Genomic DNA, 57,671 nt, shown 5'->3' with positions numbered 1-57,671 from the left:
AGTTTCTTTAAAACGGGCTTGTTGGTCTTAACCGAGACTGTGGGGAAATAGCTTCCCTTTACGTTAACTACACTCATTACTATTCTTTTAGGAGCAGTTATTTCTTGAATGGCATATTCTTTACCTCGCGGACATTTGTAGCCCTTTATCTCAAGAATTTTATCTCCCTCGGTCTTTACTTCTATCTCGCACCCGAGTGGGCAAACTATGCAGGTTATCTTATGGCGCTTTATCTCGCTCATGCTTGAACTACCTCCATGGTTATCTTATCTTTTGCCTTAGCTATGTCTTCCTTTCTTAGCTTCAGTCTCAGCATCTCAGCAGGTTTCACGAATGGAAGCTTTATCTCCTTTTCGATTTCGAGAAATCTTACCTTGACGTTCTCCTCGGGTTTTAAAACTCTCGCGTAGATCATGACATCTTCCTCTCCGCTCAGGTAGTGAGGAACCAATAGCCTTATGTTTCTTCCCTTTACCATTCTTTTCCATCTCTTTGTAGGAATACCCCCTCGTTCAACGAACTCCCGGGCTCCATCTGCTGATTTTTCTCCCTGTTCTACTACATAATCTACAAGATCGTTTATAACGAGGGCGTTTCCTGCAACGAAGGTCCCAGGGATACTGGTTTCAAGAAGCTCGTTTATTATAGGTCCCTTAGTTGCGGGATCTGTCAGCACGCCGATTTTCTCAAGGATCTTTATGTAGGGGACGAGTCCCGCTGCGACAACTACCGTATCACAAGATATTTCCTTTTCAGTCCCTTCCTTTATGCGAAGATTTTCGTCCACCTCGCAGACTATTATCTTCTCAACCCTTTTCGTTCCCTCAACCCTTGTGACTGCGTGGCTCAAGTAAAGCGGGATATCAAAGTCGTGAAGGCACTGAACTACATTTCTCGTTAATCCGCCAGGGAAAGGCATTATTTCTATGACCGCTTTGACATCTGCTCCCTCTAAGGCAAATCTTCTTGCCATTATAAGTCCGACATCTCCTGAGCCTACTATAACGATTTCCTTGCCCGGCATGATTCCGTATATATCCATCATCGTTTGTGCTTCTCCAGCGGTGAACACTCCCGGTGGTCTATTTCCCGTTATTCCGATTTCGAAAATATGTCTCTCTCTGGCGCCGGTTGTGTAGATCAGGCTTGTTGTCTGAAGGCTTAAAACTCCCCTTGGTGTGATAACTTTTAATCTTTTTTCTATATCGGATACAAGCTCTATTTCCACAAGATGAGCATTAGTATAGCTTTCTATCCCAAGTTTTTCAAACTTTTCTATAAATCGATAGATAAACTCCGTTCCCGTTAGGTCTTCCTTAAAATAGTGGAGTCCGAAGCCAGGATGAACGCATTGAAGAGGTATTCCGCCAAGAAGGTCTCTGTTTTCAAGGAGCAGAACGCTTAAGCCGTGTTCTTTTGCCTTTATAGCGGCGGAAAGACCTGCTGGTCCGCCTCCAATTACTACGGTGTCGTATCTATCACGCATTTTTCTCAACCCCTTTGCTATCTACGAAGAAGGTCTTTACATTTCCGAGTCCGTAGCTAACTTTTCGATCCTTTATTGCTATATCCCATAGGGGTATACCGAGTTTTTCTGACACTATTTTCGCTATTCGAATTCTGCAGAACGATCCCTGGCACCAGCCAAACATAGATGTAGTTCTGAACTTTATGCCATCTAAGGTTATGGTTTTTATACCAATCCTTTGCATTCTCTCTATAGCTTCTATTATCTCTGCTTCACTAACTTCCTTGCACATACAGACCACATTGCCATACTTTGGATTTTCCCTTATGAGCTTTTCCTTTTCTTCCTCGGAGGCTTCCTTAAAACGCCTTATTCCCTTTCTGTATGGGTTCCAGTTTTCCTTTTTCCTGAGGTTCAGCTTAAGCTTTTTCCTTAAGAGCTCTTCAACTACATATTCTGCTATAGCTGGGGCTGACGCAAGTGCAGGAGATCTCATTCCCGCTGCATTTACGAATCCCCATGGACGATCATATGCTTCTATTATCCAGTGTCCATCAGGGGGTTCTGGTCTCAAACCTGCGAATGTTTTCATAACTCTTCCCTTGGATGGTAGCTCTGCTACCAGCTTTTGTGCCCATTCCCAGACGAAGGACAACCCCTTTTTGCTTGTTGATGTGTCCTCTTTCGCTTCAACGGGCAAATCCTCTGCTGTGGGACCGATCATAAGATTGCCCTCCACTGTAGTGGCTAAATATACCCCTTTAGTTATTGGAGTAGGGGTTTGATGAACAATTCTATTTACCTTTGGGAAGGCATCTTCCTCAAAGAGGTAATACTCTCCTTTTCTTGGGTGGATCTCGAAATCTATGCCTGCGGATTTTGATATTTGATCAGCATAAAGACCTGCTGCGTTTATCACTATATCTGCTTCAATGAATCCATTGTTCGTCTCAACTCCCTTTACTTTTCCATTTTCTATTTTGATTCTCCTAACCTCAGTCTCAGTGTGAAGCTTTGCGCCGTTAGAGACGGCGTTTTCCGTTAAGGCTATAATAGCTTCCCATGGTGCTAATTGCCCTGCTGTTGGAGCCCAGAGGGCTCCAACAGCATTCGGGCTTACATTAGGTTCAAGCCCTCTTAGCTCTTCCCCATAGACAAGTCTTACGCCTGGAACACCATTTTTCTCTCCTAACTCGAGATAGTGCTCTGCGGTTTCAAGATCTTCTTTGGAAAAAGCGAGCATGAGCTCGCCTGGCCACTTCGCGGGGATATCGAGCTCTTTTACCCAGCTGTGCCAGATTCTGTTTCCTCTAACGCAGAGTTTGGCTCTTAGAGGGTGTTTATCCGGGTCCTCCTCATGTCCGGGATGTATTATAGCGGTGTTAGCCTTGCTTGCTCCCCATCCCACATCAGCGTTTTTCTCAAGTATATGCACTTCAAGATTTTCATATTGGCTTAATAGACGCGCTATCGCCGTTCCTACTATTCCCGCTCCTATTATTGCTACCTTTTTGGTTTCCCTCTTATCGGAATCCATCGTTTGAAGTTATTACGCCTCCAATCCAAGATCTTTAAGAACTTTTGCCCAGCTCAGGGATCTCTTGACGGCTTCCTTCCAGGCGGAGTGGAGTTTCTCTCTCATGCTTTCGTCCATTTGAGGATCGAACTCTCTCTCCACCTTCCACATCTTGGCTATCTCCTCTTGGTCGCTCCAGTAGCCAACGGCAAGCCCGGCGAGATAGGCCGCTCCAAGCGCGGTGGTTTCCTGAATTACGGGCCTTATGACCTTGGTTCCGAGAATATCAGCCTGGAACTGCATGAGGAAGTTATTGTTAGTAGCTCCTCCATCAACCCTTAACTCTGCGACCTTTATTCCACTGTCTTTCTCCATTTCTATCAGAACATCCTTGCTTAAGTAAGCCATGGCTTCAAGAACGGCTCTTGCTAAGTGAGCCCTTCTCGTCCCTCTCGTTATGCCGATAATGATTCCTCTTGCGTACTGATCCCAGTAGGGAGCTCCCAGTCCAACGAAGGCAGGTACGAAGTAAACTCCCTCGTTAGAGGCGAGCGAGGCTGCAAGGGGCTCGACTTCGGGCGAAACCTCTATTACCTTGAGTGAGTCTCTCAGCCACTGCACAGCTGCTCCTGTGATAAAGATGCTTCCCTCAAGTGCATACTCGACCTTGCCCTTAAGTCCCCATGCGATGGTTGTTAACAAATTCTTTGACTTGTAGGGTTTCTCACCGGTATTCATGAGAGCGAAGTTTCCAGTTCCATAGGTGTTTTTAACCATACCTGGTTTATAACATGCCTGTCCAAACAGCGCTGCTTGCTGATCTCCCGCATCTCCAGAAATCGGGACCTCAGCGCCAAAGATTTCCTTATCAGTGTATCCATAAATTTCGCTTGATGGTTTTGGCTCTGGCAATATAGCTTCTGGAATTCCCAGTATCTTTAGTATCTCCTTGTCCCACTCGAGCTTATGAATGTTGAAGATCATGGTTCTTGAGGCGTTTGAGTAATCTATTACGTGAACCTTCCCGCCGCTTAGCCGCCAGATCAGGAAGGTATCTATTGTCCCGAAGAGTATCTCTCCCTTTTCCGCCTTCTCTCTCAGCCCGGGAACGTTATCAAGAAGCCATTTGATCTTGGGTCCTGAGAAGTATGAGTCCGGTACCAATCCGGTATTTTCCTTGATGAGATCGTAGTGATTCTTTCTTAATTCATCGACTATGCTTGCGGTTCTCCTACACTGCCAGACCACCGCATTGTAGACCGGCTTTCCCGTATTTTTGTCCCATAGAACGGTGGTCTCCCTCTGATTGGTTATTCCGATCGCTGCTATATCTTTGGGTTCTGCCTTTGCCTTTTCAAGAGCGGTTTTAAATGCTCTAACTTGGGCGTCCCATATTTCGTCGGGATTATGCTCTACCCAACCGGGCTTGGGGTAATATTGGGGGAATTCATACTGTCCTACTCCCAGAATATTGCTTTCCTTATCAAAGACTATTGCCCTCGCACTGGTTGTTCCCTCATCAAGAGACAAAACATACTTACTCATTCTGGTGGCACCTCCTTGTAGTTTTTAAGGTTTTTGCGTAAAGCGCTTACCCACAAGGGTAAGCAACCTTTTTCCTTGATATCACCTCCCTTCGCATTGACATTTTCTCTTAAATCCCCAAAACGAAAAGCCACACCTCATGCGAGATGTGGCTTTCACCTACTCTCCGCCACTTAGGTCAATATATGTCTTTGTAATAAAGGATAGCAAAAATCTTTCGCAAAGTCAAGCTTCTAATGAAACGGTGCTTTTGTATCTCTTGACATCTAAATAGCACTAATGCTATATTAAGTACGGATTACACTCTCCAAATTTTCTCTCTTTTTTTCTTCCCCTTTGGCGGGAACGTTTGCTTTTTAAGGAACCACCCTCTTTTAGCGTCTTTTTGGAGGGGATTGCCATGAAGGTTGTTCTTCTCGCTGCGGGTCTCGCTACCCGAATGCGCGATCTTTCTGGAAGGATGCCCAAGGGGCTTATCAGAGTAGCGGGTAGAGAGCTCGTTTATAGGACGATGAGGTATCTTAAAGATCTTGGTTTTAATGATTTTGTAGTAATAACGGTTCCTGCTTTTAAGGAAGCTTATGAGAAGTTTATGAAAAGGAATGGTTTCAGTGGAAGGGTAGTTCTTAATGACTATCCCGAAAGGGGAAACGGTTATTCTCTTTATCTCGCTAAGGATTACGTTGATGGGAAGTTCATTCTAATAATGAGTGATCACGTTTATGAGAGAGATTTCATCGAAAGAGCAGTTTGTGGAGAGGGACTCATAGTTGATAGGATTGGCAGATTTGTGGATCATGCGGAGGCTACGAAGGTAAGGATAAAAGATGGTAGGGTGGTGGACATAGGGAAGAAACTTGAGGTTTACGATGCTCTTGATACGGGCTTTTTTGTTCTGAGCGATGATATTTTCAGGGTAGCGTCTGAGCTTGTTTCACGCCATGAAAGCGTGGAGCTAAGTGAGATCATGAAAGAAGCGCGTGTTAAAGTTTCAGAAGTTTCTGGTTTCTTCTGGATGGATGCTGATACACCGGAAGAGCTTTCAGTACTGCGTAAGGCTATAATAAAAAATTCAGTTAAGGGAGTGGGAGATGGAGTAATCTCAAGGCTGATAAATAGAAGGATATCGACGTGGGTTTCAGAAAAGGTTTGTGAGTTTATTACACCAGATGGTATGACTTGGATTTCATTCCTAATCGGCATGTTTTCGGCTCTGGTGGCATACTTTTCTCCTCTATGGGGAGGGGTAATATACCAGTTGAGCTCAATACTTGATGGAGTTGATGGAGAGATAGCGAGAGCTTCTCTAAGGGAGAGCAAATTTGGGGGCTGGCTCGATTCGCTCTTAGATAGGTTTGTTGATTTTTTCTTTCTTCTCGCTCTGGCTTATGGGCTTCCCAGCTCGTATCTTCACGTTATCGCTCTCGCGATATTTGGCTCAGTAATGGTGAGCTACTCCACGGAAAGATTCAAGGGGGCTTATGGGAAAGATGCTTACAAAGAGATAGAACCGCTGAGATATCTTTCTGGTAAGAGGGATGAGAGGATATTCTTGACGATGCTTTTCTGCGCCTTTGGGCTCCTTGAGGAGCTTTTCTGGGTTCTTGCGGTTCTCACGAATATAAGGGTTCTTTTAACCATCTGTTTTGTTTGGAGATGGAATAGAGAAAACTTCTCAAGGAGGTGATCTTTTCGTGAGGGTAGCTATTTTGGGGCAAGGTTTCGTTGGAAGCGTATTTGCGGTTGGGGTTGAAAGGATAAAGAGAGGTGAGCTCGGATATGCAGGGATTCCGCTTAGGGATGAGCTTCCCATCAGGGTGGAAGAGATAGAGATAGTGGGAAGCTATGACGTTGATGATTCCAAGGTGGGACTCACGCTTCAAGATGTGGTTAAAAAGTACTGGAATGGGAAGATATTTGAGACATTAGGAGGCGTTCGAATAAGGAGAGGGATACACTTAGGAAGCCTTAGGAATCTTCCGGTCGAAGCGCGTGGTAGGGAGGATGAGAAACCACTTAGGGAAGCGATTGAGGAGCTCGTCCATGAGTGGAAGGAACTCGGCGTAGATGCCTTGGTTAACGTCTGCACGACTGAGTCTTTTAAGATTTTTTCGAGCAGGGAGGAGTTTCTCGAAGCAATAGAGAAAAGCGATAAAGAGAGGTTAACCGCAACCCAAGCGTACTTCTATGCTGCTTGTCTTTATGCTAAGGAGCGTGGGGGATGTGCCTTCGTAAATACGATTCCCACTCTTCTCGCCAATGATCCTATTATGCTTAAACTTGCTGAGGAGCATAATCTCGTCGTTTTTGGAGATGATGGAGCTACTGGAGCAACTCCACTTACCGCTGATCTTCTTGCCCATCAGGCTCAAAGAAATAGGCTTGTTAGAGATGTTGCTCAGTTTAATATAGGTGGGAATATGGATTTTCTCGCGCTAACCGATAGGGATAGAAACAAGAGCAAGGAGGAGACCAAATCCAGCATAGTTAAGGATATTCTCGGCTACGATGCTCCTCACTATATAAAGCCTACTGGCTATATAGAATCTCTGGGAGATAAGAAGTTTGTTTCACTTCATATGGAATATGTTAGCTTTAACGGAGCGGTTGATGAGCTCATAGTCAATGCGAGAATAAATGACAGTCCTGCCCTTGCTGGCTTGATAGTTGATCTGGTCAGACTTGGTAAAATAGCCGTCGAAAGAGGCCTTTCCGGAACGGTATATGAGGTAAACGCCTTCTACATGAAGAATCCCGGTCCCAGCGATAAACCTAATATACCGAGAATAATAGCTTACGAAAAGGTAAGATCTTGGGCGGGTCTCAAGCCTCGCTGGCTTTAACTATCCAGATTAGGATAAAAATGTGATCTTCCAGGTTTTTAAGAAGAAGATCTGGCTTCGCTTGTTTAAGTTCTCTTTCCGTTGCGCTTCCTGTTGCTACAGCGATTGTCTTCGCACCGATTAACTTTCCGGCTTCTACATCCCTTGGGGTATCTCCTATTATGCAAATGAAAGAGGGCTCTTTGCCAAAGAGCCCTCTTATTTTTTTCATCGCTACTTTTCCCATCATCGATTTGTTTTCTGCTTCTCCACCAAAGATTCCAAATGAGAAGAATCCATCTATCTTTGCCCTCTTTAACTTTATCCATGCTATCTTTTCGAAGTTTCCTGTCATGACGCCGAGGGTAAATGAGCGAGCTTTAAGCTCCTCAAGCAGATTTCTAACGCCGGGAAGGAGTTCCAATTCTCCCTTTTCGATACTTTTAGCAAAGCTTTCAGCCATTGCGTTCGAGATCTCTTTCATTTTTCTCAAAATTTCCTCTCGTGATATTCCTCTTCTTTCACCTGCCACGATTGCTATTTCAAGATCCGTCATGCCCGGAGGGCCTGCATTTTCGAAATCTTCTTCTTTAAAATCGATTCCGAAAACATTGGATAAGCCTTCAATAAAAGCTCTTGTATGAGCTTTTGTGCTTTTAATCATCGTATTATCTACATCAAATAATACAACCTTCATGTTTGAAAACACTCCTTTCCTTTTTAACTATTACACCTATAAAGACTTGTGATAAAATATTGGTGAGGAAATCCTCCTATGGCATCGATTTGGACTCATCTTCATTTATTATTTTATCAATTCCATAAAAGAGGTGAGCGAAAATGTCCTGTGTCTGGAAGAAAGCGGTTAAGAGCATGGGGATAGTCGTAATCGTAATCCTGTTTGCGCTTCTTATCGTCGGGACATCTTTTGCTGATAGGCTTGCCTCGAACGATCCCTACGCTGGGAAATATAGCGTAGCGGAGGATAAGGAGATATTCATCGCCACTTTGGATCCTAAAAGCGGGTCAGTTACCTTGCATATACTAAATCCCCGCGATAAAAAGAGTTTTCCATATAAGGATAGCAGTTTTACCGTTAACACCATTTCTCTGCCGTGGAAAGCTACTAATTATAAGAAATATCCAGCGTCTATTTTCCTACAAGGATATTCCAGAAGCACCGTGTATGCCGATGACTCTCTATTCGTATTAGCGGGGATGGATGATTCGAATAGAACCGATGTTAGCATAGCTTATTTTAGCGAGGAAGGAGAAATTAAAGATAAATTTGATTTTCCCCATGGAGGTATTTCTTTGACCAGGCCCTCGATCGTTGCTTATGACTGGAATAGTGATGGCGAATATGATGCGCTCTTGATATTGGTAGAAGGCAATGGTACTGTAACCCTTTGTGATCTCTCATCGCTCAACTCCTTTGTACCGGATTATGATGTGCTTGGTATTGGAGAGGACTGGCACGGTTACGCTCCCTTAGCCACGCTTGCTGATGTGGATGGAGATAGCATGCCAGAAGTTGCGATTCTCATTCCTCAGGGAAATAATAAAAACTACAAAATTGTTGTGCTTAAGTGCGAAACTCAATTTGATACCGATACGCTTGACTTTGACAAAATATTGAGTGAGGAGACCCAGCTTCATCCGCTTGATAGGCCATTTTTCTATGGAATAACGGCGGGAGATTATGATAATGATGGGAAAGATGAAATAGCGATAGTTTCGCTTCAATGGGAAAATACTTACTTCAATCCCACGCATGTTGAAATCTATAAGGTAACGGATGATAATCATCTAAAGAAGATATTTGGAAAGAGGATAGATGAGTCCTGTGATGTTAATGAAGATGAATTTGTGGGTATGGCTGTTAAATCTGGCGATATAGACGGAGACGGTAATGAGGAGATTATAATCGTTAACTTTTATAAAGACGTGGTATCGGGTGATCTCTTTGTCGTTTCTCCCCAAGATTCTAAAGTTAGACATATCACGATGCGTCTTAGGGATTTCCAGATGTTTAACATGGAGGTGTGTGATTCTGCTTTCGGTAATATAACGGGTGAATATACGCCAACTAATCCTCCCTATCAAAAGAACGCTCTTTATGTTTTGCTTAAATTTCAATCATATGACGGCTCTGCTTCCAAGCTCGGTCTTCTTACCTGCTATTTCTATAACGATGCTTTACATTATGTGCTAACCGATGTGACACCGGACAATTTCAATCCCGACGCTCTTGCAACGATGACCATAGGTGATGTGGATGATGATAGTCTCCTTCTCGGTCCTCCGACGCACATAGTTATGGATAAGATGATCACGCCTCTTGTGGTGATGCAGGAGCCCCCCAAACACCTTGATTACACGCAGGATGATGATGGGAAGTATAAGGTCATAAACTGCACGAGAATGTCCTTCCTTTATACCGAGTTTGAGGATAAGGATACGCAAGAATCGGCTGTTACTACTAAGCAGAAAACCTATAGTAGCTTCGCGAGAAGCGAAAAGGTGGGCGAAAAGGGAGGAGTAAATCTTAAGGTCTTTAAATTCCAAGAGGGTGTTAAGGCGAAATTTACCCAATCCTGGTATAAAACGAACGAAACCTATCAGAAAGAACTCGATGAGACTGAAACTGGCGTAGAGGCTTCGACGAAGACTGATGATTATGTTGCTTTTAGGTGTCAGGAGGTGGATATATGGCGATATCCCATAATAGGTCGTCAGGATGATGATGGCCATCAAATATTCTATCAGGTTGTGGTTCCTGGTCCGGTTGAGACGGCTAACGTTCCTGGAAGGAATCTGGAATGGTATCAACCGGTTCACGTTAATGGAATATTAATGTCATACCCAATGGATACCTCTCAAATTGATGATTTTGACGAAAATAATCTCCTCACTCAGGAAACGAGCTTTACGCTTGGAGGGGATAAATTTACATGGGATGTTTCTTGGACGGATGAGGTCAAAAACGGAAATAAAAGTATCTTTAAGAAGAAGAATCAGAAGGATCTGGATATCTCGATCTCCCTCGGAGGGAAGATAAAGAAGATATTTGGCGTTAAGGTATCCGGTGAGCTTCGTTTCAAGTGGGATGATAGCTTTACGAATACGACCATAAATGAGACGGATATAACAAAAACATCCGGTTTTACCATCAAGGTTCCGGTTTTGAACTCGGAATACAGTTATGAGATACACCCGTTTGTTTACACAACCGATACCGGGTTGCTAAAGCTTTCTTACGTGGTTAAGATCTCCCAGGATACCCTGAATAACTGGTGGCTACCACGCTATGGTGTAGCTCCCGATCCTGCGCTTGCTCTTCCCAAGTTCTGGAAGTGGGTGAGGTTAAATAAGGAAACGGAGGAAGATGAGTGGGAAAGGAACGACGCACCTGATGCGACGCAGATAAGGGGAATGTTCTTCTGTGATGAGAACGGTTATCCCTTGGGTCAAGTTCTTTACAAGGACGAGACCAAGCAGGTTACGATAAAGTGTAGGGTATATAACTTTGCGATATATAACACATATGCAGATGTTACGGTTAAAGATCTTAAGGTAAAGTTTGAGTATGCTAAGTATGATCCAGTCCATCAAAAAGAGACTAACAGAACTACCATTGGGACCGTTACCGTTGATGAGATACCGGCTTTTGGTGACGGTAAGAACTGGAAATTTGCTGAGATAACATGGGATATTTCTAACGTTCCCGATGGGCTTTATAAAATTCATGTAACGCTTGATCCAGATGATGAGATAAAAGAAATACCTAAGCATGATAATGAAGATGAGTACAGCAATAATGAAGGATGGTTCTATGTGTATGTTTACACGAAGCCTCAGACAGTAGTAGGGATTTATTCGGGAGAGGATTTGCTTAAGGAGCTCGATGGTAAGCTGGAGTTCAGTTCGCCCAAGGTGATGATAGGAGAAAGGCTGGATGTCTTCGCGGATATACAGAACACATCAGATCAGAGCGTTGTTGATGCTTTTGTTAATTTCTACGACGAGAAGCCTGATGGAACCAAAGTTATATTCGATCAGGAGTATATACCGGGAATAGAGCCTCATAGCTATCATCCGATTAGAGTTTCGCTTATACCGGATGAACCTGGGGTTCATAAAATAGTGATGAAAATTCTTGGTTCCACAAATCAATACGCCGTTGTGGAGAAAGATCTTATAGTAATGCGGAAAAGCGGTGGAGGATGCTCTTTTGGATCCCTGGAGCTGAGATGGATAGGAAGCTTTTTCCTTACGCTTCCCGTTTTCTTGCTCATACTCCGTAGACACCTGCTTTAGGAAAATCCTATTCTTGCTTGACAAGTTCTTTCTCTGACCTTATAATAACATATGACTTTTGGGGCTGTGGCGCAGTGGGAGCGCGCTTCCTTGGCATGGAAGAGGTCGCGGGTTCAATTCCCGCCAGCTCCACCAGAAAGGGAAAATAGGGAGAACCTCCCGTTTTAGAGGTTCTCCCTTTATTTTTCGCACATATGCTATAATGAGTTTGTTATGGAAGACCTTATGATGTACAGGTTAAAGAAGCTAAGAGCTGATATAGAGGAGTTCGAAAAGCTCCCCATATGCTTATCCACCGTCAGGGAGGGATTGAGGTACATAAAACAAAAGCTTACACTGGGTGTAGATGAAAGAGCGATCGTGCTCTTAGAGCGTCTCTTTCGCTATCTCCTTCGAGGTTGTGGTACCGGTGTTCCATGGGCTCTTAAAGCTTATCTGGAGGAGGAATGTGGGGTTAAGCCAATAGTCTCAATCTATGATGGCATACGTCCTACCTTTTATCCCGTCGATGACTTCTTTCTGGTGTTGCTACCTGAGGGATTTCCGGAGGAACCATTGCTGTATCCTTACCTCTATTCTCTCTACCTGCGGTGGAGGGGAAAAGACATAGAATCCGCGGATATCGCTTCTCTCTCGAGATATGGCGACGCCTATAGGTTTGCTTTAAGAGAAACGCTTTTCCCCAACGGTGATAGCAGGATCTCTTTGATTCAACGTTTTGATGTTCCTACTTTTGAGCGAGTGGATATCGCTTCTCTTTTACTTCAGGATTCCATTCCTCCCATCGATTTCTCTCTTCCTGAAATATTTAATGCGGGCTGGAAAGCAATCTCAAGCGGAGCCGAGAGAAAGGAAATAAGCGAGCTTATTTTAACGACCTTGAAACTGAGGGCTTTTAGAAAGGAGTGGCGTAAATTCCAGGATGTCGGTAATTCCCTCTCAGGAGATAATTAAGGCTTTAGAAAGCGGCGATATAAAGGTAATACCCTTGCTTGACTCCTCTCTTCAGGTGGGAAAAGGAAGCCTCGATGTAAGGTTAGGGCTTGATTTCGTTCTCTTCAGAAAGAGAGTTATGGGGGCTTTTGACCCTCTTGGAGGAGATGCCCCCTTTTTGCCTATGCTTGGCGAGAGAGTTTTTCTTGAGCCGGGACAAGCTTTTGTTCTCCACCCTGGGGACTTTGCCCTCTCGAGTACCCTTGAGTATATAGCATTGAGCGATAGGTATATGGCTTACGTTGAGGGAAGGTCTTCATGGGGGAGATTGGGACTCGTTGTTGCCACCGCTACCGTCGTCTCACCAGGATACAGGGGAGTTATAACACTTGAGCTCGCTAACCTTGGAGTAGCGCCTCTTTATCTTTACCCTGGAACGAGGATAGCACAGCTCGTGTTTCATGAGGTTAAAGGCAGGGAAATCAGGGACTACGAGAAAGCGAGAAGCAAGTATATGGGTTCTCTTTTACCTGAGGTAGGATTTCTATGGAGGGATCCTGAATGGGAGATATTAAAGAGGATGAAAGGGGGGATGATGGAGCGGTGAGAGGCGCTTTCGGCTTGCTTATTGGAGTAATTATTGGATTTCTACTCGCTTTCTTTGGCTTTTCCGTTCACAGAGATTGGATAGATCTTCTAATATTGCTTTTGCTTGCCTTTCTCGTATGGAAGGTTTATTTATACGATGTTAAAAGGATAAGAAGAAGGGAGGAATTTGGACGCATAATAGCCGAATTTGCTTCAAAGCTTGGTAGCGCTTTGACGAAGCTTGCGGTTTTAAAGGAAGCCATTTTGTTTTTTAAGTGGCGCATGAAAGATAGCGATGTGAGAGTTTTCATTTATGATAAAGGAAGCTTTAAGGAGGTCAAGCTTGTTTCTGAAACGGTGGTTTTGGAAGATGTGGGTGAGGATATCGCTTATGCTTTAGAGGAGGTTTTTGAGAAAAGGGATGTCTTGAGGAAAGGTGAGTTTCTTTATACTCCTATTTCTTATGGCACTGAGAATCGGGGCGTGCTCCGGGTCAAAGTTCTTTATGGAAAGAGCGATCTGGAAGTGGAAACTAACTTCTGGAGGGTCATCGCCCTTAAGATGGCGGTATTCTTGAGTAAGGCGGAAATTATAACATCCCTTCAGAAGACAAACAGGAGATTCTTCATTCTCTATGATGTAGCTCGCAACCTCGGGAGAAGATACGGCAGTGAAAAGGAATTTATGGAAACCCTTGTTTCTCTAATAATGCATCATTTAAGAGCGGTTAATGTGGCTATCTTCTTAAAGGAGGGAGAGTCGCTCAAGCACATCTGCGGTGCGGGTAAGCTAAGTGGGAGGTGTGAGGGACTGGAGCTCAGGTTTGATGGAAATAGTATGGTAGAGAAAGCTTTTTTGACGGGGGAGCCCGTTGTGGTCAAGGATTTTACCTGCTCATCTCACAAAGCGGTTTGTCCGATGATGTGTAGCGGTATGGCGGTACCGCTTAAGCTTCGCGATAAAGTTGTGGGAGTGATAGTAATAGAAGGTGAGGAAGTAGAAAGGTTTGATGAGGAGGATCTAGAGATCATGAAGGCCATAGCTGGACTTATGGAGGTCTCTATGGAGAGAATCAGATATCTACAGTCGCTTAGGGCGACGCACTCACGTTTGCTTCTACTTTATGGGATTTCAAGGAGGTTCACCGCTCTCGTTGAGATGGAAGAAGCGGCTAATGAGCTCGTTAAAATGCTTTGTAAGGAGTTAAAATATCTATCAGTGATGCTTTTGCTTGAAAAGGATGGATATCTTCATCAGATTGCCTCGTGTGGTCTTCCTGAGGAATTCAAAGACAGGGAGATTGCTCTTAGCGAAAGTAACATAGTTTCTGAGGTCTTCCGCACCGAAAGACCCTATATAGCGCGAGATGTTGAAAAGGATCCTCTTTATCTTAAGTGGGATGATAGAGTAAAGGGACAGCTTTCTGTGCCGATAAAGAAAGACGGCAAAATATATGGCGTTCTTACGGTTACAACCACAGGGGAGAAGATACTGCCACAAGATATAGAGGCTCTCACTATACTTGCGAATCTATTTGCTCACGTTTTGGAAAGAGAGGAGCTTTATTTCTCTATAACGCTGGCGCTTGCGAAAACGATAGAAATGAAGGATCCTTATACTCATGGACACTGCGAGAGGGTTATGAAGTGGGCACTGCTTCTGGCAGATAAGGTTGGGCTAAGCCCTAAGGACAAGAAGAATCTGAGGTATGCTGCGGTGCTACATGATATAGGCAAGATAGGAGTTCCTGGAAGAATACTTAACAAGCCGGGGAAGCTCACGGATGAGGAGTATGATATGGTTAAAAAGCACCCCATTCTCGGAGAGGAGATATTAAGACCTATCTCTCTCTTTAAAGAGGTTGCGAAGTGGGTGAGGTGGCATCATGAGAGATGGGATGGTAAGGGGTATCCTGATGGCCTTAAGGGTGAGGAGATCCCCATAGGCGTTAGGATTTTATCACTCGCTGATTCCTTTGATGCCATGGTTTCAGATAGACCTTATAGAAGCGCTCTCTCGCTTGAGAAGGCAATGCGGGAGATAAGGGAAAATCGGGGAAAGCAGTTTGATCCGGTTCTTGCAGATATTTTCCTCGAGATCTTGAGGGAGAGGAATGGAAAGCTATAGAGAACCTCAGCTTCTTAGGATCCTCGTTAGGCTTTTAAAAGAGCGTGAGAATCCATCTGTTGCTTTTCTGTGCGGGGGATCGAGAAGGAGCGGTCTTGGTCATGTTTATAGATCTCTTTTTATTGCCTCAGATTTGAGAGAGAGAGGAATAAGGGTTTCCTTTGGATCTGGTAGGAGAGGGGCTGATATGGTCATTATTGATCTTCCCGATGAAGTTGATCCTGCAACTGAAATGTCATCTTTATCGTCTGATTCAATAAGGGTTCTTTTCGATAATCGCGGGGATTTCCGTGAAAAGGTTGATGTTCTAATTTATCCCGATTTTCTTCCCCTTGAGTCTGCAGGGGCAAAAGCGACTTATATTTTTAGCGGCTGGGATTACGTTTATCCTCCTAAGAATATAAGGCTTCTTAAAGGGGAGGCTGTAGAAGATATAGACATTCTCATAGCTTTCGGAGGATCAGATCCAAGGTCCTATACAAGGAGAGCGGTAGAGAGCCTAATTAAAAGGACGAGCTCCTTTGGACTTAACTTCCATGTCGTCTTCGGTCCTCTTAATCCGGACTATAACCTTTTTGAGAAAAGAGATCTCCCGAGTAATTTGCGTCTTTATCGATCTCTTCGAGATCTCTCCCCGCTTTATAGGATCTCCTCCGCGGTTGTCTCTTCTGGTGGTCTCACCTTTGCATATTCAGTTTTTCTCGAAAAAATTACCGTAGGAGTTCCCCAGAACGATAGGGAAATGGCGAGGATAAGATATTACTCCTCTAAGTATAGTTTCGTTGATTTCGCTTCTTCACCCGAGGAAGCGATTCAGAAAGTGGTAAAGGCCCTTGAAGGTAATAAACCTCGACGATGTTAAGGGAGAAATGATCCTGGCAAGAAGTATCTATACCCCGGATGGTAATCCTCTTTTAAGAAGAGGGGTAGTTCTTGGAGTTAAACAGGTCAAAAGCCTTAAGAGATTTTCAATTACGCACGTTATAGTCTTTGAAAGCGAGGAGGAGAAGGAGCTTTACGAAGCGACAAAGGAATCGATGGACAACCCCTTTCTCTATGATATAAGGAAGATCTATCTTGGTCTAAGAAGAACGCTTTATTCCTTAAGGAGCACCGTCGTTCAAGGGCTCGATTGGGAAAATGCCGATATGCTTTTAAAGAAGCTCGGTAGGCTTCCTCCGGATAGAAAATCGAGAATAGAGCTTTTTATAAATGTGGGGGGAAAGGTAGTTTCGGCGCTATTGCGTGAGATCTTCAAAGGGGACAGAAAGCTCCTGAGCTTAGGTAGCTTTACTTATGAAGAAGGTGGAATGCTCTGGGAGCACTGGCTTAATGCATGCGTTCTTTCAATGTTTACCGCTCTGGCTATGGGGTATAAAGTAAGGAGTATATGGGAGATAGGTGTGGGAGCCCTTTTTCACGATCTTGGAAAGCTGTTCCTCGATCCCGAATCCTTTTTCTTAAATCCCTTTTTAAGTACTGATGGGGTTGATTTTCTAACATCTATGCATACTTTAATAGGTTATGGAATATTAAGAAGCATAAGAACCTTGCCTCTCACGGTGGCTCACGTGGCTTATCAGCATCATGAGCGTTTTGGAGGTGGAGGATATCCAAGAAATCTTGAGAGGGGAAGGATAACTAACTATGCTCGAATAGTTTCCGTTTCCAACTTTTTCGATGCTCTTCTTTCAGGAAGGCTCGGTGTGATTCACACGATTGAGAGCGCTGCGCTCCAAGTTGAGTCCTTGTCGGGAAGCGTTTTCGATCCCAGAGTAGTTAACTACTTTCTGAATGGTGTTGTTAAGAAGAGGATGTTGTAGTATTATATCTTTGAGAAAGGAGGCGAGGAATCGTAAAGTTAATAGCGGATGTTTCTGAAATGCAGTCTTTAGCAAATCATTTTCGTGAAAATAGATATAGAGTTTGCTTGGTTCCCACAATGGGTTACTTCCATGAAGCGCATCTTTCCTTGATGCGTCTTGGAAGGAAGCTTTGCGATAAACTGGTGGTTAGCGTTTTCGTTAATCCAATTCAGTTTGGGCCTTCTGAAGATTTTGAGCGTTATCCTCGAGACCTTGAAAGGGATAGGAAGCTCGCTGAGAAAGTGGGAGTCGATGTCCTATTCGCGCCAAGCGTAGACGATATGTACCCGGAAGGTTTTCAGACTTATGTTGAGGTTAAGGAGCTATCTAAACCCATGTGTGGGGCTTCAAGACCTGGGCACTTTAGAGGGGTTACAACGGTTGTCTTAAAGCTTTTTAATATAGTGAAACCACACGTTGCTATCTTTGGATTGAAGGATTATCAGCAATACTTGATTGTAAAGAGGATGGTAAAAGATCTTAATCTTGGGATAGAGATCATAGGGCATCCTATAGTCAGAGAACCCGACGGCCTTGCCATGAGTTCAAGAAATGTGTATCTTTCACCTGAGGAAAGGAAGTCTGCTTTGTGTCTTTATAAATCTATACTTAAAGCGAAGGAGCTCGTTTCTCAGGGGATAAGGAGCGTCAGCGAGCTTAAGGAGGAAATTGTAAAATTGATATCTTCTCACCCCTATACCAAAATAGATTATGTTGAGTTCAGGGATCCTGAGACGCTAAAACCGGTTGAGGATGTTTCAGGACCTACTTTACTTGCGTTGGCAGTTTATGTTGGTTCAGCGAGGCTTATTGATAATGCAATCTTGGGTGGTGATGAGAATGCTTGAAAAATTTCTAAAATCTAAGATTCACAGAGCTCGTATCACAGGCAGAGATCTTGAATATGAAGGTAGCCTCACGCTTGATCCCGATCTCATGGAAGCTGCTGGATTGTCGCCCTTTGAGAGCGTCTGGGTTTACAATATATCGAATGGGGCTCGATTTGAGACCTACATAATACCTGGAGAACGGAGCAAAGGGGAAGTTGTCTTAAATGGGGCTGCAGCGCGCTTAGGAGAAGTAGGGGACAAAATTATAATAGCTGCATATGCTTGGTATTCTCCGGAGGAGATAAAGCGTGGCGTGATCGTAAAGCTCGTTTTCGTCGATGAGAATAATCGGATAAAAGATATCAGGGAAAGCTGTATAAGCCCAGTGTGAATCTTGGACTTTTCTTTTTCCAAGATATTTGCTATAATTAGATTTTGCCAAGGTTGGGGCGTGGTGTAAATGGCAGCACACAGGACTTTGGATCCTGCGGTCCAGGTTCGAATCCTGGCGCCCCAGCCAAAATTTTTTATATTTTTGGTGTGCTATAATTAAGAGCATGAAAAGGTCATTTTTAATTCTCGCTGCTGGTAAGGGGAAGAGAATGAAAACCTCTATACCGAAGGTGCTTCATGAGCTCTGCGGGAAGCCTATGCTTTCTTATTTGATTGAAACGCTCAAGGAACTTGAGGGAAATGTAGGTGTTGTTGTGGGATATAACGGTGAGATGATCGAGGATCTGCTCTTCGGTGAGGAAGTTAAAATTATCTGGCAGAGCGAGCAAAGGGGCACTGGAGATGCTGTGAGAGTGGCTTATGATTTCTGGAAAGATGATGATCTTCTCGTTGTGCTTCCGGGGGATGTTCCTCTCGTCTCCTCTGAGACACTGAAAGAATTGATCTCCTATCATGATAAGGAGGGGAATATCATAACCTTTTTAAGTGTGATTTTGGATGATCCAACGGACTACGGTAGGGTAATTAGAAAGGCGGGGGGAGAGGTCGTTAAAATAGTGGAAGAACCCGACGCAAGCTATGAGGAGAAGGAAGTGAAGGAGGTAAACGCGGGGATCTACGCTTTTGATGTCCCATTTCTTCGGGACTTTATAGTTAAGGTTGGAAGAGAGAACGCTCAAGGGGAGTATTACCTTACCGATTTAATAGAAATAGCGGTTGAAGGAGGATTCAGGGTCAATGCCATTCCCGTTTCAGATCCTCTTGAGGTCATGGGGGTTAATGATAGGAAGGCGTTGGCATTCCTGGAGAAAGAGCTAATTAAAAGAAAGCTCGATGAGCTTATGCTTGAAGAGGGAGTTACTATTAAGGATCCAAGTACTACCTACATACATCCCGAGGTTCAAGTGGGCAAGGATACGATAATCTATCCTATGACTTTCATAGAGGGAAGAACGAAGATAGGAAAGGGGTGTAAGATAGGCCCGAACGTTAGAATATTGGATAGTGAGATAGAAGATGAGGTTATTATAAGGGAAAATGTTGTTATAGAGGGGAGCAAGATATCACGGGGATGTGAGGTGGGACCGTTTGCCTACCTTAGGCCTGAGACCGTTATGGATGAGGGTGCTTACGTAGGTAAATTCGTCGAGGTGAAGAAAAGCTTTATAGGAAGGGATAGTAAGGTGCCTCATCTTTCCTATATAGGAGATGCTACTATAGGTCAGCGGGTCAACGTCGGTGCGGGGACTATAACCTGTAATTATGATGGTGTGAGGAAGAACCCAACCTATATAGAGGATGATGTCTTTATAGGGAGCGATACGATGCTGGTAGCACCAGTTAAGCTTGGAAGGGGAGCTATGACTGGGGCAGGTTCCGTGATAACTAAGAATGTTCCTCCGGATAGTCTCGCTATAGCGAGAAGCAAGCAAGTTAATATAGAGGGATGGGTAAAGAAGAAGCGGGGAGGTAAGGGAAAGGATGGTTGATCGCTTTTCCTCTGACAGCGGTTTGAAGATTTTTTCGGGGACTGCTAATCCCGAGTTCGCTGAGGCGGTAGCTTCTCACATGGGGACAAGACTTTCTAATGCCAAGATATCTCGGTTCAGTGATGGAGAAATATATATAAGGATTGAGGAAAACGTAAGAGGTGCGGATGTCTTCGTGATTCAGCCTACTTGCTATCCCGGGGATAAGAATCTTATGGAGCTTCTCATTATGCTCGATGCACTGAGAAGAGCATCTGCAGCGAGAATCACAGCGGTTATTCCATACTATGGATATGCGCGTCAGGATAGAAAAACACAAGGAAGAGAGCCCATAACTGCTAAGCTTGTCGCTAATCTTATAACAACTGCTGGTGCAGATAGGGTTCTAACGGCGGATCTTCATGCGGGTCAGATTCAGGGATTTTTCGATATTCCTCTTGATCATCTAACTGCTATTCCCATATTGGCGGATTATTTTGCTAAGAAGCTTGGAGAAAGGGATGATATAGTTGTTGTATCTCCCGACGTTGGAGGTGTGGTTAGGGCAAGGAAATTTGCAGAGCATTTGAAGGCTGCCATTGCTATCGTTGATAAGAGAAGACCCAGAGAGATTCCTAACGTTTCTGAGGTCATGGAGGTGGTTGGAGAGGTCAAAAACAGGATAGCCATAATAGTAGATGATATAATAGATACCGCTGGAACTATTGTTAACGCTTCTGAAGCTATATTGGAAAGGGGAGCAACCGAGGTTTACGCGTGTGCTACCCATGCGGTTCTATCGGGTAAAGCTATAGAAAGATTAAAAAACTCCAGGATAAAGGAGGTCTTATTGACCGATACCATTCCTCTATCTCCAGAAAAGAAAATAGATAAGATAGAGATAAGGTCGATGGCGCCTCTATTTGCGGAGGCGATAAGAAGGATACATTATAATCTGTCGGTAAGTATGCTGTTTAAGCGGGAGGGAGAAAAATGAAGGCATCTGAGCTTAGAGCTTACGTTAGAGAAAGGATAGGAAAAGGCGAATCTAAGAGGCTAAGGAGGAATGGTTTTATACCTGCCATTCTCTATGGTGGCAGTGCTGGAAGTATTCCGATTAAGTTTGAGAGGAAAGAAATTGTCAGAAAGGTATCATTCAAGGATCTTGAGCATACCGTTTATACCATTAAGCTCGATGATGGCAGGGGCTACGATGTTCTTCTTAAGGAAATTCAGGTTGATCCTTTGACAGACGAAATTGTGCATCTTGACTTTCTCGAGCTTGAGAAGGGCAAGATGGTTACGGTTGAGGTTCCCATCGTTCTTTTGGGAAAGGATGTTTGTAAGGGAGTCAAGATGGGAGGGATACTTGAGCAACAGCTTTGGAGTGTTGAGGTTGAGTGTCTACCGAGAAATATCCCTGAGAGGATAGAGGTAGACATAACCGAACTTGAAATGGGAGATGCGATTCACGTTGAGGATCTTAAGCTTCCCGAAGGAGTTAAGGTGCTTGAGGATCCTGAGACAACGGTGGTAGTTATATCTGAGCCCGTTGAGGAAGAAGTGGCCGAGGAAGCAGTGGAGGAAGAGGAGGCTGCGGAGCCTGAGGTTGCTCCTAAGGGCAAGGAAAAGGAGGAGGAGTAACGCGCTCGCTTGCGATTTATAGTAGGTTTGGGGAACCCAGGTTCTAAATATGAATTTACAAGGCATAATATAGGTTTTAGGGTAATAGATCTTCTTTCGGGGAGATGGGGGGTAAGAGTAGAGGTATATGAATGTAATGCTCTTATAGGCAGGAAGGGGAAAGAAATAGTACTGGTAAAACCGATGACTTATATGAATAGGAGTGGCGAGGCTCTTAGGGAGTTAAGTCTGAGGTATGGAGCCTCGCCTTCTGATTTCTTGATAATATATGATGATCTTCATCTTCCCTTTGGGAGTATAAGGATAAGAAAGTCAGGAAGCTCTGGTGGACACAGGGGTATGGAATCAATTATAACCGCGCTTGGAACGCGGGAGATCCCGCGTGTTCGTCTGGGTATAGGGCCTCCGCCTCCGCAGGGATATGAATATTTCGTCCTTAGTGAATTTAGTGATGAAGAGATGAGGATACTTCCTCTCTTTCTATCAAGGGCTGCAGATGCGATTGAATCCATCTTAAGCGATGGGATAGAGAAAGCCATGTCTATTTATAACTTTAATTTTAAAGGTAGTTCGGAAGATGAGCAGTAAATCCTTTATAGATAAGCTTAGAGATAAATTAATAACGGAAAGATGCGTTCGAGTAGGCAGGGTCAGAAAAGGCGGTATTTGGTATATAATTAGAAAGCTTTTTAACAGCCCCTGGGGAAACGTATGTCTTATCCTGCCAGAGGGGGCTATTCTTTCCGATGTTGAGGAGGGTCTTGCTTCTGCCTTTCCAGGAAGCGTTTTTCGAGTAAGGAGTGTCGAGGAATTTTTCTCACTAAGAGGAGACCTTATCATCATTATGCCACAATGGCTTGCGCTTTCGAGAGACTTTATACGTGGAGAGACCTTGACGGTGGTGAAAGGTGAGTACCTTGGGTATGGCAGGCTTCTTTCCTTCCTTAAAGAAGCTGGCTATAGGAGAAGCGAACCCCCTCTCGATAGAGGAGAATTTACGGTAAGGGGGGATGTCTTCGAGATAAGAACACCTGAGGGACTTATAACCGTTTCCCTTTATGGGGAGGAGGTGGACTATATAGGATTATCAGATCCTGATGATCCTTTGGCGAGGGCAAGGAGCCTTAAAAAGTATAGAATTCCTCCACCCAATATGGGAGAAGAAGGGCGTTTTTGGGAGTTTCTATCTCGGGATTCACTTGTTATATGGGCTTATCCGATAGAGAATATTTCGATTCCACGAAAAGCAGAACAGCCGTTTCTTCTCTTATACAGAGAGGATATAGAAGATGGCTTAAACATTCCTTGGAATCCTCATCTCCCCGGTGTTCTTGAAAGAGAGCTCTCCTTTAGCGAGGGAGACTATGTTGTTCATGAAGATTATGGAATAGCCATATTCAGGGGAATAAAACGGATAAAGGTCGATGGGGTTGAGGGTGATTATCTTCTTCTTGAGTATGCAAATGGCGAAAAGCTTTACGTTCCCTCGAGCAAGATCGATAAGGTTTCTCCATATCTCGGTGGGACTGAGTCTCCTCCCTTAGCCAGCCTTAAAAGAAGCGGATGGTCTGCTCTCAAGAAGAGGGTTAAAAAAAACGTAGAGAATATAGCTAAGGAACTCGTAAGAATATATGCTTTAAGGAGCGTTTCACCGGGATATGCTTTCTCGAAGGATACCGAATGGCAAAGAGAATTTGAGGCGAGATTTGAATATGATGAGACGCCAGATCAACTGAGAGCAATAGAGGATGTCAAAAGGGATATGGAGTCTACTCGTCCCATGGACAGATTGATCTGCGGGGATGTGGGATACGGTAAAACGGAGGTTGCCTTTAGAGCTGCTTTTAAAGCAGTTATGGATGGCAAGCAGGTTGCTTTCTTATGCCCTACCACGGTTCTCGCCTTTCAACACTATCTCAACATAAAGAGGAGGATGGAAGGCTTTCCCGTGAATGTGGCTATGCTAAGCAGGTTTCTCTCAAGGAGAGAGCAAAGTGAGGTTATGGAAGGAATAAGAAAGGGAAGCATCGATATAGTTGTAGGTACGCATATGCTTTTAAGCGATGCCATAACCTTCAAGGATCTTGGGCTGCTTATAATAGATGAGGAACAGAGATTTGGCGTTATGCAGAAGGAAAAGCTAAAAAAAATGAGAGTGGACGTAGATGTATTGACTCTAACAGCTACGCCTATACCAAGGACGCTTTACTTGAGCTTAAGTGGAATAAAAGATATAAGTGTAATAAACACTCCTCCCGCTGGGAGAAGAAATGTAGAAATATACGTTGGGAAATGGGATAATGAGCTCGTCAGGAAAGCGATAATCCGCGAGCTCGAGAGAGGCGGGCAAGTTTTTGTGGTTCATAACAGAGTGGAGGATCTGATCTCGTTTGCTAAGAGAATCTCTAAGCTCGTTCCTTTTGCAAGGATAGGCATTGCTCACGGAAAGATGGGAGAGGAGCGTCTTGAGAAGGTGATGCTTGATTTTATATCGGGTGAAATCAATGTTTTGATATGCACAACGATAATCGAAAATGGTCTTGATATTCCTTCCGCTAATACCTTGCTGGTTCGTGGAGCGGAAAGACTTGGCTTGGCTCAGCTCTATCAGCTTAGAGGAAGAGTGGGAAGGGCGGATAAGCAAGCATACGTTTACTTTCTATATGAGAATGAGGATTCGCTTACGGATTCAGCGATTAAGAGGCTCGAAGCCATCAAGGAGTTTGGAGAGCTTGGCTCGTCTCTGAGACTTGCTCTAAGAGACATGCAAATCCGAGGCGTGGGAAACATTCTTGGCCCGGAGCAACATGGATTTGTCAATGCAGTTGGTTTTCACCTCTATTCTAAGATGCTTGAAGAGGCAATTACCTCTCTTAAGGGTGAGCTTCCGCGAGTGATTTCTGCAAAAGTTGATCTTGGGCTTGATGCCTTTATACCGGAGGGCTATGTTAAAGAGGGAGAGGAGAGGCTTTACTACTACAGGAGGCTTATCGGAATAAATTCCATAGATGATCTTGAGGACTTGCGAGCTGAACTTAAGGAAAGATTTGGCGAGATTCCAATGCCAGTTGAAAATCTGTTTAAAACGATTCATTTTAAAGTTATGGCAGAAGAGGCTGGCGTTTCTGAAATTTCCTTCAGGAAGGGAGGGCTTCGGCTTTTGCTCCATCCTGCCATATGGGGTGGAAGATCGGATGTGAGGAGATACCTTCTCTCCGTTGGCTTTTGTGGGGATAACCTGCGATTTGAGAGAGATTCTCTCTCCTTAAATGGGGTTCAAAGGGTATTATCAAAAACGCTTACGGATCTTAAGGAGATGAGGGAAGCATGGCGGGAAAAGAATTTGAACGTCTCGTTGGCATAATGGAGAAGCTACGCGGTGAGAATGGTTGTCCTTGGGATAAGAAGCAGACCTTAGACAGTTTGCTTTCTTATCTTCTTGAGGAAGCTTATGAAGTTGTGGATGCGATAAAGAGCAGGGACTTTTCTTCTCTGGAAGAGGAACTTGGGGATCTTCTTCTTCAGATAATATTTCAAGCGCAGATAGCCAAGGAAGAAGGGTTGTTCGATATAAAGGATGTGATTAGAGGCATCAATGATAAGCTTATAAGGAGACATCCTCATGTTTTCGGTGATAAGAGGTTTAAGGATTCAGACGAAGTTTTGCTAAACTGGGAGGCAATGAAGAAAAAGGAGAAGAAAAAGAAATCGATTTTAGATGGTGTTCCACCGCATCTTCCTGCCTTGTTGCGAGCGTATGAGCTTCAGGAGAGGGCAAGGAGAGTCGGCTTTGACTGGAATAGGACTGAGGAGGTGATGAAAAAGGTAGAGGAGGAGTGGAAGGAATTTAGGGAAGCGTATTCTAAGGGGGATCGCGGTAAGATGGAGGAGGAGCTCGGTGATCTCCTCTTCGCGATAGTTAACTTAGCGAGGTTCATCGGCGTGAATCCGGAGATCGCGCTTCATTCAATTAATGAGAAGTTTAAAAGAAGATTTCTCTATATAGAGAATAAGGCTAAGGAAGAAAACAAACCGCTTTCATCATTTAGTTTAGAAGAGATGGAAAGATGGTGGGAGGAGGCAAAAAAGAAAGAGGTGCTATAATATGTCTAAAAGGAAAATAGGTATAACGGATTTAACGTTAAGAGATGGTCATCAATCTCTCATAGCCACGAGAATGAGAACCGATGAGATGCTTCCCATAGCGGAGGCAATGGATGAGGTAGGCTTTCACTCGGTAGAGGTCTGGGGAGGAGCCACTTTTGATTCCTGTATAAGGTTTCTCGATGAAGACCCATGGGAGAGGTTAAGAGAGCTTAAAAAGAGATTTAGAAAAACTCCCTTGCAGATGCTTCTGCGCGGACAGAATATCGTGGGATATAGAAATTATCCGGACGATGTCGTGAGGGAGTTTGTCAAGAGGGCGGTAGCAAACGGCATAAGTATATTCAGAATATTTGATGCTTTAAACGACGTCCGAAATATGGAAGTTGCTGCTGAGACCGCCAAGAGGGAAGGAGCGCACGTTCAGCTTTCGATAAGCTATACTATATCTCCGGTTCACACGCTTGATAAATATATGGAAATGGTAAAGGAAATGGTGGAGCTTGGAGCGGACTCCATTTGCATAAAGGATATGGCGGGGCTTCTTTCTCCCAGCGCTGCTTATGAACTTGTTAAATCTATAAAGGAACGATTTGATATACCCGTTCAAGTCCACTCTCATTATACCAGCGGTATGGCCTCTATGACCCTTCTTAAGGCTATAGAGGCTGGCGCTGATGTTGTAGATACCGCGATGTCTCCCTTTGCGCTTGGTACTTCTCATCCTCCTACTGAAACCATGGTTTATGTCCTTAGGGGAACTGAGTATGATACGGGTATAGACTTAGATGCTCTGGTCTGTATATCAGAATATTTCAGAAAGGTCAGGGAAAATCACAGGGATAAGCTTATAGATCCCATAGTTAACATAAATATTCTAATATATCAAATTCCAGGAGGTATGTACTCTAACTTGGTAAGCCAGCTTAAAGAGCAGAATGCTTTAGATAAGCTTCAGGCGGTGCTTGAGGAAGTTCCGAGGGTTAGAAAAGAGCTCGGCTATCCTCCGCTCGTGACGCCAACGAGTCAGGTCGTTGGAACACAGGCTGCTTTAAATGTCCTTCTCGGTGAGAGAGATAAGGTTATTCCTAAGGAAGTGCGAGATTATATAAAGGGCTTTTATGGTAGACCTCCGGGTCCCATAGATCCGGAGATCAAGAAAAAGGCTATAGGTGATGAGGAGCCTATAGATTGTAGACCAGCGGATCTTTTAGAACCCATACTCGACAGGTGTAAGAAAGAGCTTGGTATATTTGCAATGGAACCAGAAGATGTTTTAACTTATGCTCTTTTCCCTCAAGTTGCGCTCGAGTTTCTGATGAGAAAGTATGCCAGAAAGTGTAAGGTCGATATAGGTTTTGAAGATCCGTGGGATGATTATGCATATCCTGTTTAAAGGAGGTTTTGCCTAATGGGACTTGAGGAGAAAGTAAAAGAGGTGTTGGATAAGCTGGTTAACCCCTATCTTGCAGCTGATGGTGGAGGTGCGGAGCTCGTGAGCATTGAGGAAGATGGCACGGTCAGAATCCGGCTAACCGGGCATTGCGGGGGATGCCCCTTTGCTACGCTTACCTTGAAGGGGATGGTAGAAAGTACGATAAGAAAGCATGTTCCAGAAGTGAAGAAAGTAGAGTCCGTTTAAGGGGGTGATTTTTAAAGCGTGGTCAGTTCCAGAAGGGAAATAAGGTTCTGGGCGGATGATGATGCCGTTATGATAAACGTTGCGGGAAAGGAAGACGAAAATCTGAGGTTCGTTGAAAAAAGCTTTAATGTTAGGATTTTCCCGCGAGGAAACGAGCTTGTTATGGTTGGTAGTGATGAGGAATCCGTTAGGAAAGCGGGCATACTTTTTCAGGAAATGATGGAGATAGCTCGAAAGGGGCATCCTATAACGTTGAAGGAGCTCAAGTATAGCATAAGAATGCTAAAACAAGGGAAAAATCTCAGGCTTGGTGAGCTATATGGAGATGTAATTCAGATTACAGAAAGAGGTAAACTTATAAGGCCTAAAACCATCGGTCAAAAGAAGTATGTTGAGGCTATAAGGAAAAATGATATAACCTTTGCTATAGGACCCGCGGGCACTGGTAAGACATATCTCGCGGTGGCGGTGGCCGTTTCATTTCTTCAGGGGAGAAAGGTAGGGAGGATTATACTGGTTAGACCCGCCGTTGAGGCTGGGGAAAAACTTGGTTTCTTGCCTGGGGATCTTAAAGAGAAGATAGAACCCTATTTAAGGCCTCTTTATGATGCTCTTTATGAAATGCTCGGTGTTGAGAGATTCCAAAAGTTAGTTGAGAGTGGGGCGATAGAGATAGCACCCTTGGCTTACATGAGGGGAAGAACCTTAAACGATGCCTTCGTGATACTTGATGAGGCGCAGAATGCTACCCCGGAGCAGATGAAAATGTTTCTAACCAGGCTTGGTTTTGGTTCTAAAATGGTGATAACCGGTGATATAACCCAAGTAGACCTTCCGGGTAAAAGGTCCGGACTTATAGAGGTAAGGGATATCCTTGTTGGAATAAGCGGTATAGCTTTCGTGTACCTTACCGATCAAGACGTTGTCAGACACGAACTTGTTCAAAAGATTGTTAAAGCTTACGAGGAATATGAAATGAGGAGGGAAGATGACGTCGAAAAAGAAGGGAGCATCTAAATGGGCTCTTCTATGGAAGGAGAAAAGACATGCTATATTGATGCTAATTGCCTTTTGGGGGATAACCTTTTTTACCCTCTCGTGGGATTGGGTATCGGTACTGGGGATTCCCTTAAGGGTTGGTGAGAAGGCACCTTATGATATAGTTGCTCCTCAGGATGCTGAGATACTGGATAGAGAGGCCACTGAGAGACTTAAAAAGGAAGCGGCTTCAAGGATTAAGAAGGTTTTTGTAATAGATGAGGATATAACTCGCGAGGTTTTGCAAAGGCTTTCCTCCAAGCTTTCGTCTCTCAAGGATTTGCTCCCTGAGCAAAAGGATTATATATTTAAGCTCGTTAAGAAAGGCTTTAAAGACGGTGTCTCAGCAGAGGAGCTTTCCTCCTTTGTTGATAGAGTTTTAAAAAGTGCTTCTGAGCTTGCAGTTCCGAGCCCTATTATAGCTAAGCTAAAGGAAATTCTTTTAAGAAACTTGAAACCTAATCTTAGATTTGATGAGAAGGAAACGGAGAGACAGAGACGGCTTGCTATGAAAGAGATTAAGCCGGTTGTGATAAAAGTTCAAAGGGGTGAGCTTATAGTACGCAAGGGAGAGAAACTGAAGAGAGAACACCTCTTGATTCTCAAATCTCTTGGCCTTTTGGGAGAAGGACTCCTCTTTAAAGTTCTTGCGATCGCTGTTTTATCTGTCCTTCTCGTATGGATAAGCTTCGTTTACATAGATGAATGGTATACGGATAAGCTGAAAGATAATGGATTTCTTCTTTTTCTCCTTACATCTTCTTCCGCTATTCTGCTTGCAGGTAAGTTTCTGACGTCAGTTTCTCCAGCTCTCGTCCCCATAGGGATAATTTCCCTATCGTATGCTATTCTCGTTAATCCGAGATTTAGCATATTTATGACAATGGTCATGGCTTTCGCTTTGAGCTTCTTTAGAGAAGCGGGGCTCACACCGTTGGCACTGGGGCTCTTTGGGGGATTAATAGGCATAAAATATGTGAGAAATATAAGACATAGAGGAGCTTTTATAAGAGCAGGTACGTTTATGAGTCTTGCTAATTCGGTATCGCTTGCTGCCATAGGTTTGTTTCTAAACTCATCTTTCAGGGAGCTCTTTCTTAACGTTTTTTATGGTTTTTTAAATGGAGTAGGCTCGAGCATACTTGTTATGGGAGTTTTGCCTTATGTTGAAAACTTTTTTGACATCTTTTCCCCACTGCGCTTGCTTGAGCTTGCAGATCCCTCTCATCCCCTCTTAAGAAGACTGCAAGTCGAGGCTCCTGGAACCTATCACCACAGCCTGCTTGTTGCCAATCTTGCTGAGGCTGCTGCGGAGGTAGTTGGGGCTGATCCCCTTTTGGCGAGGGTGGGGTCCTATTATCATGACATAGGCAAAATAAGGAGGCCCCACCTCTTTGTTGAGAATCAGATCGATCAGGATAATTATCATGAAAGAATAACTCCGAATCTTAGTCTTCTAGTTATAATCTCGCATGTCAAGGATGGGATAGAGCTTGCGAAGGAGTATAGGCTTCCTCAGCCTATCATAGACATAATAGCTCAGCATCACGGAACTACTATAGTTTCCTACTTTTATCATAGAGCGAAAGAGGAGCGTGGCGAGGATGTCGATCCAGACGATTTTAGATACCCTGGGCCTAAGCCTCAGAGCAAGGAAGCAGCTATAGTTATGCTTGCGGATTCGGTAGAGGCTTCTGCGAGGCTTATGAAGGAACCGAACTCCTCCAAGATCGAGAGCTTGGTAAGGGAAATAGTCAGAGCTAAGGTTGAGGATAGTCAGCTTTCTGAGTCACCTCTTTCCTTCGAGGATTTGGAGAAGATAGTAAGAGCGTTTACTAAGGTTTTAAGGGGCATGTATCACTCGAGAATTGAGTACCCAGAAGGGGGAAAGGATGTTGAGGGTGCTAATAAGCGATCCAAGGAAGCTATTAAGGAGGGTAAAGCTAAATCAGAGAGAGGTGAGAGAGATAGCTCGTAGGGTTATCGGGGGAGAATATAGGGGGAAAATACCCCTTTCTAAGCTGAAGGTTAGCATAGCTTTTGTTAGCGATGAAGAAATGATACCTATAAATCAAACTTATACTGGGAGGGAAGGTTCGACAGATGTTTTGGCCTTCTCTATGGTGGATGAGCTTGATGAGAAAGTGCCATTCTTCATGTTAGGAGAGGTGATAGTTTCCGTAGATAGGGCAATTTCGCAAGCTGAGGAAGCAGGCTGGGCCCCTGGATCTGAGGTTAAGCTTCTTGTAATTCATGGATTGCTTCACCTGCTTGGCTACGATCACACTTCAAATGAAGATAAAGAAAGGATGCGTTTAAAAGAGAGAGAATATCTGATATAATGAGAATGAGAAGGAAGGGCTGAAAGATGGATTTCCCTAGTACAGAGGTTTTTTTCTTAGCCCTTTTTCTTTTATTATCTGCTCTTTTTTCAGCCTCGGAGACCGCTTTGATCTCCTTAGGCAGAGTAAAGATATTAAGTTTGATCGAAAAGGACCCTTCCAAAGCTAAGGCGTGGAAGCTTCTTTTGGAGGATCCGCAGAGGTTTCTTGTCACGATTCTTATAGGAAATAATCTCGCTAACATAGCTGCTTCGGCTTTAGCCACTTCCCTTTCGTTAAGGCTTTTCCCGAGCTCTGGGGTAAGTATAGCAATTGGCATTATGACTTTTCTCATACTCGTTTTTGGGGAAATAACGCCAAAGGGATTGGCTTTAAGATACGCTGAGGGACTCGCAAAGAAAATCATTTACCTTATGTATGTGCTTTCTATAGTGGCTTACCCATTCGCCGTAACCCTTTCTAAGCTTGCCAACTTGCTTGCGAGGAATGATGAGAAGAGCTTCCTTTATCCGCTTCTCACGCGCGAGGAGCTCGAGATGCTGATTTCTCAGAAAGGTGGGGAGGTGGAGCTTGAGGAATCGGAAAAGAAGATAATAAAGGGAGTGATAGAGCTCGAGGATAAGATCGTTAGGGAGATAATGGTTCCCAGGCTTGATATGGTTTGCCTGGATGCTTCCTCAACGGTTAAAGATGCCGTTAAGGTTATTGAGGAGCATGGGCATTCTCGTATTCCGGTGTATGAGTCCACGGTAGACAATATAATCGGCGTGCTTTACGCCAAAGATTTGATTCCGGTAATGGCAGAGGGAAGATGGGAGGAAAAGGTAGGAAGCTTCGTGAGACCTCCTTATTTTGTTCCCGAAACCAAGCTCGTTAAGGAGCTTTTCGAGGAACTTAGGGAGAAGAAGATACATATAGCTATTGTTATAGATGAATATGGCGGTACAGCGGGACTTGTGACCATGGAGGATATACTTGAGGAGATAGTAGGGGAAATCGAAGACGAGTATGATAAAGAACTACCCACAATAGAAAAAGTGGATGAAAACACGTTTATAGTTGATGGTAAGCTTAACATGGAAGACCTCTTAGATCTGGTAGAGATGGATATCGATCTCGATGAGCGTGACTACGATACCGTTGCGGGTCTTATATACTCGTTGTTTGGACGGATACCCAGGGTCGGGGAGGAGGCTGAGTTTGAGGGACTCCGGCTCAGGGTGCTTGAGGTGAGAAAGAACAGGATAAAAAAGGTTCTGGTCTCAAGGGAGGAGAAGAGTCTTGAGAAAGCTTAGACACTATTTCCTAACGGGTTTGATTCTTGTTATACCTGCGATAATTACTATATATGTTTTCTACAAGATATTTTTATGGGTCGATGCCAACCTCGGAGGAATAGTCTATAGGCTTACTGGTTATAGAATTCCGGGATTGAGCTTTCTCTTTCTGGGGTTTCTTATACTTATGACAATCTTGATCGGTATGCTTACTGCGAATTACATAGGTAAGAAGCTCGTTTCAATATACGAAAGGCTTTTGGCAAAGATCCCCCTTGTAAGGGGAGTTTACATGACTATAAAACAGATAATGGAAGTTCTTCTCGTTAAAGGAGACAGATCCTTCAGAGAGGTCGTTCTCCTTGAATATCCGCGGAGAGGAATGTACTGCATAGGTTTTGTTACTAATAAGCGGGGAGGAAGGATAACTCCTAAAGGGGAAGAGCTTCTTATAGTTTTCATTCCCACGACTCCTAATCCAACTTCGGGAGTCATGGTTCTCGTTCCACCAAGTGAGGTAATTCCCCTGCCGATAACGATTGAGCAGGGGCTTAAACTCGTTATATCTGGTGGGGTTCTCGCTACAGAAATATGGGGTGATGAGGAGCATGTTTGGAAGCCCAGCGAGAAGGGAAAGGCTGCTCCTCTGGCTGATATTAGCTCTGGTGGTTCTTAATACGGTTTTCTTGGCAAGGAATTTGGGGCTTTATGAGCTTGGTGGGGAAGCAGCAGAGCTGAAAAAAGCCAAGGGAATGGCTGTTATTCTTCTTGAATACTACGAGCTTCTCGCGAATCAGCTTGGTGTTTCTAAGGCGCCCTTGGTGAGAAACGCGCTTGCGGAATTCAGATTTGAGACAGAGTCTGCTCCCACTGCGCAGGAAACTATGAGCGCTATACTTTATTATGGACGCTTTCTTCATGAAACTATAGTAAAGGAAAGCCGAAGGAGACAAGAAAAGGAAGTCTTGAGGATAATATCATTAGATCCCGGTGTAAGGGACTTTAGAGACAGAGCCGAAATCGTGATAAAGAGATCACGTGATGGAAAAATAACTGTATTTGATGCCGAGGGAGTTCTCACATCGAAGACAATTTCCGCAATCAAAGAAAATCCAATTCTTCAGGGATTATCTTCCGAGATAAGAATAGAGATAGATAATGGTAAAGTGAGCGTTCTCACTATGGATCTGCTCGAAACCAGATTAAGGAAGCTACGCACCGAGGCGCTCAGCTTAAAAGCCCGTCTCGAGGCTCTCGAGAGTCTTGCAGGATTTGCTCCCCTTGAGGGAGAAGGAGTGATAATTAAGGTATACGATGCGAGAAAGGAAGAGGGAGAGTCATATATAATACATGATAGTGATCTCAGGGATATAGTTAATGAGCTTTTTGCCGCTGGAGCTGTCGGAATTCAAATAGGAGGAGAGAGATTGATAGTCAACTCCTCTATTAGATGTGTAGGTCCCGTTATACTTGTTAATCACAGACCTATAGCCGTTGATCCAGTAGTAATAAAGGCGGTGGGGAATTCGGATGTTTTAGCTTCGGCTCTTAAACTGATAGAGCAGAGCTTGAAGCTCTTCGATATAAAGCTTGAAGTTAAAAAGAAAAAGAGGGTGAGGCTCGTTGCTTACAGAGATTGAGAGGAAAAAGCTAATTGAGTGCGCCATAAGAGCCAGAGATTTTGCATATGCTCCTTATTCTCGGTTTAAGGTTGGGGCTGCGATACTTACTCGCGAGGGTAAGGTGTTTTCAGGATGTAATGTCGAAAACTCCTCATATGGATTGACGATCTGCGCGGAGAGAGTAGCGCTTTTTAAAGCGGTTTCGGAAGGGTATAGGAGCTTCAAAGCTATAGCTGTGGTGGGAGACGTTTCGGAGTTCGTACCTCCTTGTGGGGCGTGTAGGCAGGTTTTGCGTGAGTTCTCAAGCGATATGCTCGTTGTGATGGGCAACGTTAGCGGAGATTTCGTTGAGAGAAAGCTTGAGGAGCTGCTTCCTCTCGCTTTTAAGCTGGAAAGATGAGTGGGCGGAAGAGAGTTGGGTTCGTCGCTTTAGTTGGCAGGCCTAACGTGGGGAAATCTACATTGATGAATACGCTTTTAGGTAAGAAGGTCGCTATCGTTTCTCCCAAGCCTCAAACTACGAGGACGCAGATAAGAGGTATCCTTACGCGTCCCGAGGGGCAAATAATATTTGTTGACACTCCTGGCATTCATAAGCCCAAACACTTGCTTGGCGAAGAAATGGTTAAGATAGCTGTCGATGCTCTGAAGGAGGTCGATCTTATACTCTATCTCGCTGAGGCGCTTGACGAAGAGCTATCTCAGGAAGATGAGATAATTATATCTGTTCTTAGAAAGGTGGATACGCCTAAGTTCCTGCTCGTTAATAAGGTAGATTTGCTCGAATATAAAGAGGGCTTTTGGAGAGCGGTCGAGCTCTATCAGGACAAGGTATATTTTAGGGAGGTCATACCTATATCAGCCGTAAAGGGGACTAATCTCGATGTACTTTTAGAAAAGATATTTGAGGTTCTTCCGGAAGGAGAGCTACTTTATCCAGACGATATGATAAGTGATCAGCCCTTACGCTTCTTAGTATCTGAAATTATAAGGGAGAAGCTCTTTTATGAGCTTCACCAGGAAATACCGTATTCCACTGCCGTTGTCATTGAGGATATGCAGGAAAGAGAAGGGAAGAACCTCGTTTATATAAAAGCTATCATATATGTTGAGAGGATTTCTCACAGAAAGATAATCATCGGTAGAAGAGGAAGCATGCTTAAGAAGATAGGGAAAATGGCAAGAGAGGAGATAGAGCATATCTTGGGCAAGAAAGTTTACCTTGAGCTGTGGGTAAAGGTTAGGGAAGACTGGAGGAGATCGGAAACAGATGTTAAGAGACTTGGATTTTCAGGCTATCAGGGCTAAGGCTGAAAATCTTCTGAATAGAGAGGATATAGCGTCAAGAGAGGAGCTTGACAGATTTCTCTATTCGCTTCATCCAGCAGATATAGCTACCCTCATAGGGGAGCTTGGGCTGGAGAGAAGTCGTAAGATAATAGAGCTCCTTAAAGGGGAACAGCTTGCTCTTGTTATGGCGGAGCTTTATAAGATGGATAGGCTCGACTTGTTAAGGGAGCTTATAGATATTCTACCCGAGGATAAGCTGAAGAGTGCTCTTTCTGAGATGCCTTATGATGATGTTACGGATATACTTGCCGATCTTGGTGAAAAAGGAGACGAGCTTTTTAAGCTTCTGGAGAGAGAAGATGCAGAGGAAGTAAGGGAACTTCTTTACTATCCTGAGGAAAGCGCTGGTGGAATAATGACCACTGAGTTTATAGCTTTCCATAGGGATATGACCGTTAGGGAGGCTATGGACGAGCTTAGGAAAAAGGCTTCTGAGGTTGAGACCATATATTATATCTACGTTGTGGATGAAGATGGAAAGCTCAGTGGAGTTTTGTCATTGAGGGATCTTTTGACTTCTCCGCCAGATCTTCGTCTTTCGGAGATAATGAATCCAAACGTTATAAAGGTGAATCTTGACACGGATCAGGAGGAAGTGGCGCGTGTGGTGTCCAAGTATGATCTCCTTGCGGTTCCGGTGGTGGATAGAGCGGGGAGACTCGTTGGGATAGTGACATTCGATGACATCATAGATGTTATAGAAGAAGAGGCGGCAGAGGATATATATAAAATGGTTGGTAGCCTTGACGAAGGAGCTGAAACATCGTCATTGAAAATAGTAAAGCTTAGACTTCCTTGGCTTATGGTGAGCCTCGTGGGGGAATCTATATCTGCTAACGTTATAAGATCGTTTGATGCTATTATAAAAGTGGTGGTTTCCTTAGCTTGGTTCATTCCTATGATAATGGCGCTTGGGGGAAATGCTGGCACTCAGGCTGCTGCCATCGTGATAAGGGGCATAGCGACGGGCGAGGTTAATACTGAGAAGCTCAAGAAGCTTCTCTTAAGGGAGGTAAAAGTAGGCGCTATAATGGGAGCCATAAGCGGATTAGTCGTTGGAGGCGTTGGAATTTCCCTTCATCATGATTATATGGTCGGTGTCGTCGTAGCTATATCTATGATTATTGCTATAGCCGTTGCTGCTGGTGTTGGAGCTCTCATTCCTCTGATATTTGATAAGCTTGGGGTGGACCCTGCGCTGGCTTCGGGTCCTTTTATTACCACTATGAACGATATAACTGGCTTGCTTATATATTTTTCTCTTGCATTTGTTTTCCTACGCGTTCTGGGGTGGGAGGGGTGAGCAGGAAACGCTTCTTTAAACTGGAATCTATTCTTATGATCAGGTGGAAGGCGAAGCTCGATAAGCTGGTGATCTTTTTCACGCGTGAGATGGGTAAGCTACTTGCTATAGCTCCTGGTGCCAGAAGGATACCTAACAGGTTTGGAGGAACTATGGAGCCACTTAATTACGGAACCTTGATGCTCTACCTTTCCACTTCAGGTAAGTATTATGTTAAGGAGTTTAGCGTTGCTAATTCTTTCTTGGGGATAAGGTCCTCATCAAACAGGCTTTCAAGCGCTCTTTCCTATCTATTTTTCCTGAATGAGATTCTTCCCTATGGGGTTCCCGAGGCCAAGTTGTTCGATACAACATTTTCTTTTTTTAGGGAGCTTGAAAAAGGAGGCGATCCAGAGCTTCTCAGAATTGTAGCGTTGGCAAAAGCTCTATATCTTCTGGGTTTTCTTCCTGAGTTTAAGGTATGCTCCAACTGCGGAAGAGCTCTTAAAGATGCTGCTTATCTTAAGGATTCTTCAAGTGGCCCACTTTGTGAAAGTTGCTCTTTAAAGAGTGGAAGCTTTAACCTTGGGGGAGAATCTATAGCTCTGATAAGAGCTTTTCAGGAAAAACCTCTTTCCTTCTTTAAGAAGGTGAATTTTAGTCCTCGTGCTTTGAACGAAGTTTTTAATTATCTAAGAGCAGTTTTTGAAAAAGTTTCAGGAGGTGTTGAACTTGAATTTTCAAGAAGTGATATTCAGGCTTGAGAGGTTCTGGGCGGAGCAGGGTTGTATTATTCAACAGCCGTATGATATAGAGGTTGGAGCTGGAACGATGAATCCAGCGACTACCTTAAGGTCGCTGGGGCCAGAGCCCTGGAGAGTAGCGTATGTAGAGCCGTCCCGTCGTCCCACCGATGGACGATATGGGGAGAATCCGAATAGGCTTCAGCATTATTATCAATACCAGGTCATATTAAAGCCTGCTCCAGATGATATCCAGGAACTATATTTAAGAAGCCTTGAAGCACTTGGTATAGATCCTAAGGAACATGATATAAGATTCGTTGAGGATGATTGGGAGGCTCCTACTATAGGGGCTTGGGGATTGGGATGGGAGGTATGGCTTGATGGGATGGAGATAACACAGTTTACTTATTTTCAACAAGTGGGAGGAATTGATCTGGATCCTATTCCCGTTGAGCTTACCTATGGTATCGAGAGAATAGCGATGTTTGTTCAGAAAGTCAAGTCAGTTTTTGATCTTAAATGGGTGGGATCCATAACATATGGGGATGTTCACCATAGAGGCGAAGTTGAGTATTCCATATATAACTTTGATGAAGCCGATGTGGACATGCTCAAGAGGCTCTTTGAAATGTATGAAAGGGAAGCAGCCAGGCTCGTCGATAAGGGGCTTGTTCTCCCATCCTATGATTATGTTTTAAAGTGCTCTCATACGTTTAATCTTCTCGATGCGAGGGGAGCTATAAGCGTCGCGGAGAGAACCCACTACATCTCCAGAGTCAGGAATCTGGCGAGGAAGTGTGCTTTAGCATACATAAAGCAGAGGGAAGAGATGGGCTTCCCATTGCTTAATAAGTTCTAAGGAGGTCGTTCTTTCATGAGCAGAGATCTGGTTTTTGAGATAGGAACTGAGGAACTGCCCGCAAGCAGTGTTCCGGTTCTTCTTATGGCTCTTGAGGAAAACGCAACATCTTCGTTGAAAAAAGAGCGTTTGGGGTTTGAAGAAATTAAGACTTTTGGAACGCCGAGAAGGTTGATACTTTTCGTGAAGGGACTTTCCGAGATCCAAGAAGATCTGGTTGAGGAGATCAGGGGTCCTCCAAGAAGGGTTGCCTTTGATGCGCAGGGGCATCCTACACAAGCTGCCATTGGTTTTGCAAGAAGCAGGGGCGTTCGCGTTGAGGAGCTCGTGGTTAAGGAAACGGAGCAAGGAGAGTATGTTTTTGCGATTAAAAGGCATCGGGGGAGACCGACAATTGATGTCTTAAAGAAACTCTTGCCCGATCTTATTTTTTCTCTTCCCCTTCCGAGATCGATGAGATGGAAGGGAAATATTCGCTTTCTTAGACCTATACGTTGGCTTCTTGCTCTCTATGGTGATGAGGTGGTTGAATTTGACCTTGAGGGATTGAAGAGTGGAAGAAAGACAAGGGGACATAGGTTCATGGGAGCTTTAGAGATTGAGGTTGGGAACGTTGAGGAATTTTTCAGTGAGCTTAAGAAGCAGTTTGTTATATTTGATCCTGCTGACAGGAGAAGGATAATTAAGGAAGGAGTCAAAAGGTTTCAGAGAGAGGTTGGAGGTAGGGAGCTTCTTGACGAGGAGCTTCTCGAGGAAAATGTCTTCTTAACGGAGTATCCCGTGCCGGTGAAAGGAAGTTTTAGAAAAGAGTTTCTGAAGCTCCCAGGCGAAGTTCTTGTCATGGTCATGAAGGTAAATCAAAAATACTTTCCCGTATATGAGAGTGATGGAAAGCTTCTACCCTATTTTATCGCGATAAGTAATAATAGAGCTTCTCTCATGGATGAAATAGTTGAGGGATATGAGAGAGTTCTTGAAGCCAGGTTTGAGGATGCTGACTTCTACTTTAAGAAGGATCTTGAACATACCCTTGAGGAGAGAGTTCCTCTCCTTAAAGGTGTTATCTTTCTTGAAAAGATTGGAACCATGTATGAGAAGATGGAAAGGATAAGGGCCCTTTCTCTCGATATAAATCTCAAGCTTGGCTCTCCAATATCATCAGAGCTGGTTTCAAGAACCGCTTATCTTGCTAAGGCGGATCTCGTAACTGATATGGTCAGTGAGTTTCCGGAGCTTCAGGGCGTGATGGGAAGAGAATATGCCCTTAGATCCGGCGAGAGCGAGGAGGTAGCTCTTGGCATATACGAACACTATCTCCCTCGCTTCTCCGGTGACGAGCTCCCAAGGACATGGACGGGGATAATAGTTGGAATTGCAGATAAGATTGATAACATAGTTTCCTGCTTCATGGCTGGTTTATCTCCGAGTGGATCGCAAGATCCGTATGCTCTGCGGAGGCAAGCTCGTGCCGTAAACGAGATAATATGGGAAAGGGAGCTTAATCTATCTCTTGAGGAGATTATTTCAAGGAGCACAGAACTGCTTAAGGCACCTGCTTCTGTTAGAAGCGAGGTAATAGAGTTCTTTAAAGCGCGGTTGAGAAATCAGCTTCGTGAGAGAAAATTTTCTCATAAGGTTGTTGAGGCGGTTATGGCTCCCGACTGGTCGAGACCTCTTGATCTGCTCAGGAGAGCTACCGTTTTAGAGAAGCTTCTTGGGGATGAGGACTTTAGGAGCTTTGCTTCTGCATTCGTTAGGGTTGTAAATATACTTAAGGGAATAGAAATTGAGGGGGAGATCAGGGAAGAGCTTCTTAAGGAGGAGGCGGAGTGGAAGCTATATCGTTCTTTCTCTGATTTGAGGGAAGAAACAGAGCTTCTTTTTCTTAAAGGGGAATATGAGAGCTTTATGAGAGCGCTTTTCGTTCTGACAGATGCTATAAACTCTTTCTTTGATAACGTGCTTGTTATGGCTCCTGAGGAAGATCTTAAGCTAAATAGACTTAGGCTTCTTAAAATGATAAGAGACCATGTTGAGAGAATAGGAACTATTTCCCTGCTGGCGGGTTGATAGAGCCATGAGGATTTTTGTCGTTTCGGACTCTACTGGTGAGACTGCTGATCTCGTTTGCAAAGCTGCTCTCTCTCAATTTCATGGCCTTAACTATGAAATTGAGAGATTCCCTCACATAGTTAAGGAAGAGCACGTTGATGAAGTTCTTGATACGGCAGTCAAGGAGGGAGCGCCGTTAATAATTTATACCTTTGCATCTTCGAAGCTTAGAGAGTATATGAGGAAAAGATCGAATGAGAAAGGATTGTTAAGCGTTGATATTCTTGGTCCCATAATATCGGCTCTGGAAAGGACATCAGGTAGAAAACCCACTGAGAAACCTGGTTTGCTTAGAAGGATGGACGAGGCTTACTTTAGAAGAATAAGAGCTATAGAATTTGCAGTTAAGTGTGACGATGGTAAATATCTTCCAGGGTTGAAGAAGGCAGATGTTGTTTTAATAGGAGTCTCAAGGGTATCGAAGACGCCCGTTTCTATGTATCTCGCATATAGGGGTATATTTGCGGCCAATGTACCGCTTGTGCCCGAAGTTGACCCTCCCAAGGGGCTTTTCGAGATGGATAGAGGAAGAATAGTAGGCTTAACGGTTGAACCGGGAAAGCTCGTACAGGTCAGGCAAGAAAGGCTTAAACTTATGGGGCTTGGAAGCGAGGTTAATTATGTTAAGCTTGAGAGAGTTATGGAAGAGCTACAGTATGCTGAGGAGGTTATGAAACAGCTTGGCGTTCCCATAATAGATGTGACGAGCAAGGCTATAGAGGAAACTGCCCAAGAGGTAATATCTTACCTCGAAAGGAGGGGACTGCTTGATGAGAGAAAAGCTGATATATCTGTTTGAGGAAGGCAGTGCTCAAATGAGGGAACTGCTTGGAGGTAAAGGCGCTGGGCTTGCTGAGATGACGAGAGCAGGCTTGCCTGTTCCACCGGGCTTTACCATAACTACCGTTGTTTGCAGAGAGTATCTGAGGAGAGGAAGAAAGATAATAGATGAAATAAAAGCGGATGTAGAAGATAAGATGAAGATACTGGAAGAAAAGACCTTAAGAAAATTTGGAGACTCCCGGAATCCTCTTTTAGTCTCGGTCAGATCAGGTGCTCCTATATCTATGCCTGGGATGATGGATACCATCCTGAACCTCGGCTTAAATGATGAAACGGTTAAGGGGCTTGCTTTGCAAACGAATGACGAGAGATTCGCCTATGATAGCTATCGCAGGCTTATCCAGATGTTTGGAAATGTAGTGATGGGAATCCCTCACGATAGATTTGAGGAGATCATAGATAGATGGAAGAGGAAGAAGGGGTTTAAGTACGATAATGAGGTCGATGCCGATACGTGGAAAGCTGTTATAGAAGATTATAAGGTGCTTATAAGGAAAGAGAAAGGTAGAGACTTTCCTCAAGATGTGTGGGAACAGCTGTTTATGGCTATAGCTGCGGTTTTTGAATCTTGGAATAACGAGAGAGCCAAGGTCTACAGAAAGATTCATGGCATTTCCGATGAGATGGGAACCGCGGTAAATGTTCAAACCATGGTTTTTGGCAACATGGGAGATGATTCTGGGACCGGTGTCGCGTTTACAAGAAATCCCTCAACAGGCGAGAAGAAGATATACGGGGAGTTTCTTATAAATGCGCAGGGAGAGGATGTCGTTGCGGGTATAAGAACACCTCTACCTATAGATAAGATGGCGGAGGTTCTTCCTAATGTTTACGAGGAGCTTAAGAGCGTTTGTGAGCGACTTGAGAGGCACTATAGGGACGTTCAGGATATAGAATTCACTGTTGAGAAGGGTAAGCTTTACCTCCTTCAAACGAGAACTGCTAAGAGAACCGCTCAAGCTGCGGTAAAGATCGCGGTTGATATGGTTAAGGAAGGAATAATTGATAAGGAAACTGCTGTTATGAGGATCTCGCCGAAGCAGGTTGAAACGCTGTTGCACAGGCAGATAGATCCTGAAGCTAAGTACGAGGTCATAGCGAAGGGGCTTCCTGCGTCTCCCGGTGCGGCTTGCGGTAAAGTTGTTTTTGATCCTGATGAAGCGAGCGAGCTTGGGAGCAAAGGGGAAAAAGTGATACTTGTGAGACCTGAAACCACCCCTGACGATATACATGGGCTTTTTGCTGCGGAGGGGGTTTTAACGAGCAGGGGAGGCATGACGAGTCACGCTGCCGTTGTTGCCAGAGGAATGGGGAAACCGTGCGTTGCGGGTTGTGAGGATATAAGCATAGATCTTGAGAAGGAGTTATTTACCGTTGGAGATATCGTAGTCAAAAAGGGAGATGTTATAACTATAGATGGGGGTAGGGGAATCGTCATACTTGGGGAAGTTCCTATGATAGAGCCTTCCTTAAGCGGTGAGTTTAGAGAGCTTCTCTCATGGGCGGATGAGATAGCGCGTCTTGAGGTATGGGCTAATGCAGATACCCCTGAGGATGCGCGTAGAGCGAGAGAGTTCGGGGCGAAAGGAATAGGCTTATGTCGTACCGAACATATGTTCATGGCAGAAGACAGGCTTCCAGTGGTTAGAAGGATGATAATGGCGGTTTCCAAGGAAGAAAGGGAAGAAGCTCTCAAGGAATTACTGCCCATGCAGGAGGAAGACTTCTATGGGATACTCAAGGCTATGGAGGGATATCCCGTTACCATAAGACTTCTTGATCCTCCTCTCCATGAATTTCTCCCCAAAGAGAGAGAAATACTCGAGGAGCTTATAGAGCTTAATAGGAACCCTGAGGCAAATAAGAAAGCTATTGAGGAAAAGCGAGAGCTTTTACGGAGGGTAAGGCTTCTTCAGGAAGCGAATCCTATGCTTGGCTTTAGAGGGTGCCGCTTGGGAATTGTTTACCCTGAGATTTACGAAATGCAGGTTAGGGCAATATTTAGAGCTGCAGCGAGACTGACTAAGGAAGGATATAAGGTGATCCCTGATGTTATGCTTCCTATAGTGAGCCACTGGAAGGAGATGGAAATTTTAAGGGAGATGGTTATTAAGGTTGCTGAAGAGGTTTTTTCTGAGGCTGGTGTTAAAGTTGAATATCGCGTTGGAACGATGATAGAGTTGCCCAGAGCGGCTATAACTGCTGATGAAATAGCAAAACACGCTGAGTTTTTCTCCTTTGGGACTAATGACTTAACTCAAACAACCTTTGGCTTCTCAAGGGATGACATAGAAGCTAAGTTTCTTCCCGAATATCTGAGCAAGAAGATTCTCACGCATAATCCTTTCGAGGTTCTGGATAGGAATGGCGTAGGTGCTCTCATGAGAATAGCTGTAGAGAAAGGCAAGAAAGCGAGGCCTAATATAAAGCTTGGGATATGTGGGGAGCACGGAGGAGAACCTTCCTCTATAGAGTTCTGTCATGAGATAGGTTTAGATTATGTCAGCTGTTCTCCCTACAGGGTTCCGGTTGCGCGTCTCTCTGCAGCTCAAGCTAAAGTAAAGCAGGAATGATAATAAGGGAGATAACCCAGAGGATAGAAGAGAGGATCCTATCGAGATATGCCTGCCCCTCGAGTAGAACGAGGGGCAGGCTATGCCCCGAAAAAGAGTGTGATCTTCGTACACCTTTCCAGAGAGACAGAGATAGAATTGTTCACTCAAAGTCCTTCAGAAGGTTAAAGTATAAGACGCAAGTGCTTCTTTCTCCTCAGGGAGACCACTATAGAACGAGATTGACTCATACCTTGGAAGTTGCTCAAATCGCAAGAACCATTTCGCGGGCGCTCAGACTAAATGAGGATTTAACGGAGGCTATAGCGCTTGGGCATGATTTAGGTCATACACCTTTTGGGCATATGGGAGAAGAAGCTCTCGATGAGATATCAAGAGACGAGGGATTAGAGGGCTTCAGACATGCTGAACAAAGCCTTAGGGTGGTTGATAAACTTGAAAGAGATGGACAGGGCTTGAATTTGACTGTTGAGGTAAGGGATGGTATTTTGAAGCATTCCAAGGGGCAAGTTGACTTCAGGAAAGGATTTTCGTCCGATCCGCCCTTGACGCTTGAGGGAATGGTAGTTAGAATTTCAGACTGTATAGCATATTTAAATCATGACCTTGATGATGCTATAAGGGCGGGGCTAATCTCTAATGTGGAGCTTCCGAAGGACGCGATCGATTTTCTCGGGAAAACTCATGGAGATAGAATAGATAAAATGGTTAAGGATTGCGTTGAGCAGAGCTTTGAAAAACCTGAGATATCCTTGAGCAAAGACATGCTTGAAGCTATGGAGGAGCTTAGACGCTTTCTTTATGATAGGGTTTACATGGGAGAAATAGCCCGAAAAGAAAGACCAAGAGTACGATATATGCTCAAGGGATTATATAACTTTTTTGTGAAGCATCCCAATACCTTGCCAGAGAGCTTTAAGAGGAGAATAGGCTCTGAGGAGCTTAGAAGGGTAGTTATAGATTACATAGCTGGAATGACCGATAGATATGCCTTACAGCTTTTTAATGAACTTCTCCTGCCTCATCCTTGGAGAAGCGAAGCATGGTATAACATTTAAGAGGAGGTGCTTTGGAAACATGGGTGTCCTGGTATTCTCAATCGTTGTTGGCCTTTTAGCGCTCGCTTTCGCGACCTACGCGGCTAAAAGGGTTGGAAGTGCGGACCCAGGACCAGAGAAGGTTCGGGAGATTTCGGAGATCATTCATGGTGGAGCTATGACTTTTCTCTTTAGAGAGTATAAGGTTCTGATTCCATTTGTCATAATTGTTGCTGCCGTTTTGTCGTGGAAAGTGAGCGTGAATACTGCGATAGCTTTCGTTTCAGGTGCGTTTTGTTCGGCTATGGCGGGATTTGTTGGTATGAATATAGCCACCAGAACCAATGGTAAGACCGCTCATGCGGCGAGGCAAGGAGTTGCTCCAGCTTTAAGGGTGGCCTTTCTGGGTGGAACGGTTATGGGCATGTCTGTTGTGGGGCTTGGTATTCTGGGAGTTGCCGTTTTGTATTCGATATTTGGAGATCCAAACGTAATAAATGGATTTGGTTTTGGAGCAAGCTCCATAGCTCTCTTTGCTCGTGTCGGTGGAGGAATATATACTAAGGCTGCCGATGTCGGTGCGGATCTCGTTGGTAAGGTTGAGGCGGGAATACCCGAAGACGATCCAAGAAATCCAGCGGTGATAGCTGATAATGTTGGGGATAATGTTGGGGACATAGCGGGTATGGGAGCGGACCTCTTTGAGTCGTACGTTAATTCTATAATAGCTGCAATGGTAATAGGGGCTGTGGTTTATGGCGTTAAAGGAGTTGCTTATCCTCTTCTTTTAGCGTCTATAGGAATACTTTCTGCAATTATAGGAAGTTACTTTGTCAGGGTCAGAAAAGATGAGGATCCTCAGCTCGCTTTAAGAAGAGGAACGTATATAACGGGTGGGCTCATAATAGTGGCGAGCCTGTTCGTTACAAAGTTCCTTTTCAATAATCTTGGTCTTTTCTGGGCAGTCGTTGCGGGTGATATAGCTGGCGTTATAATAGGTTTGATAACGGAGTATTACACTTCTTCGCTTTACTCTCCTGTTAAGAAAATAGCCGAATCTGCTCAAACGGGAGCTGCCACGGATATACTCATGGGGATAGCGGTTGGAATGAAGAGCACGGCTTTACCCGTTCTCGTTCTGGTTGCCTCTATAATTGTTTCTTATGTTCTTGGTGGATTGTATGGTATAGCGATAGCAGCGGTTGGAATGCTTTCCTTGACAGGAATGACCCTCTCGGTTGATGCCTACGGTCCTATAGCTGATAACGCCGGAGGCATAGCTGAGATGGCGGGGCTTCCACCTGAGGTTAGAAAGATCACGGATAGATTAGATGCGGTTGGCAACACGACCGCCGCTATAGGTAAGGGGCTTGCGATAGGATCTGCTGCATTAACAGCGCTTGCTCTTTTCTCCGCTTATAGCACCGCGGTTCATCTTAAGGTTATATCTCTCATTTCTCCCAAGGTCATAGCGGGAGCGTTTATAGGTGGTATGTTGCCTTTCCTGTTTTCTTCCTTTGCCCTTGAGGCGGTTGGAAAGGCAGCGTATGCTATGGTTGAGGAGGTTCGTCGCCAGTTTAGGGAGATCCCTGGCTTGCTCGAAGGTAAAGCTAAGCCGGATTACAATAGATGTATAGATATAAGTACAGCTGGTGCGCTGAAACAAATGGTTGTTCCTGGTTTACTTGCGATTCTATCTCCACTTGTTGTGGGATTCTTGCTCGGTAAGGCCGCGCTTGGAGGGCTTCTTGCCGGAGCTATAATAACCGGCGTTCTTCTTGCTATATTTATGGCAAATGCTGGTGGAGCATGGGATAACGCTAAGAAATATATTGAGGAAGGACACTTCGGTGGTAAAGGAACTCCTACTCACGCTGCTGCAGTAGTAGGTGATACCGTTGGAGATCCGTTTAAAGATACTGCGGGACCATCGCTTAACATTCTCATTAAGCTTATGTCTATAATCTCGCTTGTATTTGCTTCGCTCTTTAGCTAAAAGCTCTGTAGGTTCTTTGTTTAAACTGTAGATCAAACGGGGGCTCCTTCCATGAAAGGGAGCCCCCGTTTGATCTTAAGGAGGAGAGGGAATGATTGAGGTTCCCACCGGGTTTTGTTGAAGAAGTTAGAAGAAGGAACGATATAGTTGAGGTTATATCTGAATATATACCCTTGAAGCGAGCGGGGAAGAACTATAAGGCATTGTGTCCCTTTCACAGTGAGAAGACGCCATCCTTTATAGTTAGTCCCGATAAACAGATCTTTCACTGCTTTGGATGCGGTGCTGGTGGAGACGTTATTGGCTTTATCATGAAAATAGAAAAAGTATCCTTCTATGATGCGGTTTTAAGACTCGCCGAGAGGGCAGGAATATCGCTGAAAGAGATGGATCCCGCTACGCTGACCCGTGAGGCGAGAGAGAGAGAAAGAATATATAAGCTCAACGAGCTTGCTCTTTCCTTTTTCGAGTCAAGTTTATGGGGTGAGGAGGGAAGCGAGGCGCTCTCCTATCTCAAAAGGAGAGGTATAACTCTTTCTACTATAAAAGCCTTCAGAATGGGATACGCACCATCGTCGCGAGACGCCCTTGTGAATTTCATGATTAATAAGGGGATATATCCTGAGGAGCTTGCAAGAGCGGGCCTTATCTCTTCCTCTCTTGATGGAAAATATTATGATAGGTTCAGAGGAAGAGTGATATTTCCTATATTGGATGAGCGGGGAAGGATTCTCGGCTTTGGTGGAAGAAGCTTGACTGGGGAGGAACCAAAGTATCTTAACTCCCCTGAAACTCCCGTTTTCAGTAAGAAAAAGCTTCTCTTTGGGATAGATAAGGCCTTAAAATATGCCAAGTCTGAAGATAGGTTGATTCTGGTTGAGGGATATATGGACATGATAAAGCTTTTTCAGGAAGGGGTAAGATTCACGGTCGCTTCCTTGGGAACATCTCTGACGGAAAGGCAGGCTAATTTAATAGCTCGATATGTCTCACATGTCTTTATAGCGTATGATGCTGATTCAGCGGGGGAATCTGCTACCTTGAGAGGGCTTTCTCTTCTTGTGAATAAGGGGCTTAAGGTGAGCGTTGTTGAACTCCCTCGTGGAAGCGATCCCGATGATTTTGTTTCAAAATATGGAAAGGAGGGGTTTGAAAGGCTTCTTGGTGAGGCGCGAAGCTTCTGGGAATTTAGAATGGAGATCATATTTCGCGACTATGACCCATCTGATATGGAGAGCAAAAGAGCTGCTCTTAAAAAAGCGGTGGAATTCTTATTGGAGCTTTCGGAGTCTGATAGGGCTCTTGTAGTGCCGGAGGTCTCTCGTAGACTTGGCGTTCCTGAGAGAGTGATATTGAGATCTCTTCGCTCGGGTTTGAAAAGAGGACCGCGAAGCTCTGCGATAGCTTCTACTTCCTTGCGCAAGAAAGATGCCTTTCAAAGGGCTGAGGAGGAGCTTATCCTGACGCTTCTTAAATACCCAAAGCTTTCGGATAAGCTCCTCGCGTGTGGAGGAATTGATCTATTAGAAGATGAAAAAATGAGATGGATATTGAGAAGGATTTTAGATGGTTTCAGCGAAAGTGAAATAATGGGAGAGTCTCAAGAAGATGAGGAACTTGCCGGGATAGTCGCAGGGATGGCTTTGAGGGAGCCTCCCTGCACGGAGGAAAAGATAGAGCTTTACTTTGAAGCTCTTCTGGAGAAGCTCGTATCCCGGAAACTTAAGAAGAGGTTAGAAGAGCTTGAGGAGAGATTGAGGCGTGAGGGCTCGCTACCCGGGACCCTGTATGAAGAGTATCTGAGACTTCTCAAGCAGTTTCATGGAGGAGGGTGGTGTGCGGATGCAGGAAGAGGTGGTTAGGGAGAAGATGGAGAGGGTAAAGACGCTTCTTAAAGAGGGAAAGGATAAAGGATATGTTACCTATGATGAAATAGACAAGGTCCTGGGGAAAGAGACCATCACTCCAAACGAGCTTGATGAGCTTTACTTGAACCTTATGGAGATGGGTATAGATGTGGTGGATTCGCCGGAAACATACGAGAAGCTAATCGGATCACGTGATAAGAAAGGAGCTGAGGGAGAGTCTATAGATATAGACCTTGGCGAGGAAATAGCGCTTGATGATCCGGTAAGGATGTATCTTAAGGAGATAGGAAAAATTCCTCTTCTAACGGCGGAGGAGGAGGTAGAGCTCGCAAAGAGAATGGAGCAGGGAGATATGGAAGCTAAGAGGAAGCTTATAGAATCCAATCTCAGACTTGTTGTTAGCATAGCCAAGAAGTACATAGGTAGGGGTATGCTCTTTCTCGATCTGATACAAGAGGGAAATCTGGGGCTCATAAGGGCGGTTGAAAAGTTTGATTATAGAAAGGGATACAAGTTCAGCACCTATGCTACCTGGTGGATAAGGCAAGCTATAACGAGAGCTATAGCTGATCAAGCCAGAACCATAAGAATTCCCGTTCATATGGTCGAAACCATAAACAGGCTTATGAGGGTTTCAAGACAGCTCGTGCAGGAGCTTGGTAGAGAACCTACCACTGAGGAGATAGCTAAGGCTATGGATATGCCCGTTGAGAGGGTGGAAGAGGTTCTTAAGATATCGCAGGAACCTATATCTTTGGAGACCCCGATAGGTGAGGAAGAAGATAGTCACCTTGGTGATTTTATAGAGGACAAAGTAATACCTGCTCCCGCGGAAGCTGCAACGTGTCAGCTACTTAAAGAACAGCTTGAGTCAGTGCTAAACAGCCTTTCCAAGCGGGAAAGAGAGGTCCTTAAGCTCCGCTTTGGGCTTGAGGATGGCAAACCGTGCACTCTTGAGGAGGTAGGCAGGCGCTTCGGCGTTACACGCGAGAGAATAAGGCAGATAGAGGCTAAAGCGTTAAGAAAGCTCAGGCACCCTACAAGAAGCAAGAAGCTTAAGGACTTTCTGGATTAGTCTAAGCTTTCGAGAAACTCCTTTATTCTACAAGATGCTTCCTCAAGCTCCTTTCTGGAGGCAGCATAAGATATGCGTATATATCCCGGTGAAAGAAAGGCCTTACCAGGAACTACTGCTACGAGCTTTTCGGACAGAAGCTTCTTGCAGAAATCTGCATCGTCATTTATCGCTTCTCCCTTAAGCTTTTTACCTATCGTCTCCTTTATGTTTACAAACAGGTAAAAGGCCCCCTTTGGTTTTCTTAGCCTTATATATGGAGCTCCTCTGAGCGATGAGAAGAGGAGCTCTCTTCTTTTTTCAAATTCCTTTACCATTTCCTTTACCTCGTCTTGTGGACCTCTTACCGCCTCCAACGCTGCTCTTTGTGCGATAGAGCAGGGATTTGATGTCATATGTCCTTGAACGATTCCCATTGCCCTTATGAGATCTTGGGGACCCAGCCCCCATCCTATCCTCCATCCGGTCATAGCATATGCTTTAGATACTCCATTAACTATAAGCATTTTTTCCTTCGCCTCGGGAAAAAGATGAGCGAGTGATTCGCTTTTCTCCCCGTAGGATAGCTTTTCGTATATCTCATCGCTTATTATAAATATATCTCGGGATATTGCCATCTTTGCAATGGATAATAGCACATCCTTAGGGTAAACCGCACCGGTTGGATTATTAGGCGTGTTTATGATTATGGCTTTGGTTCTATTGCTTATCTTTCTCTCTATTTCTTCCGGATTTGGAACGAAATCGTCTTCCTCGCTGGCGTTGACTATCACCGGTTTTCCACCGGCAAGCTTTATCTGTTCAACATAGCTTACCCATGCGGGTGCTATAACGATGATCTCATCTCCCTGATCGCACAGGGCATAGATTGCATTAAAGATTACCTGTTTAGCTCCCACGGATACGATAACCTCACTTGGCTTATATTCTATCCCCCAATCTTTCTTAAACTTCTCAGCTATAGCTTCCTTAAGTTCGGGAATCCCGCTTGCGGGTGTATAGTGAGTAAAATCCTCCTCTATAGCTTTTATTGCTTCATCTTTTATATTTCTCGGTGTTGGAAAATCAGGTTCACCTGCCGCCAAGCTTATCACGTTTTTGCCCTCTCTCCTTAATCTCCCCGCCTCAGCCGTTATCTGAAGCGTTGCCGAAGGTTCTATCGCCTGCATTTTTCGGGCGATCTTTGTCAAGGCCTTCTCCTCCTTTCAGGGGAATTTCTATGAAAAATCTACTTCCCTTTCCAGGAGTGCTCTTAAAATAGATATTTCCCCCTATGCTTTTTATCGCCCTTAAGGCTAAGGGAAGCCCTATGCCTATTCCTTCATGCTGTCTTCTCAAGAAATTCTCACTCTGAGTGAAGAGCTCGAAGATAACTTTCTCTTTGTCTTTCTCTATACCTATACCGGTATCCTCGATGGCTATGATAGCGCTTTCATCCGCGACTTTCAAGCTGAGCTTTATATACCCTTCCTTCGTGAACTTCAGAGCATTATTTAATATCTCTCTAAGCGCCAGAGCTAACCTACTTGGATCGGTTTTTACGATGATATCTTCCTTCGGAAGCTTCAGAATGAACCGTAATTTCTTCCTCTCAGCCAGCTCCTTTATCGTTCCCGCCTCATCAGCAAGCAAGCTTTTTAAGCTTATCTCTCTCATTTCAGGCTCTGAGTCAAGGCGTGAGTAAGAGAGCATTCGCTCTATCATTTTTGAAAGCTTTCGGGCTTCAGATGCTATTATTCTGAGACTTTCCTTGATCTCCTCTGATATATCTTCTCGAAGCAGTAGCTCGGAGAAGCCGATTATCGGTGTTAAGGGTGTTCTAAGCTCGTGTGAGACTATCGCAAGAAATGCAGTTTTTGCTTTGCTCAGTTCTTTAAGCCTCTCAACGCTTTGATTCAGCTCGCTGACAAGCCTCTCGATGAACTTTATTATCCCCTTTATCTCAGGGCTTTCCTTCTTAACAGGTGGGGGCTTGACGGGGAATCTGTTTGCACCTATCTGCCTTGTTATCCCGGTTAGATATCCGATCAGGGTGTTCATACAGCTTTTGATACCATTAATTGCCATGATAGATGATATGATTGTGATTATCAGAGCGAGGACGAATATTACAATGGAATCTCTATGAGCCTTCTTAAGCGTTTTCTTAAATTCTACTCTTATCCGAGCTATGGTTCCCTCCTTGTCCTTTATTCTTTCATTGAGGATTTTCAACGTGTCGCTCGTTAAGCTCAAGCAAAAGTTCAGAAATCCCTTTGCGGGGAATTCGGTTAAGGTTTCGATAGAGTTAAGAAGCATCGAGGTCGCTCTCTCAAGCTCCCTATCGGTTCCACTGAGCTCTCTTAGGATCTTAAGGGAGGATTCCAGACTCGCTATATCCCTTTTCAAAATCATGGAGGGAAGGTTTTCCGTTTCGAAAGAGATCAGGTCTCCCTGGAGGGCTTCAATTGCTTCTTTAAGATTCTCAAAATATCTTAGTATGAGAGTTTCCTTCGAGAAAAGACTCTCGCTTTTCCCTACCTTCTCGATAATCCTGATGTTTATCCATCCTAAAATAAATAAAGCTATAAAGATAATCGTTATAAGGATAAGGATACGCGTTTTGATTCCCATCTTACTTAAAACTCGCATAATATAATTATACATGCAGAGTTGGTGATTGTCCATGTGAGTGAAGGATTTTCGAAAATCCATTGTGATATAATCTTTGTAGCTTCCTTAGGAAAGGGGGATGGTTGGATTGCTCAAGGTTGCGGTCTTCCAGATCGATGTGAAGCTTGGGGACCCGGAGTATAATCGGTCGAAGGTGAGAGTTTTACTCGAAAAGGTGAAGTTTAAAAGGCCTGATGTCGTCGTATTACCAGAGATGTGGGATATAAGCTACGATTTGAAAAATATTAAGGAGCTTTCGGTTCTTGAGGGGCCTAAAACCATTAAGTTTATAATGGATATGGCTCTCCGATTTCAGGTTAACATCGTGGCTGGAAGCATTGCGTTAAACGAAAAAGGGAAGATATATAACGCTTCTTTGGTCTTCAGCAGAGAGGGAAAGCTCCTTGGAATCTATAGAAAGGTACATCTTTTTGGCCTTATGAATGAAGATAAAGCCTTCGAGAGGGGAAAAGAGCTTGGTCTATTTGATCTTGAGGGGATAAGATGTGGCCTTATGATTTGCTACGATATACGCTTTCCGGAGCTCGCACGGGCGCTTGCGCTTAAGGGAGCGCAGATAATATTTGTGCCCGCTCAATGGCCTCTTTCTCGTCTATCTCATTGGAAAACTCTTCTTCAGGCAAGAGCCATAGAGAATCAACTTTATATAGTTGCTGCGAATAGATATGGACAGGAAGGAAAGATAGAATTTGCTGGAAATTCACTCGTCATCGACCCATGGGGGGAAATAATCGCTGGCGGTAGCGAGCTTGAGGCTATAGTATTTGCGGAGATTAACATAGATAAGGTAAAGGAGGTCAGAGAAAGGATCCCTGTCTTTAAGGACAGGGCACCGGAGGTTTATGGACTTTCTTAAAGACTTAAATGATAAACAGAAAGAAGCAGTCTTATATAATGAAGGACCGCTCCTCGTTCTCGCAGGAGCGGGTAGCGGAAAAACAAGGGTTGTTACTTATAAGATAGCTTACCTTATTAAAGCGAAGCTGGCGAGCCCTCACGAGATTCTTGCGGTGACGTTCACCAATAAAGCCGCTTCTGAAATGAAAGAAAGGGTTAAAGTTCTTCTCAGCGATGACTTAAGGGGACTTATCGTTTCCACCTTCCATTCGTTTGGTTTAAGGCTTCTCAGGATGGAGGGGTTTAAGGAGGCGGTTATTGATGAGGATGACAGAGAAAAGCTTCTTAAGGAGATAGTGAAGGAAATATCACCGAGAGTGGAAGGAGTTACCTCATCTTACTGTGCTTGGAGGATAAGCCTGCTTAAGAATAGGATGATTCCTCCTGAGCTTTTCGCTCCCTGTACGCCGAAAGAGCGTGTGCTCCTGGATATATATGTGGAATACGAAAGGAGGAAAAAGTCCCTTCAACTTCTCGATTTCGATGATCTGCTTCTTGAGCCATTAAGGCTTCTTTCAAGCGATGGGTTGCTGGAAAAGTACTCAAACAGGTTCAGGTATATCCTTGTTGACGAATATCAGGATATAAACAAGCCGCAATTTCTGCTGGCCAAGAAGCTTTCATCTTCAAGTAGAAGGATAACCGCCGTTGGAGATCCTGATCAGTCCATATACAGCTGGCGAGGAGCGGATCCGGGCATTATCCTTAACTTTAAGACCGACTTCCCGGATGCCAGGATAATCTCTCTTGAGCGTAATTATCGCTCAACTATGTCGATACTTGAGGCAGCAAATAGCGTTATATCCAATAACGTTAACAGGTATCAGAAAAAGCTGTGGACGGATAAGGGAAGAGGCAGACCGGTTGTAGTCTACAGGGGAAATTCTGATCTCGACGAGGGTAACTTCATCGTGGAGGAGATATTATCGTTGAGAGGAGAGGGGTACTCATTTAAAGATATCGCGCTACTTTACAGGGCGAACGCCCAATCTCGCTTCTATGAAGAGCTTTTCCTAAGAAGTGGCATTCCCTACAGAATAGTTAGGGGACTTCACTTTTACGAGAGAAAGGAGATAAAAGATATTCTCGCTTATCTGAGAATTCTCGTTATGCCTTATGATATTTTCAGCCTTGAAAGGGCTCTTTTAACGCCACCTCGAGGTATAGGGAAAAAAACGATTGAAGCCCTTAAGGAGCTTATTTTAAGCGAAGGTTTAACCATATGGGAGGGCTTGAAGAAATTTGAAGGGCAGGCGAGAATCAAGAAAGCGCTTTTGTCGTTTTCCTTATTGATAGACTCTCTTAGAGAAAAGGTCAATCAGATTCCCCTGCGAGAGCTTTTCTCTCTCGTTCTTGAAAAAAGCGGGTATCTTGACATGCTATACTCGCTTGGAAGGGAGTGGGAGGACAGGCTTAAAAACCTTGAGGAGCTTTCGACCGTTATAATCCGCATGGAAGAAGAGGAAGAGAATCTAACGCTTGAGGCATTTCTGGATAGAATCTCGCTTTACACCGATCAAGATCTCCGAAAGGAGGAAAGGGATGCGGTTAACATGCTTACCCTTCACGCTTCCAAGGGGCTTGAATTTCTAGTGGTTTTTATGGTGGGGATGGAGCAGGGACTATTCCCGCTTTATAGAAGCTTAAACGATCCTCAGGAGCTTGAGGAGGAAAGAAGGCTCTGCTATGTCGGTATGACCAGGGCTAAGGAAAGGCTTTATATGACTTCAGCATGCTTCAGAAGAATATATGGCTCCTCGCTTTCAAATCCTCTCTCGATGTTTGTTCAGGAAATAGATCCCGTTCACAGGATTTTTCTGGAGGATTGATTTGATAATAGGCTTAACCGGTGGGTTAGGGTGCGGTAAAAGCGAGGTTGCAAGGATTCTTAAAAAGCGGGGGCTTAAAGTTATCAGCGCTGATGATATTGCTCACTCTCTGCTTGAGGAGAATTTCGTAAAAAGCAGAATAAGGGATATATTTGGTGAAATCGTTTTCACCCCAAATGGAGAAGTAGATAGGAAAAAGCTTGCAGGGATAGTCTTCTCGGATGAGGAGAGACTCCGTAAATTAAATTCCATTCTTCATCCTCTCATTCGGCGGGTAATAAACGCGGAGATTGCTAAGGCTCGTGAGAAGGGAGAAGATCTTGTCGTTGAAATTCCCCTGCTTCTTGAATCAAAAGGCGCGTATGATGTGGATGTTATAGTGGTCGTTTCCGCACCTTTAGATAAAGTAATCAAAAGGCTAAAGGAGAAGAAAGGATGGAGCAAAGAGGAAATTAAAAGGAGGCTAAGTAAACAGATGCCTCTTGAGCAGAAAGAGCGCCTCGCTGACCATGTTATAAAAAATGATGGCACCCTTGAAGATCTGGAGGAAAAGGTAGATGCTTTACTGGAGAAATTACGCTATCGTTTGCATCGCTGAGAGTGAAATAAAGCTCCCGGAGTTTGGTGCCAATCTAATTAGGGGGAAGTTTGGAGCAACTTTTAGAAAGCTCGTATGTTTGCGAAAAGCTTCCGATTGCTCCACCTGCATGCTTAGATTTTCCTGCCCTTATTTTTATGTTTTTGAGACACGCCCTCCACCGGGTACCAGGATAATGAGGAAGTATAACTCCGCTCCACGCCCTTTCGTGATATCCCTACCTTTTAAGGAAATTCGTCTTAAGAAGGGTGATAGCCTTAGGATAGATCTCACCCTCATAGGTAAAGCTAACGATTATCTCCCTCATTTCGCTTATACCTTCCTTAAGGTCCTGAAAAAGATGAATTTTAGGCTTCAATCGATTTTCCACGAAGGGAATGACCTTTTTAAGGGAGAAGAGATAGAAATTCCCGTTTCCTCTCCTAAGATGCTTTCCTTTGAGATAATGGAGGGAAGATCTTTCTTTTCCGTTTCTCTTTCATTTGAGACCCCGCTAAGGCTGATTTTCAACGAAAGATTTCAAGAAGAGCCCTCTTTCTCCGCGCTCTTGAGAAACTTTTTCCGCAGGATAGTTCTTCTGGACTACTTTCACTGTGGCGGAGATGGCATATATCCCTTTAAGGGAATCCTTGAGGAACTCGAGAATGTAATGCTAAAAGAAGGGAGGTTTGTCAAAAAATCATATCGTCGATTTTCTCATCGCCGGAGTAAGCCCATGCGCCTGGAAGGGATCCTTGGAGAAGCGGTTTACGCTCCCGTTCCTTCCTTTCTTCTTTCGTATCTTGATGCTATGAAGGATCTCCATGTTGGTAGAAACACTACCTTTGGTTTCGGAAAGGTGGTGATGAAAGATGCAAGAGGGATTAAGGGAGATTCTTGAAGAAGCGGGGAGATTAATATCCAGCGGTGAGATAGAGAAGGCAATTTCTATCATGGAGGGAGCGTTTCCAATTCCGGATATTAAAGATAGCGATCTTCACTTTGAGGCTTTCAAGGTTCTTTAAAGCACTTGGGCTTGATAGCATGGCTGAAACGGAGTTATCTCTCGCGGTTAGGGACGATAGGGATAACATAGATGCCTTAGAGTGTCTCATTGAGCTTTATATAGATAAGAGAGAGCTCGAAAGGGCTGAAAAGCTTCTTAAAAAGCTTCTGGGTTCTTCCCATCATACTAAAAGCATATACTTGCTATTGGCTCGGATTTACGAAATTCAAAACAATGATGAGGCTCTTGAGGAATTATGTAGGAAAGCGTTTGAGGAAACGAAAGACGGAGTTTTCAGAAATATTCTCAATAGTCTCAGAGAAAGACAAGAGCTTCCCGCCGATGAGAACCTTCTCGTTCCCTCAGAAGTTCATCTCGCGAAGTTTCTTTCCCTTTTTAGGGGAAGAGAGGGAATACACGCGCGTCAGTGGGTTACTCCTCGGGGAGAAGTCGGTTTTACCCCGGTGAGGGAGCCCTTAACGTTGAACCTCGTCAGAAATCATATTCTGGGGAACTATACCCTCGGGGTATATCAGCTCAGGGAGGATAACACGGTTTGCTTTCTCGCGTTCGATCTCGATGTTTCCAAGGGAGAGCTTTCATCATATCTCGCCCATGAGTCAGCGAGAAGAAGATTAAATGAAATCCTTCTCTCATCTGCGGGAAAGATATATTCTAAGCTTGAGGAAACCGGTTTAAAACCGTATCTTGAGCATTCCGGCTTTAAGGGATATCATGTCTGGGTTCTTTTTAAAAAGCCCATTTCAGCCAGAAGGGTAAGAGAATTCGGTTTAGCCCTTCTGGAATCCATAAAGCCCTTTCCCGGGGAGATCTTGGTGGAGCTCTTTCCCAAACAGGCTTTCGTTAAAAGCGGAGGGCTTGGTAATCTTATAAAGCTTCCGCTTGGAATTCATAGAAGGACAGGATCAAGAAGCCTCTTCGTTGATCTTGATGGTTCTCCATATGAAGATCAGCTCTCCTTCCTAATGGACATGGAAGCTGTTTCCGAAGAAGCTTTTAAATCCGCTTATGAGCTTCTTCAAGCGTTTAGAATCTCTTTTGGAGGAACTTTCCCGGGTGAAGAAGAAGCCGTAAAAAGAGAGTTCATTCTGGAAGAGGATAAGGAATTTATGATAATAAAGTCAAGATGCCCCGTTATAGCCAAGCTTTATGAAAAGTGCAAGAGTGGTTTTCTCCTTACTGGTCCCGAAATCTCGGTTATAACCTTCACCTTGGGTAATCTTTCAAACGGCGACAAGGTGGTTAACGCTCTTCTGAATATGTCTGGAGTTCAGAATAAAAGGGCTTACTTAAAAAGCAAACTTAACGGCTATCCTATGAGC

Annotated in this window: 49 protein-coding genes and 2 tRNA genes (1 of these 51 running past the window's edge); 44 read left to right on the top strand and 7 right to left on the bottom strand. The window is 44.2% G+C overall.

All coding sequences use genetic code 11. From position 1 onward, the window contains the following. The 4 genes in view from J7M13_06785 to glpK are tightly spaced (at most 12 nt apart) and all read right to left on the bottom strand, a layout consistent with a single transcriptional unit that may run on beyond the window. Positions 1-242 carry the 5' portion of a DUF1667 domain-containing protein gene (locus J7M13_06785; protein ID MCD6363686.1) on the bottom strand. Its footprint begins 136 nt before the window's first position, so 242 of the gene's 378 nt are visible here — the first part of the coding sequence; it begins with the start codon at positions 240-242; its stop codon lies off the left edge, out of view. Beyond that, on the bottom strand, positions 239-1,486 hold the full coding sequence (locus tag J7M13_06780; GenBank protein MCD6363685.1) for an FAD-dependent oxidoreductase: 1,248 nt from the start codon (positions 1,484-1,486) through the stop codon (positions 239-241). The genes J7M13_06785 and J7M13_06780 overlap by 4 nt, the downstream gene beginning before the upstream one ends. Next, positions 1,479-3,005 carry an NAD(P)/FAD-dependent oxidoreductase gene (locus tag J7M13_06775; protein MCD6363684.1) on the bottom strand — a complete coding sequence of 509 codons (1,527 nt, stop codon included), beginning with the start codon at positions 3,003-3,005 and terminating at the stop codon, positions 1,479-1,481. The genes J7M13_06780 and J7M13_06775 overlap by 8 nt, the downstream gene beginning before the upstream one ends. A 12-nt stretch (positions 3,006-3,017) precedes the next feature. Continuing rightward, positions 3,018-4,529, bottom strand: coding sequence for a glycerol kinase GlpK (gene glpK, locus J7M13_06770; GenBank protein ID MCD6363683.1), 1,512 nt, complete (start codon positions 4,527-4,529; stop codon positions 3,018-3,020). Positions 4,530-4,929: 400 nt separating this feature from the next. Between glpK and J7M13_06765 the strand changes: the two genes are divergently transcribed. Then, the gene (locus tag J7M13_06765; GenBank protein MCD6363682.1) at positions 4,930-6,216 is read left to right on the top strand and encodes an NTP transferase domain-containing protein; all 1,287 of its coding nucleotides are present in this window, start codon (positions 4,930-4,932) and stop codon (positions 6,214-6,216) included. A gap of 7 nt (positions 6,217-6,223) precedes the next feature. Continuing rightward, positions 6,224-7,372 (top strand): inositol-3-phosphate synthase, encoded by a 1,149-nt coding sequence (locus J7M13_06760; GenBank protein ID MCD6363681.1) that lies wholly within the window; start codon positions 6,224-6,226, stop codon positions 7,370-7,372. On the opposite strand, the gene J7M13_06755 is transcribed toward J7M13_06760, so the two are convergent. Next, positions 7,353-8,048 carry an HAD hydrolase-like protein gene (locus J7M13_06755; protein MCD6363680.1) on the bottom strand — a complete coding sequence of 232 codons (696 nt, stop codon included), beginning with the start codon at positions 8,046-8,048 and terminating at the stop codon, positions 7,353-7,355. The genes J7M13_06760 and J7M13_06755 overlap by 20 nt on opposite strands. A gap of 143 nt (positions 8,049-8,191) precedes the next feature. On the opposite strand from J7M13_06755, the gene J7M13_06750 reads away from it, so the two are divergent. From J7M13_06750 to rpoD, 36 genes are all read left to right on the top strand, one after another. After that, positions 8,192-11,671 (top strand): hypothetical protein, encoded by a 3,480-nt coding sequence (locus J7M13_06750; GenBank protein ID MCD6363679.1) that lies wholly within the window; start codon positions 8,192-8,194, stop codon positions 11,669-11,671. Positions 11,672-11,731: 60 nt separating this feature from the next. Beyond that, a tRNA-Ala gene (locus J7M13_06745) sits at positions 11,732-11,806 on the top strand. A 93-nt stretch (positions 11,807-11,899) separates the two neighbouring features. Next, positions 11,900-12,625 carry a hypothetical protein gene (locus tag J7M13_06740; GenBank protein MCD6363678.1) on the top strand — a complete coding sequence of 242 codons (726 nt, stop codon included), beginning with the start codon at positions 11,900-11,902 and terminating at the stop codon, positions 12,623-12,625. Next, complete coding sequence (gene dcd, locus J7M13_06735) at positions 12,594-13,211, top strand: dCTP deaminase (protein ID MCD6363677.1); 618 nt, start codon at positions 12,594-12,596, stop codon at positions 13,209-13,211. Before J7M13_06740 ends, dcd begins: the two co-directional genes overlap by 32 nt. Continuing rightward, positions 13,166-15,319: a GAF domain-containing protein gene (locus J7M13_06730; protein MCD6363676.1), complete on the top strand. Its 2,154-nt coding sequence runs from the start codon at positions 13,166-13,168 to the stop codon at positions 15,317-15,319. The genes dcd and J7M13_06730 overlap by 46 nt, the downstream gene beginning before the upstream one ends. Continuing rightward, positions 15,306-16,181 carry a hypothetical protein gene (locus tag J7M13_06725; GenBank protein MCD6363675.1) on the top strand — a complete coding sequence of 292 codons (876 nt, stop codon included), beginning with the start codon at positions 15,306-15,308 and terminating at the stop codon, positions 16,179-16,181. The genes J7M13_06730 and J7M13_06725 overlap by 14 nt, the downstream gene beginning before the upstream one ends. Further along, positions 16,153-17,142: an HD domain-containing protein gene (locus tag J7M13_06720; GenBank protein MCD6363674.1), complete on the top strand. Its 990-nt coding sequence runs from the start codon at positions 16,153-16,155 to the stop codon at positions 17,140-17,142. Before J7M13_06725 ends, J7M13_06720 begins: the two co-directional genes overlap by 29 nt. A gap of 59 nt (positions 17,143-17,201) precedes the next feature. After that, positions 17,202-18,032 (top strand): pantoate--beta-alanine ligase, encoded by an 831-nt coding sequence (locus tag J7M13_06715; GenBank protein MCD6363673.1) that lies wholly within the window; start codon positions 17,202-17,204, stop codon positions 18,030-18,032. Continuing rightward, a complete protein-coding gene (locus J7M13_06710; GenBank protein ID MCD6363672.1) occupies positions 18,025-18,405 on the top strand; it encodes an aspartate 1-decarboxylase in 381 nt (126 codons plus the stop codon). Before J7M13_06715 ends, J7M13_06710 begins: the two co-directional genes overlap by 8 nt. A gap of 54 nt (positions 18,406-18,459) precedes the next feature. Beyond that, positions 18,460-18,534: transfer RNA gene (locus J7M13_06705), tRNA-Gln, on the top strand. 37 nt (positions 18,535-18,571) lie between these two features. Beyond that, a complete protein-coding gene (gene glmU, locus J7M13_06700) occupies positions 18,572-19,957 on the top strand; it encodes a bifunctional UDP-N-acetylglucosamine diphosphorylase/glucosamine-1-phosphate N-acetyltransferase GlmU (protein MCD6363671.1) in 1,386 nt (461 codons plus the stop codon). After that, positions 19,950-20,933: a ribose-phosphate pyrophosphokinase gene (locus J7M13_06695; protein ID MCD6363670.1), complete on the top strand. Its 984-nt coding sequence runs from the start codon at positions 19,950-19,952 to the stop codon at positions 20,931-20,933. The genes glmU and J7M13_06695 overlap by 8 nt, the downstream gene beginning before the upstream one ends. After that, complete coding sequence (locus tag J7M13_06690; GenBank protein MCD6363669.1) at positions 20,930-21,580, top strand: 50S ribosomal protein L25/general stress protein Ctc; 651 nt, start codon at positions 20,930-20,932, stop codon at positions 21,578-21,580. The genes J7M13_06695 and J7M13_06690 overlap by 4 nt, the downstream gene beginning before the upstream one ends. Before the next feature lie 9 nt (positions 21,581-21,589). Further along, positions 21,590-22,168 carry an aminoacyl-tRNA hydrolase gene (locus J7M13_06685; protein MCD6363668.1) on the top strand — a complete coding sequence of 193 codons (579 nt, stop codon included), beginning with the start codon at positions 21,590-21,592 and terminating at the stop codon, positions 22,166-22,168. Further along, on the top strand, positions 22,158-24,944 hold the full coding sequence (gene mfd / locus J7M13_06680) for a transcription-repair coupling factor (protein ID MCD6363667.1): 2,787 nt from the start codon (positions 22,158-22,160) through the stop codon (positions 24,942-24,944). Before J7M13_06685 ends, mfd begins: the two co-directional genes overlap by 11 nt. Further along, positions 24,908-25,684, top strand: coding sequence for a nucleoside triphosphate pyrophosphohydrolase (gene mazG / locus J7M13_06675; GenBank protein ID MCD6363666.1), 777 nt, complete (start codon positions 24,908-24,910; stop codon positions 25,682-25,684). The genes mfd and mazG overlap by 37 nt, the downstream gene beginning before the upstream one ends. A gap of 1 nt (position 25,685) precedes the next feature. After that, positions 25,686-27,080, top strand: a complete 1,395-nt coding sequence (locus J7M13_06670; GenBank protein MCD6363665.1) for an oxaloacetate decarboxylase subunit alpha — start codon at positions 25,686-25,688, stop codon at positions 27,078-27,080. A gap of 15 nt (positions 27,081-27,095) precedes the next feature. Further along, positions 27,096-27,326: a NifU family protein gene (locus J7M13_06665; GenBank protein ID MCD6363664.1), complete on the top strand. Its 231-nt coding sequence runs from the start codon at positions 27,096-27,098 to the stop codon at positions 27,324-27,326. A gap of 69 nt (positions 27,327-27,395) precedes the next feature. Then, the gene (locus J7M13_06660; GenBank protein MCD6363663.1) at positions 27,396-28,343 is read left to right on the top strand and encodes a PhoH family protein; all 948 of its coding nucleotides are present in this window, start codon (positions 27,396-27,398) and stop codon (positions 28,341-28,343) included. Next, positions 28,315-30,342, top strand: coding sequence for an HDIG domain-containing protein (locus J7M13_06655; GenBank protein MCD6363662.1), 2,028 nt, complete (start codon positions 28,315-28,317; stop codon positions 30,340-30,342). The genes J7M13_06660 and J7M13_06655 overlap by 29 nt, the downstream gene beginning before the upstream one ends. After that, complete coding sequence (gene ybeY, locus J7M13_06650; GenBank protein ID MCD6363661.1) at positions 30,260-30,706, top strand: rRNA maturation RNase YbeY; 447 nt, start codon at positions 30,260-30,262, stop codon at positions 30,704-30,706. Before J7M13_06655 ends, ybeY begins: the two co-directional genes overlap by 83 nt. A 26-nt stretch (positions 30,707-30,732) precedes the next feature. Next, entirely contained in the window at positions 30,733-32,001 is a 1,269-nt protein-coding gene (locus tag J7M13_06645) for an HlyC/CorC family transporter (protein ID MCD6363660.1), read from the top strand. Then, positions 31,988-32,659: a DUF502 domain-containing protein gene (locus tag J7M13_06640; protein MCD6363659.1), complete on the top strand. Its 672-nt coding sequence runs from the start codon at positions 31,988-31,990 to the stop codon at positions 32,657-32,659. Before J7M13_06645 ends, J7M13_06640 begins: the two co-directional genes overlap by 14 nt. Then, positions 32,592-33,623 (top strand): DUF881 domain-containing protein, encoded by a 1,032-nt coding sequence (locus tag J7M13_06635; protein MCD6363658.1) that lies wholly within the window; start codon positions 32,592-32,594, stop codon positions 33,621-33,623. Before J7M13_06640 ends, J7M13_06635 begins: the two co-directional genes overlap by 68 nt. Then, positions 33,619-34,005: a cytidine deaminase gene (locus J7M13_06630; protein ID MCD6363657.1), complete on the top strand. Its 387-nt coding sequence runs from the start codon at positions 33,619-33,621 to the stop codon at positions 34,003-34,005. The genes J7M13_06635 and J7M13_06630 overlap by 5 nt, the downstream gene beginning before the upstream one ends. Beyond that, on the top strand, positions 34,002-34,913 hold the full coding sequence (era, locus tag J7M13_06625; GenBank protein MCD6363656.1) for a GTPase Era: 912 nt from the start codon (positions 34,002-34,004) through the stop codon (positions 34,911-34,913). Before J7M13_06630 ends, era begins: the two co-directional genes overlap by 4 nt. Next, positions 34,876-36,258 (top strand): magnesium transporter, encoded by a 1,383-nt coding sequence (mgtE, locus tag J7M13_06620; GenBank protein MCD6363655.1) that lies wholly within the window; start codon positions 34,876-34,878, stop codon positions 36,256-36,258. Before era ends, mgtE begins: the two co-directional genes overlap by 38 nt. Further along, positions 36,255-37,001, top strand: a complete 747-nt coding sequence (gene recO, locus J7M13_06615; protein MCD6363654.1) for a DNA repair protein RecO — start codon at positions 36,255-36,257, stop codon at positions 36,999-37,001. The genes mgtE and recO overlap by 4 nt, the downstream gene beginning before the upstream one ends. Then, a complete protein-coding gene (gene glyQ, locus J7M13_06610) occupies positions 36,970-37,842 on the top strand; it encodes a glycine--tRNA ligase subunit alpha (protein ID MCD6363653.1) in 873 nt (290 codons plus the stop codon). Before recO ends, glyQ begins: the two co-directional genes overlap by 32 nt. A 15-nt stretch (positions 37,843-37,857) precedes the next feature. After that, positions 37,858-39,912: a glycine--tRNA ligase subunit beta gene (locus J7M13_06605; protein MCD6363652.1), complete on the top strand. Its 2,055-nt coding sequence runs from the start codon at positions 37,858-37,860 to the stop codon at positions 39,910-39,912. 7 nt (positions 39,913-39,919) lie between these two features. After that, positions 39,920-40,753, top strand: coding sequence for a kinase/pyrophosphorylase (locus tag J7M13_06600; protein ID MCD6363651.1), 834 nt, complete (start codon positions 39,920-39,922; stop codon positions 40,751-40,753). Continuing rightward, a complete protein-coding gene (locus J7M13_06595) occupies positions 40,725-43,370 on the top strand; it encodes a pyruvate, phosphate dikinase (protein MCD6363650.1) in 2,646 nt (881 codons plus the stop codon). Before J7M13_06600 ends, J7M13_06595 begins: the two co-directional genes overlap by 29 nt. After that, the gene (locus J7M13_06590; protein ID MCD6363649.1) at positions 43,367-44,428 is read left to right on the top strand and encodes a deoxyguanosinetriphosphate triphosphohydrolase; all 1,062 of its coding nucleotides are present in this window, start codon (positions 43,367-43,369) and stop codon (positions 44,426-44,428) included. Before J7M13_06595 ends, J7M13_06590 begins: the two co-directional genes overlap by 4 nt. A 19-nt stretch (positions 44,429-44,447) precedes the next feature. Next, entirely contained in the window at positions 44,448-46,403 is a 1,956-nt protein-coding gene (locus J7M13_06585) for a sodium-translocating pyrophosphatase (GenBank protein MCD6363648.1), read from the top strand. A 95-nt stretch (positions 46,404-46,498) separates the two neighbouring features. Then, on the top strand, positions 46,499-48,265 hold the full coding sequence (locus tag J7M13_06580) for a DNA primase (protein ID MCD6363647.1): 1,767 nt from the start codon (positions 46,499-46,501) through the stop codon (positions 48,263-48,265). Then, a complete protein-coding gene (gene rpoD, locus J7M13_06575) occupies positions 48,246-49,346 on the top strand; it encodes an RNA polymerase sigma factor RpoD (GenBank protein ID MCD6363646.1) in 1,101 nt (366 codons plus the stop codon). The genes J7M13_06580 and rpoD overlap by 20 nt, the downstream gene beginning before the upstream one ends. On the opposite strand, the gene J7M13_06570 is transcribed toward rpoD, so the two are convergent. Both J7M13_06570 and J7M13_06565 read right to left on the bottom strand, forming a co-directional pair. Next, positions 49,343-50,515: a pyridoxal phosphate-dependent aminotransferase gene (locus J7M13_06570; protein MCD6363645.1), complete on the bottom strand. Its 1,173-nt coding sequence runs from the start codon at positions 50,513-50,515 to the stop codon at positions 49,343-49,345. The two genes, rpoD and J7M13_06570, sit on opposite strands and share 4 nt — an antisense overlap. After that, positions 50,472-51,959 (bottom strand): HAMP domain-containing histidine kinase, encoded by a 1,488-nt coding sequence (locus tag J7M13_06565; GenBank protein MCD6363644.1) that lies wholly within the window; start codon positions 51,957-51,959, stop codon positions 50,472-50,474. Before J7M13_06565 ends, J7M13_06570 begins: the two co-directional genes overlap by 44 nt. A 118-nt stretch (positions 51,960-52,077) precedes the next feature. On the opposite strand from J7M13_06565, the gene J7M13_06560 reads away from it, so the two are divergent. The 6 genes from J7M13_06560 to J7M13_06535 all read left to right on the top strand — a co-directional run. Beyond that, the gene (locus tag J7M13_06560) at positions 52,078-52,875 is read left to right on the top strand and encodes a carbon-nitrogen family hydrolase (GenBank protein MCD6363643.1); all 798 of its coding nucleotides are present in this window, start codon (positions 52,078-52,080) and stop codon (positions 52,873-52,875) included. After that, on the top strand, positions 52,862-54,745 hold the full coding sequence (locus tag J7M13_06555) for a UvrD-helicase domain-containing protein (protein ID MCD6363642.1): 1,884 nt from the start codon (positions 52,862-52,864) through the stop codon (positions 54,743-54,745). The genes J7M13_06560 and J7M13_06555 overlap by 14 nt, the downstream gene beginning before the upstream one ends. A gap of 1 nt (position 54,746) precedes the next feature. Next, positions 54,747-55,343, top strand: a complete 597-nt coding sequence (locus J7M13_06550) for a dephospho-CoA kinase (GenBank protein MCD6363641.1) — start codon at positions 54,747-54,749, stop codon at positions 55,341-55,343. After that, positions 55,303-56,223 (top strand): CRISPR system precrRNA processing endoribonuclease RAMP protein Cas6, encoded by a 921-nt coding sequence (cas6, locus tag J7M13_06545; protein ID MCD6363640.1) that lies wholly within the window; start codon positions 55,303-55,305, stop codon positions 56,221-56,223. Before J7M13_06550 ends, cas6 begins: the two co-directional genes overlap by 41 nt. Continuing rightward, complete coding sequence (locus J7M13_06540; protein MCD6363639.1) at positions 56,195-56,347, top strand: hypothetical protein; 153 nt, start codon at positions 56,195-56,197, stop codon at positions 56,345-56,347. Before cas6 ends, J7M13_06540 begins: the two co-directional genes overlap by 29 nt. Before the next feature lie 19 nt (positions 56,348-56,366). Continuing rightward, a partial coding sequence (locus J7M13_06535) for a hypothetical protein (protein ID MCD6363638.1) occupies positions 56,367-57,671 on the top strand: 1,305 nt, incomplete at its 3' end.

This window comes from Synergistota bacterium (assembly GCA_021159885.1).
Lineage (GTDB): Bacteria > Synergistota > GBS-1 > GBS-1 > GBS-1 > AUK310.
This window is presented reverse-complemented; position numbering and strand designations above follow the sequence as displayed.

Excerpts from the sequence above, each read along its gene's own strand:
- J7M13_06780 (MCD6363685.1), bottom strand. The coding sequence starts at position 1,486 with ATGCGTGATAGATACGACACCGTAGTAATTGGAGGCGGACCAGCAGGT.
- J7M13_06775 (MCD6363684.1), bottom strand. The coding sequence starts at position 3,005 with ATGGATTCCGATAAGAGGGAAACCAAAAAGGTAGCAATAATAGGAGCG.
- glpK (MCD6363683.1), bottom strand. The coding sequence starts at position 4,529 with ATGAGTAAGTATGTTTTGTCTCTTGATGAGGGAACAACCAGTGCGAGG.
- J7M13_06765 (MCD6363682.1), top strand. The coding sequence starts at position 4,930 with ATGAAGGTTGTTCTTCTCGCTGCGGGTCTCGCTACCCGAATGCGCGAT.
- J7M13_06755 (MCD6363680.1), bottom strand. The coding sequence starts at position 8,048 with ATGAAGGTTGTATTATTTGATGTAGATAATACGATGATTAAAAGCACA.
- J7M13_06750 (MCD6363679.1), top strand. The coding sequence starts at position 8,192 with ATGTCCTGTGTCTGGAAGAAAGCGGTTAAGAGCATGGGGATAGTCGTA.
- J7M13_06740 (MCD6363678.1), top strand. The coding sequence starts at position 11,900 with ATGTACAGGTTAAAGAAGCTAAGAGCTGATATAGAGGAGTTCGAAAAG.
- dcd (MCD6363677.1), top strand. The coding sequence starts at position 12,594 with ATGTCGGTAATTCCCTCTCAGGAGATAATTAAGGCTTTAGAAAGCGGC.
- J7M13_06730 (MCD6363676.1), top strand. The coding sequence starts at position 13,166 with ATGGGAGATATTAAAGAGGATGAAAGGGGGGATGATGGAGCGGTGAGA.
- J7M13_06725 (MCD6363675.1), top strand. The coding sequence starts at position 15,306 with ATGGAAAGCTATAGAGAACCTCAGCTTCTTAGGATCCTCGTTAGGCTT.
- J7M13_06715 (MCD6363673.1), top strand. The coding sequence starts at position 17,202 with ATGCAGTCTTTAGCAAATCATTTTCGTGAAAATAGATATAGAGTTTGC.
- J7M13_06710 (MCD6363672.1), top strand. The coding sequence starts at position 18,025 with ATGCTTGAAAAATTTCTAAAATCTAAGATTCACAGAGCTCGTATCACA.
- glmU (MCD6363671.1), top strand. The coding sequence starts at position 18,572 with ATGAAAAGGTCATTTTTAATTCTCGCTGCTGGTAAGGGGAAGAGAATG.
- J7M13_06695 (MCD6363670.1), top strand. The coding sequence starts at position 19,950 with ATGGTTGATCGCTTTTCCTCTGACAGCGGTTTGAAGATTTTTTCGGGG.
- J7M13_06690 (MCD6363669.1), top strand. The coding sequence starts at position 20,930 with ATGAAGGCATCTGAGCTTAGAGCTTACGTTAGAGAAAGGATAGGAAAA.
- mfd (MCD6363667.1), top strand. The coding sequence starts at position 22,158 with ATGAGCAGTAAATCCTTTATAGATAAGCTTAGAGATAAATTAATAACG.
- mazG (MCD6363666.1), top strand. The coding sequence starts at position 24,908 with ATGGCGGGAAAAGAATTTGAACGTCTCGTTGGCATAATGGAGAAGCTA.
- J7M13_06670 (MCD6363665.1), top strand. The coding sequence starts at position 25,686 with ATGTCTAAAAGGAAAATAGGTATAACGGATTTAACGTTAAGAGATGGT.
- J7M13_06665 (MCD6363664.1), top strand. The coding sequence starts at position 27,096 with ATGGGACTTGAGGAGAAAGTAAAAGAGGTGTTGGATAAGCTGGTTAAC.
- J7M13_06660 (MCD6363663.1), top strand. The coding sequence starts at position 27,396 with ATGATAAACGTTGCGGGAAAGGAAGACGAAAATCTGAGGTTCGTTGAA.
- J7M13_06655 (MCD6363662.1), top strand. The coding sequence starts at position 28,315 with ATGACGTCGAAAAAGAAGGGAGCATCTAAATGGGCTCTTCTATGGAAG.
- J7M13_06645 (MCD6363660.1), top strand. The coding sequence starts at position 30,733 with ATGGATTTCCCTAGTACAGAGGTTTTTTTCTTAGCCCTTTTTCTTTTA.
- J7M13_06635 (MCD6363658.1), top strand. The coding sequence starts at position 32,592 with ATGTTTGGAAGCCCAGCGAGAAGGGAAAGGCTGCTCCTCTGGCTGATA.
- era (MCD6363656.1), top strand. The coding sequence starts at position 34,002 with ATGAGTGGGCGGAAGAGAGTTGGGTTCGTCGCTTTAGTTGGCAGGCCT.
- mgtE (MCD6363655.1), top strand. The coding sequence starts at position 34,876 with ATGTTAAGAGACTTGGATTTTCAGGCTATCAGGGCTAAGGCTGAAAAT.
- J7M13_06605 (MCD6363652.1), top strand. The coding sequence starts at position 37,858 with ATGAGCAGAGATCTGGTTTTTGAGATAGGAACTGAGGAACTGCCCGCA.
- J7M13_06600 (MCD6363651.1), top strand. The coding sequence starts at position 39,920 with ATGAGGATTTTTGTCGTTTCGGACTCTACTGGTGAGACTGCTGATCTC.
- J7M13_06595 (MCD6363650.1), top strand. The coding sequence starts at position 40,725 with ATGAGAGAAAAGCTGATATATCTGTTTGAGGAAGGCAGTGCTCAAATG.
- J7M13_06590 (MCD6363649.1), top strand. The coding sequence starts at position 43,367 with ATGATAATAAGGGAGATAACCCAGAGGATAGAAGAGAGGATCCTATCG.
- J7M13_06585 (MCD6363648.1), top strand. The coding sequence starts at position 44,448 with ATGGGTGTCCTGGTATTCTCAATCGTTGTTGGCCTTTTAGCGCTCGCT.
- rpoD (MCD6363646.1), top strand. The coding sequence starts at position 48,246 with ATGCAGGAAGAGGTGGTTAGGGAGAAGATGGAGAGGGTAAAGACGCTT.
- J7M13_06570 (MCD6363645.1), bottom strand. The coding sequence starts at position 50,515 with ATGCAGGCGATAGAACCTTCGGCAACGCTTCAGATAACGGCTGAGGCG.
- J7M13_06565 (MCD6363644.1), bottom strand. The coding sequence starts at position 51,959 with ATGGGAATCAAAACGCGTATCCTTATCCTTATAACGATTATCTTTATA.
- J7M13_06560 (MCD6363643.1), top strand. The coding sequence starts at position 52,078 with ATGGTTGGATTGCTCAAGGTTGCGGTCTTCCAGATCGATGTGAAGCTT.
- J7M13_06555 (MCD6363642.1), top strand. The coding sequence starts at position 52,862 with ATGGACTTTCTTAAAGACTTAAATGATAAACAGAAAGAAGCAGTCTTA.
- cas6 (MCD6363640.1), top strand. The coding sequence starts at position 55,303 with ATGCTTTACTGGAGAAATTACGCTATCGTTTGCATCGCTGAGAGTGAA.
- J7M13_06540 (MCD6363639.1), top strand. The coding sequence starts at position 56,195 with ATGCAAGAGGGATTAAGGGAGATTCTTGAAGAAGCGGGGAGATTAATA.